Below are 56,834 nucleotides of genomic sequence, written 5' to 3'. Positions count from 1 at the left end.
ACGGGACCGCGTCCGAACCGCATCCGGGCACGGCAGGCGCATACGTCAACAGTAGGCCGCAGAAGGCTTCCACGGGCAGCGGTCGCCGACGGTTGCCCGAATGCGACCCGGCCACCCGTATGCATCTGGTATGCGCCGATCGGGTGGTCTTCAACCCCTGTTCCTCCCCCGCGTCTCTCCTGCGTCTCTTCTACTGCCCCTCGTCACTGCCCTGCTGCTCGGTCTGGTCCTCGGTCGGCAGTGCTGCTTCGGCCGCCGCCTCGGGGCCTTGTTCCAGCAGGACGGCGAAGCCGTCCTCGTCCAGAACAGGGACCTTCAACTGCATGGCCTTGTCGAACTTCGAGCCAGGATTGTCACCCACAACCACGAAAGACGTCTTCTTCGAAACAGAACCGGTCACTTTTGCTCCACGGCTCTGCAGTGCCTCTTTCGCGCCGTCCCGCGTGTGGTGTTCGAGGGTGCCGGTCACCACGACGGTGAGCCCCTCGAGCGGGCGCGGTCCCTCGTCCTCGCCGGAGCCTTCTTCCTCCATCCGGACTCCGGCGGCCCGCCATTTGCGCAGGATCTCCTGGTGCCAGTCGACCGCGAACCACTCCTTGAGCGAGGCCGCGATGATCGGGCCGACCCCGTCCGTGGTGGCCAACTCTTCCTCGGTGGCCTGCTCAATGCGCTCGATCGAGCGGAATTCACGGGCCAGCGCCTCGGCGGCGACCGGACCGACGTGCCGGATCGACAGCCCGGTGAGGACTCTGGCGAGCGGACGGTCCTTGGCGGCGGCGATGTTGGCGAGCATCGCGACCGCGTTCTTCCGGGGCTCGCCCTCCTGGTTGGCGAAGACCGTGGCGATCTTCTCCTCGCCGGTCTTCGGGTCCCGCTTGGGCAGCCCGCTGTCCTGGTCCAGGACGTACGCCTTGATGGGCAGCAGTTGCTCGATGGTGAGGTCGAAGAGGTCGCCCTCGTCGACGAGGGGCGGCTCGGCGGGCTCAAGCGGCTTGGTGAGCGCGGCGGCGGCCACGTACCCGAAGTTCTCGATGTCCAGGCTCTTGCGCCCGGCGAGATAGAACAGCCGCTCCCTCAACTGGGCCGGGCAGGTGCGGGCGTTGGGGCAGCGGAGGTCGATGTCGCCTTCCTTCATCGCCCTCAGCGGCGTGTCGCACTCAGGACACACAGCCGGCATCTCGAAGGGCTTCTCCGTGCCGTCACGCAGGTCGGCGACCGGGCCGAGGATCTCCGGGATGACGTCACCGGCCTTGCGCAGCACCACGGTGTCGCCGATGAGCACGCCCTTGGCCTTGACGACATCCTGGTTGTGCAGGGTGGCGAACTCGACCTCGGAGCCGGCGACGGTGACCGGTTCGACCTGGGCGTAGGGCGTGACGCGACCCGTACGGCCCACGCCCACGCGGATGTTGATGAGCTTGGTGTTGACCTCCTCGGGCGCGTACTTCCACGCGATCGCCCAACGCGGGGCGCGTGAGGTGGAGCCGAGGCGACCCTGGAGCGGGATTTCATCCAGCTTGACGACGACGCCGTCGATCTCGTGCTCCACGGAGTGCCGGTTCTCGCCGTAGTTGGCGATGAACGCCCGTACGCCGTCGAGGTCGTCGACCACCTTCGCGTACCGCGTGGTCGGCAGCCCCCACTCGTGCAGCAGCTTGTACGCCTCGGAGAGGCGGGTCAGCGGGTCGAAGCCCTCCAGGGCGCCGATGCCGTGGACCACCATGTGCAGCGGGCGGGAGGCCGTGACGCGCGGGTCCTTCTGGCGGAGCGAACCGGCCGCCGCGTTACGGGGATTGGCGAAGGGCTTGTCGCCACCCTCGACGAGACGGGCGTTCAGCTCGGCGAACTTGTCCATCGGGAAGTAGACCTCGCCGCGGATCTCGACCAGCTCCGGGACGCGGTCGCCCGTCAGCCGGTCCGGGATCTCGGAGATGGTCCGCACATTGGGCGTGATGTCCTCGCCGGTGCGGCCGTCGCCACGGGTCGCCGCGCGCGTGAGACGGCCGTTCTCGTACGTCAGGTTGACGGCGAGGCCGTCGACCTTCAGCTCGCACAGGAAGTGGTGCTCGGAGGCACCGACGTCCTTGTGGACGCGCTCCGCCCAGGCAGCCAACTCCAGGTCGTCGAAGGCGTTGTCGAGGGAGAGCATGCGCGAGCGGTGCTCCACGGAGGTGAACTCCGTCTCGTACGCGCCCGCGACCTTCTGGGTCGGGGAGTCGGGCGTACGCAGCTCCGGATACTCCTCCTCCAGCGCCTCCAGTGAGCGCAGAAGCTTGTCGAAGTCCGCGTCACTCACGACCGGAGCATCGTTCACGTAGTACCGGAAGCGGTGTTCCTCGATCTGCTCGGCGAGCTGGGCGTGCCTGTCGCGCGCCTCGGCGGGCACCGATGTGGTCTGTGCGTGCTGTTCGCCGGCCACCGTGTTGTCCTCCCGTTACTCTGGGTTGTCCGCGAGTGATCTCGCCGCCTGGGCGCAGTGGGCGAGTGCCTTGCGTGCGTACTGCGGGGAAGCGCCCGCGAGTCCGCACGACGGAGTGATGGTGACCGCCTCCGCGAGAAGCCCCGGATGCAGCCCCAGCCTGCGCCACAGCGTTCTGACACCACTGACGCTACCGGCAGGGTCTGACAATGGGCCGTCCGTCCCCGGCACGACACCGGCGAAGAGCCGCGTACCGCTTTCGACGGCCTCGCCGATCACGTCGTCGTCACGCTCGGTGAGAAGCGAGAAGTCGAAGGAGACGGCGGCGGCGCCGGTCCTGCGGAGGAGGGCGAAGGGTACGTCGGGTGCGCAGGAGTGGACGACGGTCGGTCCGTTGGTGTGCACGCCGATGACCTCCCGGAGGGTCGCCTCGACGACCTGGCGGTCGGCGGAGCGGTGGGTGCGGTAGCCGCTGGCGGTGCGTACGTGTCCGCGGAGTACGGCGATGAGGGAGGGTTCGTCGAGTTGCAGGACGAGTTGGGCGCCGGGGATACGGCGGCGCAGTTCGTCGAGATGGAGACGGAGGCCTTCGGCGAGGGAGCCGGCGAGGTCGCGGCAGGCGCCGGGGTCGGAGAGGGCGAGTTCGCCGTTCCTGAGCTCAATGGCTGCGGCCAGTGTCCAGGGCCCGACGGCCTGCACCTTCAGCTGCCCCTCGTACCCCTGGGTGAACTCCTCCAACGCGTCGAGGTCCTCACCGAGCCAGGAGCGGGCCCGCTTGGTGTCCCGTCCTGGCCGGTCGCCGAGCCGCCAGCCGCTGGGCTCCACGCGCGCGTACATCTCGACGAGCATTCCGGCGGTGCGGCCGATCATGTCGGCGCCGGGGCCGCGGGCGGGGAGTTCGGGGAGGAAGGGGAAGTCGTCGAAGGTCCCGGTGGCCGCCTTGACGGCTTCCCGGGCGTCACCGCCGGGGAGGGAACCGATGCCGGTGGCGGGGCCGAAGGTGGGGTTCGCGTTCACGTGGGGAAGCGTACGGAGTCCGTGGGGTTGGTTTCTTCGCCCCCGCCGCCCCTACCCGTCCCATCCCCTGGGGGCTGCGCCCCCAGACCCCCCTTTGTCGCGCTGAACGCGCTCGTCCTCAAACGCCGGACGGGCTGACTGCATCTCCCGGGGGATAACCCCCGGACCCCCAGCAGAAAAGCAGGCTGGTAAGGGTGACCGGCGCGGAGGGCACGAGGCGAGCCCAAGCATTTCAGCCCGTCCGACGTTCGAGGACAAGCACGTCCAGCGCGAGCTCTTCCCACCCACCCCGCCGCACTCCACCACCGCCCCGCACCCCCACCCGCCCGCACTCCTTCAGCGCCGGCCAGGGTATTTCAGCCCGTCCGGCGATTGAGGACGAGGCCGTTCAGGCCGAAAGGGGGGTCTGGGGGCGCAGCCCCCAGGGATGGGAACGGGTAGGGGCGGCGGGGGCGAGGAATCTCCGTCAGCGGCCCGGGCGTACCGTCACGTCGTTGATTTCCGCGTCCCGGGGCAGGTCCAGGGACAGCAGGATCGTCGACGCCACCGACTCCGGGTCGATCCACTTCGACGGGTCGTACTCCTTGCCCTCCTGCTGGTGGACCTTCGCCTGCATGGGGCTCGCTGTGCGCCCGGGATAGACCGTGGTCACCCGCACCCCCGCCCCCCGCTCCTCCTGCCGCAATGAATCCGCCAACGCCTTCAGCCCGTGCTTCGACGCGGCGTACGCCGACCAGCTGGCCCCCGCGTTCAGCCCCGCGCCCGAGTTGACGAAGATCACCTGGCCCTGGGAGAGGCGGAGTTGGGGCAGGAGGTGGCGGGTCAGTTCGGCGGGCGCGATCAGGTTGACGTTCAGTTGGTGGCGCCAGGTCTTCGGGGTCAGGTCGCCCACCGGGCCGAGGTCCACCACGCCCGCGACGTGCAGCAACGAGTCCACCCGGTCCGGCAGCGTCTGGTGCGAGAACGCCCAGGACAGGCGATCCGGGTCGGCCAGGTCGCCCACCAGCGTCCTCGCCCCCGGGAACTCCGCAGCCAACTCCTTCGCGCGCCCCGCGTCACGCGCGTGCAGCACGAGATCGTCCCCGCGCGCGTGCAGCCGCCGCGCGACCGCCGCACCAATGCCCGAACCCGCCCCGGTGATCACATGTGTAGCCATGCCCGCCATGCTCGCATCACCCGGCGCTCACTCGACGCCCTGGCTCTCCTCCAGGTACGCCAGCGCCCCCACCGGCTCCTCCGCGAAGAACACCAGGTCGGTGAGCGGCCGGGGCAGGAAACCCTCGGTCTCCATCCGGCGGAACTGTTCCTTCAGGCCGTCGTAGAAGCCCGCGGTGTTCAGCAGCACCACCGGCTTGTCCGTCTTGCCGTGCTTCTTCAGTTCCAGGATCTCCGTGGCCTCGTCGAGTGTCCCGGTGCCGCCGACCATGATCACGACCGCGTCCGCCTTCTCCAACAGGAGCCGCTTGCGTTCGCCGAGGTCCCGCGCGATCACCATCTCGTCGGCGCCCGGCCGCGCCTTCGCCGCGAGGAAGTCCACCGAGACGCCGACCAGCCGGCCGCCCGCCTCCTGGACCCCGTCCGCGACCACCTTCATCAGACCGACGTCCGAGCCGCCCCAGACCAGGGTGTGCCCGCCCTTGCCCAGCAGTTTCGCGAACTCCCGGGCGGGGCGCGTGTAGCGGTCGTCCAGGTCGGCGGCGGAGAGGAAGACACAGATGTTCATCCCGTCACCGTACGTGGAGGATCGGGGTTGGATCAGGGTTGGTTCGGGGTTGGAACCGGGAACATCTCGGGATCCGCGAACGCTTATCGGTTATGGCTGAAGGACACACGATCACCATCGAGCAGACCCCCGACCGCGTACGGGTCGTCCACGCCGGCGAGGTGCTCGCCGAGAGCGAGCGGGCCCTCGTCCTGCATGAGACCGGTTGTCCCCCGCGCTACTACCTCCCTCCGGAGGACGTCCGCCTCGACCTGCTGACCCCCTCCGAGACCCACACGTACTGCCCCTTCAAGGGCACGGCGTCCTACTGGTCCCGCCCGGACGCCGCCGACCTCGTCTGGGGGTACCCCGAGCCGAAGCCCGAGGTCGCCCAGATCAAGGACCACTTCTGCTTCTACGAGGTGGAGACCGTCTAGCCCTGCTCCACCGGTTCCGTCACGAACCGCACCCCCGCCTCCAGCTTCCGGGCCAGCGCCTGCGCCTCCTCCGGGGTGTCCGCACCGACCGCGATGTGGCCGACCCGGTTCTCGACCGAGCGGTGCGGTTCGACGACGGTGCCGGGGGCGATGGCCAGTTCCGCGTGGAGCACGGCGGGGTGGGCCAGCACCTCGTCCCAGCCCTCGATCGCCACCAGGCGGCCCGGCGGCGGGGTCAGGAACCGGATCGCCGAGCCGCGTACGGGCTTCAGCGCGGCCCTGTCGACCGGGTTGCCCAGGACGTCGTCGTAGACCAGGCCGAACCACTCCAGGCCAGGGATGACGTGCGGCAGCATGCGGTGGATCCAGCCGCCCGCGTTGCGTACGTGGACCTCGCCCAGGACCACGCCGTGCTCGGTCCACCACAGCTCGACATGGAACTGCCCGAAGCGCAGGTCAAGGGCCGTCAACGCCGCCACGACCTGCTGTTCGATCTCGGTGGCCGTCGCCTCCGGCAGGATCGCCGGGATGACGTACTCGATCTCGAAGAAGTTGGGCGGCGGCAGCAGCTCCTTGGAGGTCAGGGCGAGGATGTGGGGAGCGCCGTCGAGGAACACGCCCTCTGCGCTGTACTCGGGCCCCTCCACGAACTCCTCGACGATGAACGACACTTCGGCCGGACCGTCATGCTCGTCGTGCCTTCCCGGGAGGAAGTCCAGGGCCGCCGCCAGCTCCTCCGGGGTGTCGATCCGGGTCACGCCCTCGCTGCCCATCGCGTCGCGCGGCTTGACCACCCAGGGGCCGGTGGAGCCGGCCAGGAACGCGCGGGCCTCCGGCTCCGTCGCGCAGACCCGGAAGCGGGGCTGGCGGAATCCGGCGGCCGTGAGGTGGGCGCGCGCCTCGTCCTTCGTACGGACCCGGTGGACGGCGTCCGGCGCGTTGCCCGGCAGACCGAGCGCGTCGGCGACCTCGGCGACCGCCTCCTGTGCCATCTCCCGTACGCCGAAGACGACGTCGTAGCGCTCACCGGACGAGGCTCGTTCGCGTACCCACGCGGCGCTGGTGCCGCGTACCGAGAAGTCGACCGCCGAGACCGTGTCGGCGAGGGCGTTGACCGTCGGGGTCGCGGGCAGGGTGGCTTCCTGGTTGGTGAGGTGGATGGTCAGGCCGCGTGCGCGGGCCTGCCGCAGCGCGCTCTCGACGACGTCCACGGCGAGGGTGGCGTCTCCTGCGCCGCCGACGAAGAGGAGATGAGGGCTGCTCGCCTCGGCCATGTCTGCTCCCAGGGTGGTGAAGTTGCGGGCGGTGGTGGGGTGTTGGGACCTGCGAGGGGTGTGCCGGTCAGGGCGTGAGCAGGAGCTTGCCCGTCGTGGCTCGGCTCTCCAGCAGGCGGTGTGCCTCGGCCGCGTCCGCGAGCGGAAGTGCCGCGTGGACCAGCGGCTTCAGCACTCCGGCGGCCAGCTGGTCGAAGACGGCGCCGCCCGTCGCACGGAGCGTCCGGGCGTCGTACACGTAGTCCTTCATCGTGGGACGGGTCAGGAACAACGAGCCGCCGCCGCGCAGGAGTTCGATGTCCAGCGGCGGTACGGGACCGCTGGACAGCCCGCACAGGGCGAGCGTGCCCCGGCGGCCGAGGCTGCGCAGGCTGGTGAGGTGGGTGGTGGCGCCCACCGAGTCGTAGACGACCCGGGCACCCTGACCGTCCGTCAGTTCCCGTACGGCTTCGTCGAATTTGTCGTAGCCGAGCGTGTGGTGGGCGCCTGCCTCGCGGGCGACCGTCTCCTTCTCGGGGGTCGAGGCGACCGCCACGACGGTGGCCCCGCGAGCCGCCGCCAGCTGGACCAGGAGCCTGCCGAGGCCGCCCGCCGCCGCCAGGACGACCACGGTCTCGCCCTTGGCGACGGGGTGCGTCTCGTGGGTGAGGTAGTACGCGGCGAGGCCCTGGAGGGTCACCGCGGCGGCCTCGGTCAGGTCGACGCCGTCGGGGACCGGGATCAGCTTGTCCTCGGGGACCACCGTGTACTCGGCGTAGGCGCCCAGTTGGGAGGCGTACGCGACCCGCGCGCCCGGCGCGAAGTCGCTCACGCCTTCCCCGACGGCCTCCACCACTCCGGCGGCCTCCTGGCCCGGGGTGAACGGGGGTTCGGCGGGATAGGTGCCGTCGCGGTAGTAGACGTCGATGTAGTTGACGCCGGCGGCGGTGTTGCGGACCAGTGCCTGACCGGGGCCGGGAACCGGCGACTCGGTCTGCTCCAGGCGGAGTTCGGACGGGTCGCCGGGACGGGTGACGCGGATGGACTGCATGGTTCTCTTCCCACTCCTGGGTACGTGCCGGGCAGTTGGCTTCACTGGAGGTCTGGTTTCGCCGTGGTTCAGGTCATGCGCTGCGGCTCGTGCTCTCGCCGAAGATGCCGAGGAAATAGTTGATGTCCGACGTCAGCCCCTTCACCATGTCCCCGAGCCGGGACTCCCCGCCCGCGGCGAGGGCCTGCTCGTTCTGTCTGCGGGTGCGGGCGGAGAACGGCAGTGATCCCGAGGCGAAATAGCGTATGGCACCGTCGCCCGCGCGGCGCGGAATGATCTCCGAGCGCGCCGAACGGCTGGCGCTGAACGGGATGTCGAGCCGTCCCTCCTCGAACGCGGCCGGAATCTCCTTGTGCAGATCGGAGGTTGAGAGGATCGGTTCGACGATCTCGGCCACCTCCCGGAGGATCCACTCCAGTTCGGTGCCGATGCGGTCCTCGTCGAGCGTGATGAAGTCCAGGAGTGGGGAGTTGGCGCGCGAGGCGAGCAGCAGTCCGTCGATGTTGGCGCGGGTGTCGGGGATGCCGTGCGCCTCCTGGTACGTCTTGCTGATCAGCTTGCTCGCGCCGCCGAGCCGGGCGACGAGGGCGCCGTAGAGGATGAGGTCCTCGGCGTGGGGCCGCTGCTTGGGGAAGACGCCCATGAACTCGTGGAGTACGGCGTGGACTTCGATGTCGTCGGGCAGATAGCGCGCCGCCAGTTCCGGGATGGCCCGCAGCGCGGCCACGTCCTGCTCGAAGTGACCGCCCTGTGGATACGCCACCGAGATGCACCGCACCCCCTCGCGCGCCGCGGCCACCGCCTCCAGCACGCTGATCGCGAGCGAGATGGACGGCGGCACGAGTACGGCGGTCAGGGTGCCGAACGTCTCGCGGTCCACCACCAGTCCGTGCCGGGCCAGTTCACCGCAGCGGGCGTCCACGTCCCGCCAGGCGGCGAGCGACTCGGCGAGCGGGACGTCCTTGCAGTACGGCAGGTTGTACGAGATTCCGCCGCCCTCGAACGAGGTGATGCCGGACGCCACCGTGACCTCGAACAGCAGCCGTGCGTCGGGCGTCCCGTGCCGTATCTCCAGCGGCGCGGCCACCGCCTCGTTGAGCTGTCGCCCCTTCACCCAGCCGTGGGTGACCAGCGGATAGCCGTTCAGGTCGGCGGGGTTGCGCTCCAGGACCCTGCGGGCGCTGTCGAACTGCTTCAGCCGGGTGTACGAGTCGATGGTGAGCGTGAGGATGTCGGGCCGGGCGTGCCTCTCCAGGTCCTGGAGCAGCGTCGTCATCTGGACGTGCGAGCCGACCCCGCAACGGGGTTGCAGCGCGAACCGCCCCGCCGCACGCGCGTTCCGCAGCACCTCGGCGACGGTGGGCTTCCCCAGCTCCCGTACGTAGGCCACGGATTCAGCAAGTTCGGGGAGCGGCGGATCCGAGTCGCTCATGATGCGGCGACCGCAGCCGCCGTGGCGCTGCGGGCCCTCAACTCGCCCAGTGCCGTGGGGAGTTCGTCCAGGTCGGACAGGACGACGTCGACGCCGAGCGCGTACAGCCGGTCGTGGTCGGCGGCGCCCTTGTAGCTGCCCACGGAGAGGTTGCCGCCGAGGATCACCGGGCAGCACAGACGGCCGGCGGCGCGGGCGGCGGGCAGGTCCTGGAGGTCGGCGTGGGCGTGGCCGTTGAGGCTGCCGATGATCACCGCCTCGGCCTCGGGGTGTTCGGCGTGTGCTTCCGCGAACTCGGCCACCGAGGTGCAGGCGCCGAGATTGACGACCTGGAAGCCTTCGGCGCGCAGCGCGTGGGCGATGAGGTGATTGGCCACGACATGACTGTCGCTGGCCGCCACACCGAGAATGACGGTACGGGTTTCTTTTCCTGATTCTGCTTCTGTTTCTGCTTCTGCGTTTCGCCGCATGGCGCTCCCCCGGGATCTTCGGACGGAATCTTGGTACATACGTCGAAAGCCATCACATGCATTCAGTCGTCGAATGCGGCGAACAGTTCCCGTTTGCTGACCTCGCGCAGCCGGGCGACATTGAATTCCTCCGGATCGGCGACGGACAGCGAGTCGAAGACCAGGTTGATCGCGGGTACGAGACCCCAGGCGTGGGTGTAGGGCGGCCAGCCGGGGCTGCCCTTTTCCAGGTCCGCCTGGCGCTCGAATATGTAGTTCGGCCATTGCGGTGTGGACGGATAACGGTGGTGGAAGTCGTGGACCACCGTGTCGCCGGTGAGGACGAGATAGCGCGCCGGCGCGTGCACGAACAGCATGCGCAGGGTCCACACCCCCCAGGCCGCGGCCCTCCGCAGCGGCGGCAGTTCGGGGGTGGGCGCGGCCTCGCCGATGAAGATGGCGTTGGTGAGGCCGCCGAAGTACTCCTTGCCCCGCCTGATGGTGAGGTCCCGGCTCGGGAAGGTGTGCTTGACGCACAGCCGCAGGGTGTTGCTGATCTGGAAGAGCGGGATCAGCGGGACGAACCAGACGATCAGCAGGGCCGGCCAGGTCCCGGTGGCGACGGTGGCCGCGACGGCGGTCGTGTAGAGGGTGACGAAGGTCGCCTTCTCGGTCCGCGCCGAGCCGTGCCAGAACGAACGGGCCCGCGCCACCAGGAAGTTCAGGTGGAACCAGGGCGACACCAGCTTGCCGAGGACCCGCAGCCACATCTGCCGGCGGGTCATCCCGGGACGCAGGTTCAGGCTGACCAGGAAGGCCTGGACGGTGGGGTCGCGCAGGGTCATGTGGTGGGCGGCGTGGTGGTCGCTGACGTGTTCGCGGCTGTAGCGGACGAAGTTCTGGATGACCAGGACGCTGGAGGTGAGCCGGCCGATCGCGGTGTCCACGCGTCGTCTTCGGTACATGTTCCGGTGGGAGCACTGGTGGTAGATCATCATGCGCAGGTTGCGCATCCCGTGCAGGGTGACGGCCCAGCCCGCCGGCACCAGCAGCAGCCAGGCGCCGCCCAGCCCCAGTCCGGTGCAGCCGGCGGCGACACCGAGGGCCATGGAGAGATATACCGTCAGAAGATGAAAGCCCGGCGTCCACCAGGATATGGGTCTCTGTCCGGGCAGTGCCTTTCCGGTGAAAAGGGTGAGCGGATACTGCGTGAACCGGGGCAGGGCGCGCATGGTTTCGCGGGGATCCGAATAATCGGCGATGCCTTCGGTCCGGTAGCCACTGTCGATGGCTGCCATCGCACTCCTCTAGGTCAGGGATCTGAGGCGCCTGATATTCGATCGCCCGGTCGGGCAGGGGATATCGGCGCACGAAAGGTCTGTGCCTGGGTGCGTGGTTGATCCTGGCAGGCGGTCACCCGCAGGGTCAACCTTTTGTTGAGAAAACAAGCGAATAACGAACGCGGGTTGATATCTCTTTGCAGCTCGGCGCCTGAACACGGGAACGCGTCCTGCGCGCGAATTCACGCGGGTGAAGCGGGGGCGTCCTGAGTGAGGGGTGGCTCGGGAACGGGGTCGGGCAGGACCCTGCGGACCCGGACCGGAGAGAGGAAGACCGGCAGGAAGGCCGTCGACACGAACACGCCGCCCACCCACAACGTGGCCTGGACGCCGACGAGTTCGCCGAGCACACCGGAGATCGCGGCACCGACCGCCAGGGCGCCCGTCAACAGGAACCGGAACGTCGCGTTCATCCGGCCGAGCAGCGAGCCGGGGGTCATCCGCTGCCGCAGGCTGACTCCGAGCACGTTGTCCATGCCCACCTTGAACATGACCAAACACCATCCCGCACCCGCGAGAAACAGCCACGGGCCCCGGTCGACCAGCGGCACGAGCAGGCCCGCCGGGGCGAGACAGAGCCCGGCCAGCCCGAGCGTACGGCCGAAGCCCAGCCGGGCGGCGATGGGCCGTGCGCTGCGGGCGCCGATCAGCAGACCGATCCCGCCGGCTCCCCAGAACAGGCCCAACGCGGCGCCGGGCAGGTCGAGTTCGCGGACGAACCAGATCGGCAGCATGGTGTTGATGACGGACGAGCCGAGGTTGGCGAGGGCCGCGGTGAGCACCAGCGCCCGCAGTTCCCGGTTGCCGAAGACATGCCGTACGCCCTCGGCGATCTGGGCGCGCAGCCGGATGCCCGCGCCGCCCTTCGCCGGGGCGGCCGGCGGGGTGCGCCGGATCGCGACGAGCCCGAGGCCAGAGCCCAGATAGGTACCGGCCGAGACCAGTACGGCCACGGGTGCGGTGAGCAGCGAGACGAGCCCGCCGCCCGCGCTGCGGCCCAGGACGTTGCCTGCCGCGATCAGCGTGTTGATGTCGGCGTTGGCCTGAACGAGCGCTTCTTTGCCGACCAGTTGGGGCAGCACGCTCTGTGAACCCACGTCGAAGAACACCGTCGCACAGCCGCTGAGCAGGACGACCGCGTAGAGCTGGCCGAGGGTGAGCGCGTCCAGCCACCAGGCCAGCGGCACCGACGCGTAGAGCGCGGCGCGGCACAGGTCGGCGGCGATCAGCACCCGGCGGTGACTGAGCCGGTCCACCCAGGCCCCGGCCGGCAGGCCGATGACCAGGAAGGCGATCGTGCTCAGGGTGGCGAGGGCGCCGACCTGGCCGGGCCCGGCGTCCAGCGCGGCCACGGCGACCAGGGGTACGGCGACGTAACTGACGTTGCTGCCCAGCTGGCTGAGCGCGGATGCGGTGAACAGCGTGCGGAAGTCGGCTGTCCGCCATGGGGAGTCGGGTCGCATGATCCGTTCGTCCGGTGGGGTCGGGTGCGGGCGGAAAGAGGGCGCGCGGCAGGGCGGGAGCGGGTGGGGGGCTCCCGGGGACCTACCGGCGCGGCGGGTTCGGCCGGGTCGCCGGCCGTCGTACGGCCCGGTCGGCCGGCGGATCCGGTGCGCTCCAACAGAGAGGCGTAATTCCGCTCCGTCTTGGCCAGAAAGCACCCGCCAGAAGATTGTTCACTCTTGCCCCCGTTCCGCTTCCCGCTCTTCGGTGTGGCCGAAGAGCACCCCTAGAGGATGACGCCGGAACCGGTTCGATCACCCGGTTCCCGATGCCATTTCATCGACTGTTCACAGTACTTGGCCGAGCGGTGCAGCATACTTCCGAAGTGCCCGGACGACCGATGGACAGTACCCGGTCGGCGCGGTCCGAGTACAAGGGTGTCGGGTTTGCGCGTGTCCCGGCAAGCGGGCAACAGAATTTCCGAAACTCGTTGACAACGACCGAAGACAGATGTGAGCCTCTGGGAGGTGCCGAGGGGGCGGCCACCCTTCTGTGCCAGTTTGTTGCGTACGTCGGAGCGACACCGCGAACCGTACTTGCGACACAGCACACTTCGTTTGCGAATCAGCACACACCATCGCCACCCGCAGCCCGATGACCATTCGGGCCGATTGGCGTGACGTTCTACCGGGCTTCCCTCACCAGGACCCTGCTCGTTCAGGGTCGCCGACTTCAGCAAAGTTTGGGTGAAAAGCAAAGTGACTGCTCGTACCGCGCTCTTGATCGGTGCCGCCGGGGGAATTCTCTCGGAGGTGGCCAGAGGCCTCGCGAAGGAAGGGAACTCCCTCGTCCTCTTCGACAGGAACGAGGAGACGGTCACCCGCCTCGCCGACGAACTCGCCGAGGTGACGAAGACCGAGGCGGTCGTCGGTGACATCACGGACATCCCGGCCGCCGAGCGGCAGTTGACGGAGATCGTCGCCCGGCACGCGCCGTCGGTCCTGGTGAACGGCGTCGGCGGCGACACCCGGGTCATCGGCTACGCGGATCTCGACCGGAGCCATTTCGAACAGACCCATCTGGAGAACGTGATCAGCACCTGGATCGCGGTCAAGGTCTGCGCCCCCCGGATGGCGGAGGACGGCTACGGCCGCATCGTCAACTTCGCCTCGGCCGGCGGGCGTACGTACAGCCACTTCAACAACGCCGCGTACGTGGGCGCGAAGGCCGCCGTGATCGGCATGACCAAGCAGCTGGCGTACGAACTGGCCGGTACCGGAGTGGTCGCGAACGTGGTCGCGCACGGGCCGATCGCCACCGACCGGGTCGCCGGCGCGTTCGAACGCCGTACCGCGGAGTCGAAGAAGGACGTCCTGGGGCGGCTGCCGATGGGGCGCTACGGCACGGTGGCCGAGGCCGTCGGCAGTGTGCTGCACCTGTGTTCCGAGAGCGCCGGCTACTCCACGGGAGCCGTGATCGACATCAACGGCGGCCTCTACATGTGAGTTCGCGCTACGCGCGTCAGTCCTGATTCTCACCGCAAGGAGCTGGGTGTGGCGAAGTTTGTCGTCGAATTCGAGTACAACGTCGACCGGGCCGGCCGCCAGGGCCTGCATCCGGCGCATGCCGAGAACCTCTACCGGCTCGCCGAAAACGGCGTCCTGCTGCTCGGCGGACCCCTCGTCGGCGAGAACTCCGGGCTTCTGGTGTACGAAGTGGAATCCCGCGAGACACTCCAGCGGATTCTCGAAGAGGAGCCCTATGTCAAGGGTGGCGTGGTGGCGCGGACCCGAATTCAGGAATGGGCGCCGGGCAAGGGGAGTTGGATCTCCGCGGTGAGCACGGCAAAGAATGTGTCAAAGATCGTGTCCGACGAAGTACCGGCCGTTGAGGGAGCCCACTGATATGACCCAGGTCTCTTTCACCCTCGATTCGCTGCACGCCGGAATTGCCGATCCTGGCATGGACTCCATGCGCATCCTCAGTGAGACGGCGCTGCGCTTCCCCGACGCGCTCTCATTCTCCTCGGGAGCGCCCTACGACGGAAACCATGATCTGGCCAATCTCACCTTCTACACCGACCGCTATATCAAGCATCTGCGTGACAAGGGCCTCCCCGAACAGCGCATCACCCGGCTGCTGTTCCAGTACGGGCCCGTCAACGGCCTGATCCAGGACGAGGTCGCCCTGATGCTGAAGCAGGACGAGGGCATCGACGTCCCGCCCGAGGCGATCATGATCACACACGGCTTCCAGGAGGCCGCCCTGGTCGCCCTGCGCGGTCTGTTCGCCTCCCCCGACGACGTCCTGCTGTCGGTGTCCCCGGCGTACGTCGGCATCCTCGGCGCCGCCCGGATGCTGGACATACCCGTACGGGGCGTCCTGGAGGGCCCCCAGGGGCTCGACCCGGAGGCGGTGCGCGCCGCCGCCCGTGCCGTGCGCGTCGAGGGTAAACGGCCGACCGCTCTCTACCTGGTACCGGACTTCTCCAACCCGTCGGGGACGGTGCTGCCGCTCGCGGCCAGGGAGCGGCTGCTGGAGGTCGCCGCCGAGGAGGACTTCCTGATCCTGGAGGACAACCCCTACGGGCTGTTCGCACGGGACGGCGAGTCGATGCCCACCCTGAAGTCCCTCGACGCCCGGGGCCGGGTGCTGTATCTCGGCTCGTTCGCGAAGTCGGCGTTCCCGGGTGCCCGGCTCGGCTATCTGGTCGCCGACCAGGAGGTCACCGAGGCCACCGACGCCGGCGTCACCACGCGCACGCTGGCCCAGACCCTGTCCAAGGCCAAGGCGATGTACAGCGTCGGCTCGTCCACCCTCTCGCAGGCCGTGATCGGCGGTTTCCTGGTCGAGCAGGGCTACGATCTGCGGTCCGCGACACGGGAGTTGGCGGCCGTCTACCTGGAGCGGCTGGACGCGGTGCTGGACGCGCTGGCGGCGGAGTTCCCGGCCGGCGGCGGGCACGGCGTCACCTGGAACACCCCGCGCGGCGGCTTCTTCCTGACCCTGAAGGTGCCGTTCACCGCCGACCTGACGGCCATGGAGCGCTCTGCCCGTGATTTCGGGGTGAGTTGGGCGCCGATGAGCATGTTCTACCTCGAAGGCGGCGGGGACCGCGAGATCCGGCTCGGCTTCAGCAACCTCGCTCCCGAAGCGATTCGGGAAGGCATCGCCAGGCTGGCACGCTTTGTCGCGGACACTGCCCGCGAGATACCCGAACCATCCGAAGGACAGTCATGAGCGTCTCCGAGACCCCCGCTTCCCAGGCATCAACTTCCCTTTCGACAGGCCCTGTTGACGGTTCCGAGGCCGCCGCGACCGTCGCCGTGGTCGTCGACGGCTACTCGGCCGGCAACTTCTACCCGGCCGCGTTCAGCGCCCTCGGCGCCCGGGTGATCCACGCGCAGACCACGGCGGAACTGATCCCGACGATGCTCGCGCCCGATCTGACGGCGTACCAGCGGAACCTCGTCAGCACGGACGAGGCCGAGCTGGCCGAGCTGCTGCGCGCGCACGCCCCGGCCGCCGTGGTGCCGGGCCAGGAGTCCGCCGTACGGGCCGCCGACCGGCTCAGCGAGGCGCTCGGGGTGAAGTCCAACGGCACCGCGCTCTCGGTGGCCCGCCGGGACAAGTACGAGATGATCGAGGCGCTGCGCCGGGCGGGGGTGCGCTGCGCCGACCAGTTCAAGAGCGACGACGCCTCACTGATCGTCAAGTGGGCGGAGGACCAGGGGCGTTGGCCGGTGGTCGTGAAGCCGCTGGACTCGGCCGGCTCGGACGCGGTGTTCATCTGCCAGGACGCCGGGGAGACGCGTACCGCCGCCGAGAGCGTGCTGAGCGGGCGGACCATCTTCGGCAACGCCAACGCGGAGGCGCTGGTCCAGTCGTACCTCAAGGGCACCGAGTACATCGTCGACACGGTCAGCGCCGACGGTCACCAGTATGTGTGCGGGGTCTGGGAGTACGAGAAGACGCTGCTGCCGACCGGCCGCAACATCTACAACCGGGACATCCTGGTGGCCCCGGACGCCGACCCGGTGCCGGCCCTGATCGCGTACGTCACCGAGGTCCTCGCGGCGCTCGACGTGCGCTGGGGGCCGACGCACGCCGAGGTCATCGTCACGGACGAGGGCCCGGTGCTGGTGGAGATCGCCACCCGCCTCAACGGCAACCTGAACCCGGCCTTCCAGGACCTGTGCCTGGGCCACAACCAGGCGGGGCTGTCCGCGCTGGCGTACATCCGCCCGGCGGAGTTCGTCGAGCGGTACGGCGACGGGGTGTACCGCAAGCTCCAGTCCGCCTACACCTACAACGCGCCCACCGCCCTGGACGGCGTCGTGTCGGCCGTGGACCAGGAGACGGTGGCGGCGATCGACGCGCTGCCGAGCACGGTCGTCACCGCGGTCAAGTACAGGCCGGGGTCCCGGATCCGGCCCACGAACGACCTGATGACGGCCGCGCTGCGGATCTATCTGACCTCTCCCGACGACACCCTGCTCGACGCCGACTACGAGCGGGCGCGCGCCCTCAAGGACGCGGTCTACCAAGTGAACCGACCCTGACCTGAACCTCTCTGGAGGAAACAGTGCACAGCCGTATCGGTCTTTTCCTGTCGCCCGTTCACGAGACGGGCCAGGACCCGCATCTGGCGATCCACCGCAACCTCGACCTGGTCGAACTGGCCGACCGGCTCAACTTCGACGAGGCCTGGTTCGGTGAACACCACACGCTCGGCTGGGGGTTGGTCGGCGCCCCGGAGACCCTGATCGCCGCCGCGAGCCAGCGCACCCGGCAGATCAGGCTGGCGCACGGGGTGGTGCCGCTCTCCGGGCACCACCCCTTCCATGTGGCCAGCCGCGCCGTACACCTCCATCACCTCACCCGGGGCCGCTACATCCTGGGCGTCGGCCCCGGGGTGCCGTTCGACGCGACGATGTTCGGCTTGGACGGCAAGGAGCAGCGCAAGCGGCTCGACGAGGCGCTGCCGACCCTGCTCGAACTCGTCAACGGCGAGGGGCGGGTCACGCAGAAGACCGACTGGTACGAACTGGTCGACGCCAAGCTCCAGTTGCCCCGTTTCGGCCCCGGCCCGATCGAGGTCGCGCTGGCCACCTCCGGCACCTCGGTGACCAGCCCCCGGCTGATCGGCCGCTACGGGCTCAGCATGACCTCGTTCGCGCTGCCCTTCGCACTGCTGACGCCGGGCGCCCCGGAGCACATGGGCCTGGCCCAGCAGTGGAAGCACGCGGAGGAGGCGGCCGACGAGTACGGGCAGACGCTGCGCCGCGAGGACTGGCGGGTCGCCCTGCCCGTCCATGTCGCCGAGACCCGCGAGCAGGCCTTCACCGAGGTCCGTGAGGGCTACGACCGCTGGCTCTTCGAGTACTTCGCCAAAGCGGCCGGCCGTGACGTCCTGGCCCCCGGCGCCTCCCGGGCGACCGCCCTGGAGGCCCGCGTGGAGGCGGGCGGCGCGCTGGTCGGCTCGGTCGACGACGTCGTGGACGGCGTCCGCCGTATCCAGGAGGCGACCGGCGGCTTCGGCTCGCTGCTGGTGTACGTCGCCGACTGGACCTCGTACGAGAACACCAACCGCAGTCTGGAGCTGCTGGCCCGGCAGGTGGCCCCGCGGATCACGGGCGCCGCCGACCGTCCGCAGGAGGCGGTCGACTGGGCGATCGCCCGGCGGAACCGGTAACCGGGCCAGAGGGATCAACTCCGGGCGCCACAAGCGCCGTTCGAGGTCACCCAGGTCCTGACCGAGGGGAAGACATCGCATGCTGGAACAGTCCGCGCCGGTATCCGCACCCCTGGATCAGCGCGCGTTCCGTGACATTCTCGGCCGCTTCACCACCGGCGTCGTGCTCGTCACCGCGCAGGCGGCGCACGGCCCGGTGGGCATGGCGGTCAACTCGTTCACGTCCGTGTCGCTGGAGCCACCGCTCGTCGCCCTGTGCGCGGGCCGCGCGTCGACCACCTGGCCCGGTATCCGGGCGGCCGGGCGGTTCGCGGTCGGCATTCTCGGCGAGGGGCACGCGGAGTTGTGCCGGCTGTTCGGCGAGCGCGGGGCGGATCGTTTCTCCGGCCGGGAGTGGGCGTACACCCGGGCCGGTCATCCCGTCCCCGCCGGGGTGCTCGGCTGGCTCGACTGCGAGATCTCCGTGATCCATCCGGCGGGCGACCACGAACTGGTCGTCGCCTCCGTCACCGAGGGGGCGCTGACGGGGGCGGGGGCGCCTCTGGTTTTCCACGCGGGACGCTTCCGCGGGCTGGCGGCGTAGCGCTCCGCGGGAGGGGCCGCTCGGTGTTGTCGGTTTGCTGCGGCGCCGTCGTGGCTGGTCGCGCCCGCGCGGCGGAGCCGCAAATAGATACAGCCCCGCGCCCCTATGGGGCGCAGCCCCCCATCCCCGCCACTGGCGATCCCGGTGGCATCACAGGTCCTAACTAGCCAACAAGCTGAGGGAGATGCGGAAGCCGTGGGCGGTTCGCAGCACTGGGAAGAGCACTGGAACAGACGTCGTGTCCCCTTCCAGGAGGAGTGCCGGCGGGCCCGGGCGGCGCTGCTGGCCGACCTCGGGGACCCGGGGGCGGCCCAGCGGCGGGTTCTCGCGGACATCGTCGAGGTGTGCCGGGACTCCCTGCACTGGAAGGAGCGCGGCTACGACACCGTCGGGTCCGACGCGAAGAGCTTCCGGGACGTCCTCCCGGTCCGGCGCTACGACGACTTCGCGGCTGAGATCGACCGCGAGACCCGGACCAAGGGCGGTGTCCTGTCGTGCAGCCCGGTCCTGCGCTGGCTGAAGACGAGCGGGACGACCGGCGCGCCCAAGCGGGTCCCGTACACCCTGCACTGGCTGCTGACGTACCGGATTCCGGCGATGCAGGCGATGTGGGGCACCTACCTGGACCTGCATCCCGCGATCCTCGACCATCCGTACGCCACCCTGGACACCCAGACCGTCCACGAGAACGTCGACGACTTCCTGTACGGGGTGCAGTACCAGGCGATCAGCAACCGGCATCCGCGCATCAACAGCCGGGACTGGAACCCGCCTTGGGCGGCGGCGCCCTGGTTCGGGCTGGAGGCGCCCTCCTCGCACGCGGGCCGGATGTACCACCGCATCCGCCATCTCGTGGGCCGGCGCCTGGAGTTCGTGTCGGCGATCAACCCGAGCACCCTGATCTCGCTGCGGGACCTGATCGCCGAGCACGGTCCCGAACTCGTCCGCGACCTGGCCGCCGGCACCCTGGCGGGCCGGCCGTACGGCGACCCGGACCCCGAAGCCGCCCGGCACCTCCAATCGGTCCTGGATCAGGGCGAGTTCACCCTCACCGACGTGTGGCCCTCGCTCGGCGCGTACAGCTGCTGGCTGTCCTCCTCCGCCGGGCTCTACCGGTCGAAGCTGGACGCGGTGCTGCCCGGGGCGCGTGCGATGCCGTTCATGAGCTGCGGTACGGAGGGGGTCACCACGCTGCCCGTCGACCGCTCCCTGGACAGTCAGCCGCTCGCGGTCGGCCAGGCGTTCTTCGAGTTCGTGCCGGCCGAGGTGGAACTGGGCAGGCTGCTGGACGCGGGCGAGCACATCGACACGCTGCTGTTCGACGAGGTCGAGGCGGGCCGCGACTACCACCTGATCATGACGCAGGGCAACGGCCTCTACCGGCTGTGGAGCGGCGACATCTACCGCGTGGACACGGTCAGGAACGGCGTCCCGTGGGTCCATTTCGTGCACCGCGACGGCGTCTTCCACTCCTTCACCGGCGAGAAGATCACCGAGGTCCAGGTCACCGAGGCGATCGAACAGGCGCTGACCGCGTACGGCCTCGCAGGCGGCCTCTATCTCTGCGGGCCCCGCTGGGCCGAGCCCCCGCACTATGTCGTGGTCGGTGAAGTCCCGTGCCCCGGCGCCGAGTTGGACCACCGGCTGTCCGACGCGGTGGACCGTGCGCTCGCCACCATCAACATCGAGTACGCGAGCAAGCGCACCAGCGGACGCCTCGGCGCCCTGGAGTTCCGCACCGTCGGCCGCGACACCATCGCCGCCTACACCGAGTCACGGCGCCAGCTCGGCAACGCCACCCAGTACAAGTACAGCCCCTTCCAGAAGGACACCGATTTCGTCGCCGACCTGGTCGGCGGGGCGGGAGTACCCCGGTGATCGAGACGAAGAGGCCGCCGCAGAACGTACGCCGCGAGATCATCACGCTCTCCGTCGACGGCATCGACCTCGCGCTGCACCTCTGGCGTCCGCACGGGGAGACCAAGGGCGCCGTCTTCTACTTCCACGGGTTGCAGTCCCACGCGGGCTGGCTGTGGGAGGTGGGGCCGCAGTTCGCCGACAACGACATCGCCTTCTTCGTACTGGACCGGCGCGGCAGCGGCATCAGCGGCGGCGAACGCCAGGACGTGCCGGACGTCGAGACGATCGTCGCCGATTACGTCGCCGCGATCACGCACACCCGTGAACTGATCGGCGACGACGTCCCGTTGACCCTGTTCGGGCACTGCCTCGGCGGCTCCTTCCTGGCCGCCCTCCTCCACCACCCCGACTTCACCGTCCGCTACGACGCCACGGTCTTCTGCTCGACCTGGCTGGGCCGGCTGCACGCGGTGCTCGGCGAGGAGGAGCGGGCGGCGCTGGCCGCCGAGACGAGCACGGAACCGTGGGACGCGGGCCTGAAGTCGGCGGACTTCACCGACGACCCCCGCTACCGCGGGTTCATCGACAACGACGACCTGGCCGCCCGCACCCTCACCCGCCGCTCACGAGCGGTCCTACTGGCCCTCGAATCCCTTTACTTGGATGCATCCCGCCCCCAACTCCCGGACGTCCCGGCCGCGTTCGTGTCCGGGCTGACGGACCCCATCGTCGATCTCGACGCGACCCGTGAGGTCTTCCAGGGGCTGTTCTCCGACGGCGGTCTGGTCGTCCAGTTCCCCACCGACCGGCATTACCTCTTCTACACGGACGTCAGCCGCAGCCTGGTCGACTGGACGTCCACGCACACCCTGCTCCAAGGGCTGGACCGTGGCGTCTGAGGCGCGGCTGTACCGGGTGGCGCTGCCGATGCGCATCGGCTTCGACCACCCGGCGGCCCGCCGCCGCACCAGCGACAGCCTGGTCCTGCGCCTGACCGTCGACGACCTGACGGGCATCGGGGAGTGCGCGCCCCGCTCGTACGTCACCGGCGAGACGACCGACAGCGTGACGGAGGCCCTCCGACGCGTCCCGCTGCACGCGCTGTTCGGCCGTCTGCGCACCACGCCCCCGGCGGACCTCGCGGACCAACTCCGCGCCGACGGCTTCGAGTCGACGTTCCCGGAACTCTTCGCCCACACCCTGGGGACAGCCCCCGGCACGAACCTGGTGTGCCTGCTGGAGACGGCCGTACTGGATCTGCTGTGCCGTCAGTTGGCCATCCCCGTAGGCGAGTTGTGGTCCCCCGGAACCCCCGAACTCACCTCCGTCCCCGTCTCCCAGGTGCTGGATCTGAGCATCGGCGTCGAGGAGTTCCTGGACACGCGCGGGCCCTTCCACTTCGTGAAGGTGAAGGCGTCCGACGACATCGAGCGGGACATCCGCACGGTGGGCGCGATCCGGCACCGGCTCGGCGCGGACGTGCCGGTGATGGTGGACGCCAACATGAGCTGGCGGCCGGAGACAGCCGTGCCGTACGCGCACCGGCTGCGCGAGGCCGGCGTGGACCTCGTCGAGGAGCCGCTCCCCCGCCGTTCCTGGGCCGATCTCCGCGCCCTGCGCCGGGCGACGGGCGTCCGCGTCCTGCTCGACGAGTCGGTGTGCACGGCGGCGGACGCGCGGGCCGCGGTGGCCGCCGACGCGTGCGACGCGGTGAACGTCCGGGTGTCCAAGAACGGCGGGCTGCTCGCCTCGGCCCGGCTGGTCGAGTACGCCCGTGCCGAGGGCCTGGGCTTCCAGATCGGCGTCCAGGTCGCCGAGACCGGGCCGCTGATCAACGCGAGCAGGACGCTGGCGCTGCGCAGTTCGGATGCGGTTGCCGTTGAGGGCGGCCAGTCCGACCGGTTCTTCGCGGAGGCCGACGCGATCGTGGCTCCGTGGCCGGTTGTGGATCGGCGTACCAACACGATCGGCCCTGTCGAGGGGCCGGGATTCGGTCTGCGCCTGACCGGGCGGGCCTCGCACTGGACTGCTCTGACCTGGACGGACGACAGGTCGTGGCTGTCTGTTGCCTCCGGCCCGGGGCAGTTGGTTGGCCGCGGGTCGGTGGGGGCTGATCGCGCCCACGCGGCGGAGCCGCAGATCGACACGTCCCGCGCCCCTTGAGGGCTGCGCTCGTCAAGGGCGCTGCCTCGTCCCCTATGTCATCAGTTCCGCCTAGAGGAGAGCATCCATGACCGTTCTGTTCGAGTGCGTGTACGAAGGTGAGCGGTACGTCGGGTACGGCGGCCCCGAGGACACCGTCCTCACCCTCTTCCCGCTCGCCGGTGCCGATCCGCGTGCCGCGGTTCTGGCGGCCGACGGTGACATCCCGACCCTGCTCGCCGCGCTGACCGAGGGGCGCGAGCCGGTGACCGCGGCCGTGGCGGACGTACGGTTCCGGCCACCGCTGCTGCCCGACTCGGTCGGGGACGCACTGGTCAGCGGGTTCATGGCGACCCACAACGTGAAGGCGGACTCGGGAGCGCCCACTCAGCCCAACTGGTTCTTCAAGGGGCTGGGCGAGGTCCTGAAGGTCTCCGGCGAGCCGCTGCGCGTGCCGCAGGGCGCGATCGCGGTGACCGAGGAGGCGGAGGTCGTCCTCGTGTACGTCGGTGACGCGGACGGCACCCCGAAGTACGCCGGGTACACCTTCGGCAACGACCTCACCGACATCGGCCGGTTCAAGCGGCACGCGGGGCATCTGTCGTACGCGAAGCTGTGCGACGCGGGCGTGGCGCCGTATCTCTTCCTGGGCACTCCGCCGCAGCAGGTCAGCGGGCAGGTGACCATCGAGCGGGACGGGCAGGCCGCCTGGCAGGGGCCGTTCACCACCGGGGTCAAGGCCCTGCACTACGGGCTGCGGGACATGACGGCCGGGCTCTTCGCCAACGCGTCACTGCTGCACCCCGGCCGGGTGCACTACGTGTACCTCGGCGCGGACCGCAGCAGCTTCCACCACGGCTTCACGACGGCCGACCGCGACCGCGTGACCATCGAGTTCGCCACGCACGGGGTGACGCTGTCCCATCCCCTGCACTGGGGATGAGCGCAGCCGTCAACCGGCGTACGTCGGCTCAGGACACGCCCGCCGTGGCCCGCGTCGTCGTGGCGATCGTCGCCGAGCCGACGACGCGCGTGCCGTCGTACAGGACGATCGCCTGGCCCGGCGCCACCCCGCGGACGGGCTCGGTGAACGTGACCTCCAGGGTGCCGTCGACGAGTGCGGCGGTCACCTCGGTCTCGCCGCCGTGGGCGCGCAGCTGGGCCGTGTAGGTGCCGGGCCCGGTGGGGGCCGCTCCGCACCAGCGGGGCCGGATCGCGGTGAGGGCGTCGACGTCGAGGGCGGCGGCCGGGCCGACCGTCACCGTGTTGTCGACCGGGGAGATGTCGAGGACGTAGCGCGGCTTGCCGTCGGCGGCCGGGGTGCCGATGCGCAGGCCCTTGCGCTGGCCGATGGTGAAGCCGTACGCGCCCTCGTGGGAGCCGACGACCGCGCCGGACTCGTCGACGATGTCGCCCTCGGCCTTGCCCAGGCGGTTGGCCAAAAAGCCCTGGGTGTCGCCGTCGGCGATGAAACAGATGTCGTGCGAGTCGGGCTTCTTGGCGACCGCGAGACCGCGCTGCTCGGCCTCCGCGCGGATCTCGTCCTTCGTGGTGAGGGTGTCGCCGAGGGGGAACATCGCGTGGGCGAGCTGACGGTCGTCGAGGACGCCGAGGACGTACGACTGGTCCTTGGCCATGTCCGAGGCGCGGTGCAGCTCGCGGGTGCCGTCGGCCAGGGTGACGACCTGCGCGTAGTGGCCCGTGCAGACCGCGTCGAAGCCGAGGGCGAGGGCCTTGTCGAGGAGCGCGGCGAACTTGATCTTCTCGTTGCAGCGCAGACACGGGTTCGGGGTGCGCCCCGCCTCGTACTCGGCGACGAAGTCGTCCACCACGTCCTCGCGGAAGCGCTCGGCGAGGTCCCACACGTAGAAGGGGATGCCGATGACGTCGGCCGCGCGGCGGGCGTCGCGGGAGTCCTCGATCGTGCAACAGCCACGCGCGCCCGTGCGGAACGATTGGGGGTTCGCGGACAGGGCGAGATGGACGCCTGTCACATCATGGCCGGATTCCGCCGCTCGGGCGGCGGCTACGGCGGAGTCCACGCCGCCGGACATGGCGGCCAGTACGCGGAGGGGCTGCTGCGAGGTGTGAGTCATAACCCTTCCAGGGTACGGGGCGCCGGGAACCGGGGCGCGCGAGTATCCGTTGCGATCACATGGAGGAAACACAGGCTCGCCGGGAGACCGGCCGCGGCCTTCCGCAGGACGTGCCCCGCCAGTTGCACAGCGAGGGCCACCGCAGAGCCGCTCCGAAGGACGGCGACCGGCGGATCGGGCGGCGGGCCCTGCTCATCGGCGGGGCGGTGGCCGCCGTCGCCACGGGCGTGCTCGCGCGGGACGAGCTGGGGCGCATGTGGTGGCGGGTGCCCGGGGTGACGAAGCCGCGCAAGGAGGGCGAGGTCGACTACACGGGGGCGCGCTGGGTGGCGGCCTCCTCGGCGAACTGGCGGCTGGCGGACCGGCCCGACGACTACACCGTGGACCGGGTGATCATCCATGTCACCCAGGGCAGTTTCGACAGCGCGGTGAAGGTCTTCCAGAACCCGGCGCACGGCGCGGCGGCGCACTACATAGTCCGCAAGGACGGGCACGTCACCCAGATGATCCGCGAGCTGGACGTGGCGTTCCACGCGGGCAACCGGGAGTACAACGAGCGCAGCGTCGGCATCGAGCACGAGGGTTTCGTGGAGAAGCCCGAGGACTTCACGGACGCGATGTACACCGCCTCGGCGCGGCTGACGGCGAGGGTCTGCGCGCGGTACGGCATACCCGTCGACCGGGAGCACATCATCGGGCATGTGGAGGTGCCGGGGACGGACCACACGGACCCGGGCAAGGGGTGGGACTGGGCGAAATATCTGCGGCTCGTCGCCCGGGCGAGCACGGCTTCCGCCACTTCCGCACAGGAATCAACGTGACCCATATCACGCCCACTCAAGATCGTGAACATTTGATGAGCGTCGGCCGCCCGAAGTGTCCCGTCCCCCGATCCTGACCTGCGGGACGCCAACTCGCCTCACCTCTCATGGAGTTGAGGTCCGGAACAGCGGCTTCAGGTTCCACAGGTTCCTGCCGGGCTCCTAAGTTCGCCTCAGTCTTTACACAGCCCTTAGCTCAAAGCTCCGCAGCCATGACCCAAACAAACGATCCCCTCGACACGACGGGACAGCAGAGCAAGGGTGCCCACGCGAAGCGCGACCGGGCCGGCAAGGGCGAGCACTCGCACGAGAGCAGGAGCCGGTCGGGCAAGGGCCTGCACCGGCGGAAGTTCCTCGGCGGCATGGCCGGGGTCGGGTTCGCGGCCGTCGGCGCGGCGACCGGGACCTTCGCGCTGCTGACCGACGGCAACACCTTCAAGGCCTCCGCGGCCGACACCGCCCTGAACATCCCGGACCTGCTGGAGGGCACCACCGCCGACGGCACGACGACGTTCACCCTGACCGCGAAGACCGGCACGGCGGAGGTGATCAGCGGGGTCACCAGTACGACGGCCGGCTACAACGGCCCACTCCTCGGCCCGACCATGAAGTGGACCAACGGCAGCACGGTCCTGCTGAACATCACCAACAGCCTGGGCGCCGACACCAGCGTCCACTTCCACGGCGCCCACATCCCGCCCAAGATGGACGGCGGGCCGCAGAACGCCTTCGCCGACGGCGAGACCTGGTCGCCCACCTTCGAGATCAAGGACGAGGCCAAGACCCTCTGGTACCACCCGCACGCCCTGGGCACCACGGCCGAGCAGGTCGTCCACGGCCTGGCCGGGATGATCATCGTCGAGGACGACTCGGACGCCTCGGCCGCGCTGCCGAGCGAGTACGGCGTCGACGACATCCCGCTCATCCTGCAGTGCCTGGCGGTCGACACCAGCGGCGACATCAAGTACAACATCGCCGGCTATCTCGCCTCCGGCCTCACCTATCCGGTGCTGTGCAACGGCACCAACGTCGACGCGACGACCCTCGGCTTCACCGCCACCAAGAAGCGCACCCGCTTCCGTGTCCTGAACGCCTCCCCCTCCGACATCCTGACCATCCAGCGCGGCGACGGCGGCACCCTCACCCAGGTCGCCACCGACCAGGGCTATCTCACCGAGGCCACCGAGGTGACCTCCATCCGGCTGGTGGCGGGCGCCCGCGCCGAGTTCGTCCTCGACCTCGAAGCGGCGGTCACGCTCCAGACCGTGGTCACCACGGGCTGGATCCGGGGCGGCAGCGGCACGTACGACTTCCTGACCGTCACGCCGGACGCCTCGGACACCCCGGACGACCTGCCGAGCACCCTCAACACGATCACCCGGTACGACACGACCGACTTCGCCGCCCGCACGATCACCCTCGGGCAGAGCGGCCAGCTGATGACGATCAACGGCTCCGCGGGCACCACCATGGACTCGATGGCCACGATCATGACCACGCTCGACGCCGAGGAGATCTGGACGATCACCAACTCCACCCAGCTGGAACACTCCTTCCACCTGCACGACGTGCCGTTCCAGCTGATCGAGATCAACGGCGAGGAACCCACCGGCGTCGACCTCGGCTGGTTCGACACCTACGAGGTGGTCGGTGGCGGCTCCATCAAGATCGCGATGAAGTTCACGGACTTCACCGACGACACCTACATGTACATGCTCCACTGCCACCTCCTTCAGCACGAGGACGAAGGCATGATGGCGGCCCTCATGGTGATGGACAGCTAGCACCTTCCCGCCTCCCCCGGGACGGTTGCCGCCGGCAGTGGAAGTGCCGGCGGCAACCTGCTGGGAAGGTAGACCAACAGCGCGACACTGTCGACAGTTGGCGCGGATATTGGGAGAGATCTCTCGAATTTAGGCCGAGTGTCGACACTCACCCTGACCGCTCGACCCGGCCGCTCGACGAATTACTGATGATCCGTCAGTTTCCTTGGGCTGTGGGGCAGTTGGGTTCATGCTGTGATCCATGTCAGCCCCCACACCCACACCCAGAGCCACATCCGGACGCAGGCTCGCGGCCGTCGCCGTGGCGGCCTCCGCGCTCCTCGGCCAGTTACTGACCGGCACGGCCACCGCGGCCACCCCGGCCCCGACCACCTCTCCGGCCGCCTCCATAGCCTGGCAGCCCTGCGAATCCCCGTACGGCGAGGGCGAGTTCGAGTGCGGGACCCTCACGGTCCCGGTGAACTGGCAGCGCCCGGACGGCACGACCGTCGACCTGGCCCTCGCCCGGCACCGGGCCACCGACCCCGGCCGGCGGATCGGCTCGCTGCTGCTCAACCCGGGCGGCCCCGGCCAGCCAGGGGTGGACCTCGCCCTGGGCGCGCCGTTCTCCTTCTCCCCCGAACTGGCCGCCCGTTTCGACTTCGTGGGCTTCGACCCGCGGGGCATCGGCGGCAGCGCGGAGATGCACTGCGACGGGGAGAAGGCGGACGCCCGGCAGGACGCGCTGAACCCGACCGACGAGGCCTCGTTCCAGACCCTCCGCCAGGCCAACCGCGCCCTCGCCGACAGCTGCCGCGAGGTGTCGGGACCGCTCGCCGACCACATGGACACGGGGAGCGTCGCCCGGGACATGGACGCGATCCGCGCGGCTCTCGGTGAGCGGCGGATCAGCTACTGGGGCGGCTCGTACGGCACGCTGATCGGCCAGCAGTACGCCGAACTGTTCCCGCACAGGGTCCGCGCGATGGTGCTGGACTCGAACATGGACCACAGCCTGGGCGCGTGGGACATCCTCAAGACCCGCACCGAGACCCTGGAGGCCTCGTTCGGCCTGTTCGCCGACTGGTGCGAGCGCACGCCGAGCTGCCTGCTGTACGGCAAGGACGTCCGCGCCCTCTTCCGGACGTACTACGCGGCGGCCGAGGAGGGCCGCCTCGTCTACACCCTCTCCAACCGGCCCTTCCCCGCCTCGACGCTGCGCGGCATCGCCTACAGCTACATGTACGAGCCGGACAACTGGTCCACGTTCGCGCTGATCCTGTCGTACCTGAGCGTGGTGCCCGAACCGCCGACGGCGACCGGAACGACGACGGCCACGGCCGCGGCGGCCGACCCGGTGGCGTTCACGTACGACCCGGTCCTGTGCCAGGACTTCGACCTGGACGTCCCCTCGTACGCGACGATGGACCGGTTCCAGACGGAGCTGGCCCGGATCGCGCCGCTCACCCGGGTCGCCTCGCTGGGCTGGTCGTACATGACGAGCTGCCAGAACTGGACGGACCGGGTGGCCAACCCGCAGCACCCACTCCGGGTGAACGGCACCCCGCCGATCCTCCTGACCAACAGCCGCTACGACGTGGCCACTCCACACGCCTGGGCGGCGAACGCGACCCGCCAGATCGGCCGCGAGGCCCGGCTGCTGACGTACGACGGCGTCGGCCACATCACGTACTGGCGCAGCCCCTGCATGCGGGACGCGGTGGACACCTACCTGACGACCCTGACACCCCCGGCGAAGAACACCCACTGCCCGGCAATCTGGCCGGGCACCAGCGAGGCGGCAGCAAGCCAACTGGCCCCCGCAACGGCCCTGGTGGACCCAATGCCAAAGCCGCACATGAACACACCGCTCAGCGAGGCGCCCTAAAGGGGCGCGGGGAACTGCGCGACAAGCCACAACGGCGCAGCACCCAACCAACAACCCATCACGGCACCGCACCCCCGGCGGAGCCCTCAGCTAAGACCCGCAGCCCGAGCCCGCTCCACCACAGGCCCGATCGCCTTGGCCACCGCCTCCACGTCCGCCTGCGTGGAGGTATGGCCAAAGGAAAACCGAAGCGTCCCCCGAGCCAGGTCGGGAGCCGTACCCGTGGCCAGCAGGACATGGCTGGGCTGCGCCACCCCGGCCGTGCAGGCGGAGCCGGTGGAGCACTCGATGCCCTGCGCGTCCAGGAGCAGCAGCAGCGAGTCGCCCTCACAGCCGGGAAAGGTGAAGTGGGCGTTGGCGGGCAGCCGGTCCACCGGATCGCCGCCCAGGATGGCGTCCGGCACCACCCGGCGCACCTCCTCGACCAGGGAGTCACGCAGGGCACCGATCTCGTGCGCGAACCACTCCTGCTGCTCGGCGGCGATCCGCCCGGCGACCGCGAAGGAGGCGACGGCGGGCACATCGAGGGTCCCGGACCGCACGTGCCGCTCCTGACCGCCGCCGTGCAGCACGGGTACGGGGCTGTACTCACGGCCGAGCAGCAGCGCGCCGATGCCGTACGGGCCGCCGACCTTGTGGCCGGAGACGGTCATCGCGGCGAGCCCGGAGTCGGCGAAGGAGACGGGCACCTGACCGAAGGCCTGCACGGCGTCGGCGTGCAGCGGGACGCCGAACTCGGCTGCCACGTCGGCGAGTTCACGGATCGGCATGACCGTGCCGATCTCGTTGTTGGCCCACATGACCGTGGCCAGGGCGACGTCGTCGGGGTTGCGGGCGAGGGCCTCGCGCAGGGCGTCGGGGTGGACGCGGCCGTACGCGTCGACCGGGAGGTACTCGACGTCGGCGCCCTCGTGCTCGCCGAGCCAGTGGACGGCGTCGAGGACGGCGTGGTGCTCGACGGGGCTGGCGAGGACACGGGTACGGGCCGGGTCGGCGTCGCGGCGGGCCCAGTACAGGCCCTTGACGGCGAGGTTGTCGGCCTCGGTGCCGCCGGAGGTGAACACGACCTCGCTGGGCCGGGCGCCGAGCGACTCGGCGAGCGTCTCGCGGGCCTCCTCGACCGTACGCCTGGCTCTGCGGCCGGCCGCGTGGAGTGCGGAGGCGTTACCGGTGACGCCCAGCGTCGCGGTCATTGCCTCGACCGCCTCCGGAAGCATCGGGGTGGTCGCGGCGTGGTCGAGGTATGCCATGGTGTCGTGATTCTACGGCGCCGTGACGACGGCGAAACGGGTGGACCCCGGTCAGAAGCTCCACGAGACGGTGTGGTCGAGCTGCATGAGGGTGACGAGCACGACCAGGTCGGCGATGCCGAGACCGAGGCCGAGGAGGGCCCGGCCGCGCCGCTTCGTACCGCGCCAGAGGGCGACGACGGCCAGGACGATGGCGACGGGGCCGAGGAAGATGTTGAGGACCAGCAGGCCCAGCAGTCCGAGGACGAAGGACGCGACGGCCATGCCGTCGGCGTCGCGGGGGCCGGTGCGCTCGGTACGGCCGGTGGCCGATGCGGTGAGTTGCATGGTGATCAGCTCCGACGGGCGAGGCGCTCACGGAGCGCGAAGATGCCGAGCCAGACGGCGATGCCGGCGGCGGCCAGGACGGTGAACGAGACCGGGACGTGGGCGACGGTGCCCAGCATCATGCCCAGCAGCAGAAGAACGGCCACGAGGAAGAACATGGGAGGGGATCCCTTTCGTTCGTTACAGTTCAGTGAACGCTTGTAGTTACACTTGTTCACTGACTCTTGAGTCTAGCGCGCCGCCCGGCTTTTCAATTACAGAGAACAGTTGTTAACTGCATGGCATGAGTCACACTCTCGGCATCCGACAGGCCCAGAAGCAGAAGACCCGCCAGGCGCTCCTGGACGCGGCGCTCGCCCTGTTGGAGGACCAGAGCCTGAGCAGCCTCGGCCTGCGCGAGGTCACCCGTGCCGTCGGAGTCGCCCCGACCGCCTTCTACCGCCACTTCCGCTCCACGGCCGACCTGGGCGTCGCCCTCGTCGAGGAGGCGCTCGGCAGCCTGCACCCGATGATCGCCACGACGGTGTCCGGGTCGGGCGACAGCGAGGACCGCATAGTCCGCGCGGTCGACCTGATCGCCGGTCATGTCCGGACGCAGCCCGCCCACGTCCGCTTCATCGCGCGCGAGCGGCACGGCGGGGTCCAGCCGGTCCGCGAGGCCATCCGCGACCAACTGGCCCGCTTCGCCGAGGAGGTACGGGACGCGCTCGCGGAACAGCCCGAGTCGGCGGGCTGGACGGAGGAGGACCTGCTGATGCTGGCGGGCCTGTACGTCGACCAGATGCTGGTGACGGCGTCGCAGTTCCTGGAGACCCTGGACGCCCCGGCAGCGGAACGCGACCAGGTGGCCCACGTGGCGACCCGCCGGATGCGGTTGATTGCCATCGGGCGACGGCACTGGCTGGGGTGAACTGTTCGGAGCGGAGGGTGGTACTTCGACTGCGGGCCGTCTGTGGCTGGTCGCGCCCACGCGGCGGAGCCGCACATCGATACAGCCCCGCGCCCCTAAAAGGCGGGGGCGGCGCGCCCATTCGTCGAGCGCGCCGCCCATGTCGTACCCGTTACCCGTACGAGGCCCCTGGCCCCGTCGCTGTCAGCCCTGTTGCTGTGCCTGCTGGCCCTGGCCGCCGCCCTGGGCGCCACCGGGGCCGCCGCAGCCACCGCCGCCGCCCTGGCCTCCGCCGCCGCCGGGGCCGCCCGACGGCATGCCCGTGGGGGCGCCGGACGGGGCGCCGGACGGGGCCGCGCCGGTCGGTGCGCCCGATGGGGCTCCTGACGCGCCATCGGTCGGGGCGCCTGACGGGGCACCGCTGGGGGCGCCCGAGGGGGCGCCGGACGGGGCCTGGCAACTCTGGCTGGACGTGCCGGAGTTGCCGCTGGTCGAGGTCGACGAGTCACCCGAACCGCAGGCGGTGAGGACCAGCGGGGACAGCGCCAGCAGGGCCACGGCGGGGACGAGACGCACACGCTTCATGAGAAACAACTCCAGGAAAGATGAGGGAGTTTCGAGGCGGGCATCGAATCAACGGCACCTAGTGCTTCCTTGGGCCCGCACTGTTCCCCGCCTGTGCGTAAGGCAAAGCGCCCCTATAGGGATGCCCCTGACCTGGGATTTCCCTCCGAAGATCGAACTACCCGCTGGTACAGGGCCGTGACAGAAGCATGAGAGAGGGCTCATCCATGTGGCGGGGGTCACGTCCAAGGGAAAACCCGTGGGCCCGCTCGGGCGTCTAGCCGGTGTGAGATCAGTCAGTGCAGCGGCCCTGCATCAGGTGGACGAGGAGCGTCTCGTGCGGCTGGTGGCCAAGGGCGACCGGGGCGCGTTCGAGGAGTTGTACCGGCGTACGTCGCCGTGGCTGGCCGTGCGGTTGCGCCGTCGGTGTGCGGACGAGCAGATCGTCGCCGAGGTCATGCAGGAGACCTACTTGGCGGTGTGGCGCGCGGCGGGTGCGTTCGCGGGAGCCGCGGTCGGCGGGACGGCCGTCGGGTGGCTGTGGACGATCGCGGCGCGGCGGCTGGTCGACGCGTTCCGGCGCCGGGCGCATCACGCGGAGCCGCCGCCTGCCGCCGCCGTACCCGAAGTGGCACCCGCCGCCGAGGAGTTGGCGCTCGCGGAGACCGTCGGCGGTGATGTGGGGGACGCGTTGCGGTGCCTCGCACCGGAGTTGAGACAGGTACTGCAGGCCATGGTGCTCGACGGGCTGTCCGTCCGGGAGACCGCGGTCCTGCTCGGGCTGCCCGAGGGCACGGTCAAGACCCGTGCCCGCCGGGCCCGGATCGCGATGCGGAGGGCGCTGGCATGAGTGGGGAACGTGTGGAACGTGTGGAACACGCGTCGGCGCGGATCATTGAGGGGTACGCGCGCGGCGGCACGGATCTCGCCGCCGACGAAGTGTGGGCCGTGGAGGCCCACTTGGAGGTGTGCCGGGGGTGCCGGGACCGGCTGTCCGCCGCCGTCGGTTCCGGGGTGCCCGCCGTGGCGTCGCTGGTCGACACCGTGTGGTCCGGCCTCGAACCGCAGTTGGCGGCCACCGCCCCGATGCCGCGCGGACGGCGCTGGTCGGCGCGGCTGTCGCGGTGGATGACGCCCACGATGGTGCCGTGGCTGGCCATGGTCGTGGCCGTGACGCTGCTGGCCCTGCTGCTCGACCTCGTCGGCATCGGCTCGGGTTCCGACTCCGGTGACGTCTCGCTGGTGCTGCTGTTCGCACCCGTCCTGCCCGTGCTCGGCGTCGCCGCGTCCTGGTCGCGCGGGTTGGACCCGGCGTACGAACTCACGGCCTCCGTGCCCAGGGCCGGGCTCCAACTGGTGCTGCGGCGCACCGCGTCCGTGCTCGGCGTGGTCGTCCCCGCGCTGCTGGTGGGCGGTTGGGCGACCGGGGTGATGGTGGCCCAGTGGCTGCTGCCCTGTCTGGCCTTCACGGCGACGACGCTGGCGCTCGGCGGGATCGTCGGTGTCACCCGTGCCGCCGTCGCGCTGGCCGCCGTATGGGCCGCCGTGGTCGTGGCGCCGACCCTGGCCGCCGGCCGTACGGCGTTCGCTCTGCGGGCGGACGGTCTGCCCGCGTGGGGGCTGCTTCTCGTACTCGGCATCGGTGTCGTGATCGCCCGCAGAGGCGCGTACTCCGCGCTGGGAGCCCATCGATGACCAGAACAACGAATAAAACGAACAAAACGACCAGAACAACGAACAAGAGGAAGGCTGGACCGCCCATGACCTCCGCCGTGAGCGCGGCCGACATCGCGCCGACCGCCTACGCCTGGGAGATCCTGGCCACCGGGCTGAAGGTCAGGGTCGGCAGGAAACGGATGGCCGTCGACGGCCTCGATCTCTCGCTGGGCACCGGTGTCCATGGCCTCCTCGGCCCAAACGGGGCGGGCAAGACCACCCTCATCCGGACGCTGGCCACCGTGCTGCGCCCCACCGAGGGCGCCCTGGAGCTGCTCGGCGAGTCCGTGGGCGGTGTGGCCGGCATGGGTGAGCACCGTGCGCTGCGCCGCCGGATCGGCTATCTGCCGCAGGAGTTCGGCTACTACAAGCGCTTCACCGTGCGCGAGTTCGTCGAGTACATGGCGTGGCTGAAGGAGGTCCCGAAGGCGGAGATCCCGGCGGCGGTGCAGCGGGCCGTGGAGCGGGTGGGGCTCGCGGACCGCGCCGACGAGCGGATGAAGGCGCTGTCGGGCGGCATGGTCCGGCGGGTCGGTATCGCCCAGGCCATCGTCAACGACCCGACGATCCTGCTCCTCGACGAGCCGACGGTCGGCCTGGACCCGGCGCAGCGGCTGCGTTTCCGCGAGCTGCTCCAGGAGTTGGGCACGGACACCTGCGTGCTCGTCTCGACCCACCTCGTCGAGGACGTCGCCGCCGCCTGCACCGACGTGGTGGTCTTCGCCGAGGGGCGGCTGGTCTTCCAGGGCCCGCCGGACGAGCTGGCCTCGATGGGCGGCCCGGAGCACGCGGGCGACAGCCCCCTGGAGCGCGGCTATTCGGCGCTGCTCCTCAACCCCGAGCAGGGAAGGGGGAGTTGGTGAACACCCGGGTGCTGCGTATCGAGTTGAGGCGTTCCGTCGCTCCCTGGGCCGGTCTCGTGGTCCTGACGACCGCGCTGGCGTTCCTTTATCTGCTGAACGGCGCCTGGTGGCGGGGCACCACGGCGTGGACGGCGCAGTGGACGTCCCTGGCCATGTGGACCCGCTCCCTGCTGTTCTACCTGTGGCCGATCGCCGTCGGGCTCGGGGCACTTCAGGGCCTGCGCGACCACCGCTCAAGGATGTCCGAGCTGCTGACCAGCACCCCGCGGCCCGCCCGGCACCGCGCGGCCGTCCTGGCGGGCACGACGGCGCTCACGCTGGCGTCGGCCTTCGCGCTCCTCGTCCTCGTGGGCGGGGTCCAGGTGCTCGCCCACACCGACTACACACACCTCGGCTGGCTGCCGATCTCGCTGGTGGGGGCGCTCTCCCTGGTCGCCGGGGCGGTGCTGGGCATGGGGGCCGCGCGGGCGCTGCCGTCCGCGCTCACCCCGCCCGCGCTGGCGGTCGGCGCCTTCACGTTCACAGCCCTCATGTACATGTCGTTCGGCCGGGCGGAGCGGGTCACGGAGACGGGGATCACGCTCACGGAGCCTGAACCGGTCTCGCTGCTGTCGCCGGTGGTGGAGGACGTACGCGACGTCCTCGTCACCCTCTCCGCCGCCGTGCACGTCGGGCAGACGGTCTGGCTGCTCGGCATGGCCGCGACCGGCTTCGCGCTGCTCGTCGCCGCGACCCCGCGCGCCCGGCTGACCGCCCTGACACCCCTCCTGACGGGCGGGGCGGTCGCCGTGCTCGTCCTCCCGTCCGACCCGAGCCGGATATACGTGGTCGACGCGGACGCCGCGAAGCAGGTGTGCGACGGCCCGGTGTGCGTGACGACGGCCCACCAGGACCGGCTCGCCGACCTGGCGGGCCCCGGCAAGGAGGCGCTGCGCCTGCTGCACGGCGCCCTGGGCGGTGAGGCGCCGGTCTCGGTCCGGGAGAACACCGCCGTACTGCCGGACGGCTCCACGCCGAAGTGGTCCCGTACGACCGTGCTCCTCGACTTCGACAACGACATCGTCACCTCCGCGAAGGGCGAGGAACTGACCCGGGCCCTGATCGCCAAGGGCATCGTGCCGGGGTGCTCCCCCGTCGGCTGGAGCGGCACAGGGGGAGATGTGTTCGCGCAGACCATCACTGCGGGCTGGGTCCTCGGGAACCTCAAGCGCCTCGACGGCGCCTCCTACATGTCGAGCGACCCGCTCGCCGAGAGCCGCCCGGTGTGGAAGAAACTCATGGCCCTGCCACGGGCCGAGCAACTCGCCCGGATCAACGCGACGCGCGCCGCCGCACTCTCCTGCGAGGCCGACGCGTTCGAGGTGTTGTCGGGCGGTGCGGCTCAGTGAGATGGGTGCGGGTGAAATGGGGGCCGGTGGGAGGGGTGCCGGTGGGAGGAGTGTCTGCGGGGCGGGGGCCGGTGGGAGGGGTAACGGCGAAGGGGGTGCTGTGGGACGGGGGCCCGTGGGACGGGGGCAGGCGAAGGGAGTTGCCCGTGGGACGAGGGCCAGTGGGACGGGGGCAGGCGAAAGGGGCGCCTGCGGGACGAGGGCCGGTGGGAGGGATGCCAGCGAAGGGGGTTGCCCGTGGGACGGATGCCGGTGGGAGGGGTGCCGGTGGGACGGGTACCGACGAAAGGGGTGCCCGTGGGACGGATGCCGGTCAGATGGCTGACGCTGTACGCGCGTTCGCGCCACGTGCCCGCGTCGCTAACCGCCGTGCTGATCAGCGCGGTGGCGGTGTGGGCCCTGGCCCGGGACGGGGGCGAGGGGCCCGGTGATCCCCGGCCGGCCGTGCTCGTCCTCGCCGCAGGGGCGATGGCGGCCTCGATCGGGCTCGGCGGCCAGGATCTCGCACTGGACCGGACGGCCGCGATCCGCTGGGTGCCCCGCAGAGCGGCGCATGTGCTGCTCGCCGGTACGGTCGTCGCCGCGGTGCTGCTGGCCGTGCAGACGGTGGTCGGGGAGATGGCCACCACCGCGTTCGTCGTCCGGGACAGCGCGGGCCTGATGGGACTGGCCGCCCTGGGTGCGGCGCTCTCGGGCGGCCAGTACGCCTGGACGCTGCCGTTCGCCTGGCTCTCGTTCACGTTCGTCGCCCCGCCCCCGACGAGTACGCCGCTGCGGGTGGCGACCTGGATGCTGCTGCCCCCCGACACGGCGGCGGGCACCTGGACGGCCCTGGTCCTCACGGTCACCGGCACCACGGCCTACGCGGTCGCCGGCCCGAGACGATAACCGGCCGACGCCACCGAACCGGGGCCACCTGACCGGGCCTACCGCACCACACCGCCCGACCGGGCCGCCCAACCGGCGCGACCCAACCGACGCCGACCATCCACTGGACGGCCCTGGCCCTCACGATCACCGGCACCACGGCCTACGCCGTCACGGGCCCCAGACGACAACCGGCCGGCGCCACCGAACCGGGGCCACGGGCCCGGTGGCGCCGGACCAGGCCACCACACCGGGCCACCAGCCCGCGCCACCCGACCGGGCTGCCCGACCGGGCTGCCCGACCGACGCGACCCAACCAGCGCCACCCAACCGGCGCCGACAACCAGGCGCCCGTCATCCGCCCGCACGCCTCACCCGGGCAACCACACCTCACCCGAGCCGCACACTCGCCAACTGTCGTGACTGGGCGACGAGTCGGTCCGTGCTGTCCCAGACCTCCGCGTCCTCCTCCAGGAAGCCGCCGGCCAGGTTCCGGGTCGTTATCGAGACCCGCAGCGGGCCCGGTGCCGGGCGGCAGCGCACATGGACGGTCAGTTCGACCGTCGGGACCCAGCCGGACAGGCCGATCTCGAACGCGGTCGGCGGCAGCGCGTCGACGGCGAGGAGCAGCGAGAGCGGGTCGGCGTCACGGCCGTCGGCGAGCCCGAACCAGGACCGCATCTCACCCTTGCCGGAGGGCGCGCCGAGCGCCCAGCCGAGGGTGGACGGGTCGAGCTTGAGGAACAGCCGGTCGGCGATGGCGGAGCGGCCGGCGGTACGGTCGGGCGCGTCCTGTGGGCCGAAGCACTGGTCCATGGGCGGTATCGCGGGCGGCTCGGCGGTCGTCCGGACGTCGTCGGGAAGGGCGTCCAGGTCGCCGTAGGAGGCGAGGACACGGATCCGCTCGACCTCCTGACCCTCCTCGTCGTACTGGAAGAGCGAGGCCTGGCCGGTCGACAGTCTGCGGCCGGTGCGGATCACGTCCGTGCGGACGACGGCCGGACCGGGGCGGGACGCGGTCAGATAGTGCGCCGAGATGCTGAAGGGGTCGGCGTGCGGGAGGGCGTCCGCGAGGGCGCGGCCCAGCACGGCCAGCAGATAGCCGCCGTTGACGGCGTCGGTGATGGTCCAGCCGGCGGAGAGGTCGATGTCGTAGACGCCGGTCTCGCGCCGGGTGACGGCGGTGTCGCGGTCGAACTCACTGTCGCCGATGGTGGCCCGCGCGGCCTGGGCGGAAGCTGCTTCTGGCATGCGTGAACGGTACAGCAGACAGATACTAAGCGGTAGCTTTTCCGTCGCGCGCACCACTGAACACACTTGGTAAGTGTCCGGAATGTCTTGGGTAAGGCTTTGCCCGCTGCCGTGACCCGACCGGCCGGATCGCCCTCCTCCCAGACATGAGCCTCACCGGTACGCCGTTCCTCGTCACGACGATCGCCCTCGCCGCCGTCGCCGTACTGCTGCCCCTCGCCCTCTGGTCCCGGGTGCGCGGGCCCGCGCTCGTACGCGGTGCCGCCCGGCTGCTGATGGTGCTGTTCGCCCAGGCCACGGCGGTCACCCTGGTCTTTCTGCTGGTGAACAACTCCAACAACCTGTACGACAACTGGGGTGACCTCCTCGGCACGGGCGACCACGTCCAGGCCGCCGCCGACCTCGGCGCCGACGGCACCGGCGGGATCTCGCTGCGCGAACTACCGAAGGTGAAGCAGACGTTCCGCGAGGCCAACGGTCCTGGCATGCACGCGGCCGGCGGCGTCGAGGTCACCGACCTCAAGGGCCAGGTCTCGGGCGTCGACGCCGAGGTCTACGTCTGGCTGCCGCCGCAGTACCACGAGGCCGCCTACCGGCACCGCAAATTCCCGGTCGTCGAGCTGCTGCCGGGCTACCCGGGCTCGGCGAAGTCCTGGTTCGGCTCGCTGCACGCGCCCCAGCAACTGCTGCCGCTGATGAAGAGCGGCCAGGTCACGCCCTTCATCCTCGTCTCGCCGCGGACGACTCTCATCGCCGACGCGGACACCGGCTGCGCCAACATCCCGGGCCGGGTCAACGCGGACACCTGGCTCAGTGTCGACGTACCGAAAATGGTCACGGACAACTTCCGCGCCGAGAGCGGGCCGGGCGGCTGGGCGGTGGCCGGGTACTCGGCCGGGGCGCACTGCGCGGCGAAGCTCGCGGTCGCGCACCCCGACCGCTACCGGGCCGCGGTGTCGATGTCCGGCTACAACGACCCGATCGGCGAGCCCCTCTCCCTGGCCGCGCAGACCCCGCAGTTGCGGGCCGCGAACAACCCGTATCTGATCCTCAGGCACGACCGTGTCGCGCCCGCGATCGCGCTCTACGTCTCCGGCGAGTCCGGCGACGGCTACGAGGCCGGCATGGCCCTGCAGCGGGTGGCGAAGTCACCGACGGCCGTGGACGTCGTGTACCTGCCGCGCAGCGCGGGCGGCCACAACATGGCGCTGTGGCGGCCCCAGATCACCACGGTGTTCCGCTGGCTCACCCAGCAGTTCGACGCGGGCGGCCGGAAGGCGACCGGCAACACGTCGGACACGACCGGCTCTACGCCCTCCGGACGGACCCCTCGTCCTCACGAGCCGTCGACCGCCGGTTCCACGCGCGCGGCGCTCGCCAGTGGAACCGCATCGCGAGCAGCCGCAGTACGAAAGCCGTGACGACCGCCAGCCCGCTGGTGAGCGAGGTGAGCGCGTCGTAACGGATGCACAGGACGGTCAGCGCGGAGCCGACGATCGCCGGGACCGCGTACAGGTCCCGGTCCCAACGCAGCAGCGAGGGAACCTCGTTGGCGAGGACGTCACGCAGCACTCCGCCGCCCACGGCGGTCGCGAGACCGAGGGCGGCGGAGGCGGTGAGGCCCAGACCGTAGTCGTACGCCTTCACCGTGCCCGTGACGCAGAACAGCCCGAGCCCCGCCGCGTCGAACACGTTGACGCCCACCTGGATGCGCTCCACCTCCGGATGGAGGAAGAAGACGAGCAGTGCGGCGAGCAGCGGGGTCAGGAAGTACCCGAGATCCGTGAAGGCGGCCGGCGGCACGGCCCCGATGACGACATCCCGCAGCAGCCCGCCGCCCAGCGCGGTGACCTCGGCGAGTACGGCGATCCCGAAGACGTCGAAGTTCTTGCGTACGGCGAGCAGGGCGCCCGAGATCGCGAAGACGAAGATGCCGACGAGGTCGAGGGCGTGCTGGACGGAGGAGTTGAAGAGCTGCTGGATCACCCCCATATTCTTACTCGGAAATCAGCGTGAGCCTTACAAAGCAAGGCAGGGCGTGCGCGAACTCTTAGAAGACAGGCTTATATGACTGGCTTACCGGTCGTGAAGAGCCAGGTCTGGAAGACATCGTCGAGCTGCTTGCCGCTGATCTTCTCCGCGAGCCGGACGAAGTCGTCCGTGTTCGCGTTGCCGTAGCGGTGGAGCTTGGTCCAGGCCGGCAGGAGCTTGAAGAAGGCGGGGTCGCCAATGCGCTCGCGCAGCACCTGAAGGGTCATCGCGCCACGCTGGTAGACGGCCGAGGCGAACATCGTGTCGCGCTGCGGGTCGCCGACCACGGTCTGCCAGAAGGCGCTCTCGGCCGGGCGGGTGTTGTACCCGGCGAGGAAGGAGTCGTGCGCCGAGCGGGTGCCCTTGTACTCGGCCCACAGCCACTGGGAGTAGGTCGCGAAGCCCTCGTTGAGCCAGATGTCCTTCCAGTGGTCCACCGACACGGAGTCGCCGAACCACTGGTGGGCCAGCTCGTGCACGATGGTCGTCTCGTTGCGCACGGCCGAGTAGACGGGCTTGGTCTGCGTCTCCAGCGAGAACCCGGCCGCCGGCATGTCGTCGACGATCGCCCCGGTCTCCTCGAAGGGGTAGGGCCCGAAGACCTTCGACCAGTAGTCGGTGGCCTCGGCTGTCACCGCGTACACGTCGACGTTGTTGCTGTTGGCGAGCACCGGGTCGATGGCCACGTAGATCGGCGTCCCGCCGGGCGTGACACCCGACTTCACGTCGAACTTCCCGATGGTGGCGGTGGCGAGATAGGTCGCCATCTGCTTCTTCTCGCGCCAGTGGGTGTACGTCGAGCCGCCCTTGTCGTACGTCGACACCAGCCGGCCGTTGGAGACGGCGGTGAGCCCCTTCGGCGCCTTGATCCGGATGTCGAAGGCGGCCTTGTCGGAGGGGTGGTCGCTGGACGGGAACCAGGTGGAGGCGGCGTTGGGTTCGCAGGCGACGAAGACGCCGTCGGCGGTCTTCATCCACCCGTAGCTGGAGCCGAAGACGATGGGCCCGCCGAGCGGTTCGGGCACACCGCCGTAGGTGATGGCGACCTTGAACTCCCGGCCCTTGGACAGGGGCCCGCGGGGCGTGACGCGGATCTCGTCGCCCTCGCGCGTGAACTGGGCGCGTCTGCCGTTCACTTCGACCTTCGTGACCTCCAGTTTCTGGAGGTCCAGGTCGAAGGACGAGAGGGTCTGGGTGGCGCGGGCGGTGATGGTCGTACGGCCGTCGAGGCGGTCGGTGTCCGGGTTGTACGCGAGGTCGAGGGCGTAGTGGCGGGCGTCGTAGCCGCCGTTGCCCAGCTGGGGGAAGTAGGAGTCGCCGATGCCGTCCCCTCCGGGGGTTGGGGCGGCGGAGGCTGCGATGACGAGGAAAGAGGCCGCCGCGGTGGCGACGGCCCCTAAACGTGCCGAACGGGAGAGTGGCATGAGTCGTCCCTTTCGAGCGTGTATTGGTCTGACAGGACCTACACGTATGACTCTGCGTTCTCCCGTTCGGGCATGTGCATGACTTTGCCGTTACTTGTCGGTTGGGGCCTCTTGGTCGTCTTTTGACTGCGGGTCCGTGGGGGTTGATCGCGCAGTTCCCCGCGCCCCTGGGTGGGCCTCCGTCGCCGGGGTTACCAGCTCGACCGCTTCCCTTGCCGCCGACAGGAGCACCGTGTCCTGGGGTGCCTGGTCTTCCGCGTTCTCCGGGTGGTGGCAGGCGACCTGCTGGCCGGGCTTCAGCTCCAGGAGCGGGGGCTCGGTCGTCCTGCAGATCTCCGTCGCCTTCCAGCAGCGGGTGTGGAAGCGGCAGCCGCTCGGCGGTGAGATCGGGGACGGGACGTCGCCCTTGAGGAGGATGCGCTCGCTCTTGGCGCCCCGGCGCTTGGGGTCGGGGACCGGCACCGCCGACATCAGGGCCTTGGTGTACGGGTGCATCGGCGCCTCGTACAGCGAGGACCGGTCGGCGAGTTCGACGATCTTGCCGAGGTACATCACCGCGATCCGGTCCGAGACATGGCGCACGACGGACAGGTCGTGCGCGATGATCACGTACGTCAGGCCGAGTTCCTTCTGGAGGTCGTCCATCAGGTTCACGACCTGCGCCTGGATCGACACGTCCAGCGCGGACACCGGCTCGTCGGCCACGACCAGCTTCGGCTTGAGGGCGAGCGCGCGGGCGATGCCGATGCGCTGGCGCTGGCCGCCGGAGAACTCGTGCGGGTAGCGGTTGAAGTGCTCGGGGCTCAGGCCCACCAGCTCCAGGAGGCGCTGGACCTCCTTCTTCACCCCACCCTCGGGCTCCACGCCCTGGAGCCGGAAGGGCGCCGAGACGATCGAGCCGATGGTGTGACGCGGGTTCAGGGAGCCGTACGGGTCCTGGAAGATCATCTGGATGTCCCGCCGCAGCGGACGCATCCCGGCGGCGCTCAGCCGTGTGATGTCCTGGCCCTCGAAGTGGATCGAGCCGGCGGTGGGTTCCTGGAGGCGGGTGATGACCCGGCCCATGGTCGACTTGCCGCAGCCCGACTCACCGACGACGCCGAGGGTCTCGCCCTTGCGCACCTCGAAGTCGAGGCCGTCGACGGCCTTCACCGCGGCGACCTGGCGCTGCAGGATCCCCTTCTTGATGGGGAAGTGCTTGACCAGGCCCTCGACCTTGAGCAGCACCTCGCGCTCGTCGGCCGCTTTCGCCGACCCCTGCTCCAGTTTCTCGGTATCGCTCACAGCTTCGGCGCAATCTCTTCGGTCCAGATCCGCGTACGGTCCTCCTGCGAGAGGTGGCAGGCGGAGAAGTGCCCGCCGGCGACCTGCTGCAGCTCCGGGCGCACGGTACGGGTGACGTCGCCCTTGGGGATGTCCGCGTACGGGCAGCGGGGGTGGAAGGCGCAGCCCGAGGGGACGTTGATGAGGCTCGGCGGCTGGCCCTTGACGGGGATGAGCCGGTCGGAGGTCTCGCGGTCGATGCGCGGCATGGAACCGAGCAGACCCCAGGTGTACGGGTGCTGCGGCTGCTCGAAGATCTCGTCGACCGGACCCCGCTCCACGCACCGGCCGCCGTACATCACCAGGACCTCGTCGGCGATCTCTGCGACCACGCCGAGGTCGTGGGTGATGAGGACGACCGCGGAGCCGAACTCCTTCTGCAGATCGCGGATCAGGTCGAGGATCTGCGCCTGGACGGTCACGTCGAGGGCGGTCGTCGGCTCGTCCGCGATGAGCAGTTCGGGGTTGTTGACCAGCGCCATCGCGATCATCGCGCGCTGGCGCATACCGCCGGAGAACTCGTGCGGGTAGCTGTCGACGCGCTTGCCGGGCTCGGGGATGCCGACCCGGTCGAGCATCTCGATCGCCCGCTTGCGGGCGACCTTCTTGCTGACGTCGTGGTGGACGCGGTACGCCTCCACGATCTGGTTGCCGATCTTGTAGTACGGGTGCATCGCGGACAGCGGATCCTGGAAGATCATCGCCATCTCGTGGCCCCGCAGCTTGCGCACCTCGTCCGGGTCGGCGCCGACGAGTTCCTTGCCGTCGAGCCAGATCTCGCCGGACATCTGGACGTTCTTGCCACGGGCGCCGAGCCGGTGCAGGCCCATGATCGCGAGCGAGGTGACGGACTTGCCCGAGCCGGACTCGCCCACGATGGAGAGGGTCTTGCCCTTCTCCAGCTGGAAGCTGAGTCCGTCGACGGACTTGACCAGGCCGTCGTCGGTCGGGAAGTGCACCTTGAGGTCGCGGACTTCGAGGAACGCGGTGGGCGCGTTCGAGGGCGAGGGTTCGCCCACCGCGGCGCCGGTCTTGGACAGTTCGGTCACGAGAGCCTCACCCGCGGGTCGGCGGCCGCGTAGAGCAGGTCCACCAGAAGATTTGCGACAACGACGAAGAGAGCGGCGAGCAGGGTGACGCCGAGGATCGGCGGCAGGTCGTTGTCCTTGATGCCCTGCACCGCGTACTCGCCGACACCGTGCAGCGAGAACACCGTCTCGGTGATCAGCGCGCCGCCGAGCAGCAGGCCGAGGTCCATGCCGAACACGGTGATGATGGGTGTCAGCGCGGCCCGCAGACCGTGCCGGACGACGACCTTGCGCTCCCGCAGGCCCTTGGCGCGGGCCGTGCGGATGAAGTCCTCGTTCATCGTCTCCAGCATCCCCGAGCGGGTGAGCCGCGCGTAGATGGCGGAGTAGAGCAGGGCGAGCGAACACCACGCCGGGAACAGTGTGTTGGCCCACTGGGCCGGATTCTCGGTGAAGGGAACGTACGTTCTGCCGAAGATCGGCCACTGATAGGTGAAGAGCAGCAGTGCCAGGTTGCCCGTGAAGAACATGGGCAGCGAGACACCGGCGAGGGCGATGCCCATGAAGGACCGGTCGAAGAACGATCCCGGCTTCAGGGCCGAGATGACACCGATCGTCACACCGGACACCAGCCACATCACGGCCGCACCGGCGGCGAGCGAGATCGTCACCGGAAGGCGGGAGGTCAGCTGCGGCCAGACCTCGACATGGGTCTTGAAGGAGTAGCCGAAGCACGGCGCGTTGCAGTGCACCGTGGTGGGCCCCAGGTCATAGGTGGCACCGGACACGATCCCCTTGATGAAGTGCCAGTACTGGAGATAAAGGGGGTCGTCCAGACCGAGGTTGCTCTTGACCGCGGCGATGTCCGCCGCCGACGGGCTCTTCCCGATGTACTGCTGGGCCAGCTGGTCGGCGGTCTGGCCGGCGAACCGTGGCAGCAGGAAGAAGATGGCGAAGGTCACCGCGGTGACGACCAGCAGCAGGATCACTGCCGCGAACGTCCGACGGAGGATGTACGAGATCACGGGGATCGGCCTGGTGCCCGCGGGCTGCGAAGCCCGCGGGCACCAATGCCTTCACCTGCCTTCCGGGGCTACTTCTTGGTCGTGCCGATGTTGAGGTAGTCGTACTGACCGCTGAAGGCCGCCGTGGACACCAGGTTGGTGAAGTTGGCCGGGCGGTACAGCAGGACCTTGAAGTAGGTCAGCGGGACAAGGGCAGCCTCGTCCATCGTCTTCTTGTCGACCTCGGTGTACATGGCGTCGCGCGCTGCCTTGTCCTCCGTGCCGATCGCCTTCTCCAGCAGCTCGTTGACGTCCTTGTTGTCGAACTGCGAGAGGTTGGTGTTGCCCGAGGCGCCGATGGCGTCACCGTGCAGGATCTGCTGCAGGAAGCCGTAGCCGGACGGCCAGTCGGAACCCCACTGCATCATCATCAGACCGACGTTGTTGTCCGCGTCCCACTTCGGGACACCCGCGTAGTCGGTGAAGTACTTGCCCGACGGGAACTGCTTCATCGTGGCGTTGATGCCGGCGGCCTTCAGCGAGTTGATGATCGCGGTGGCCGCGTCGATCTCCGCCGGACGGTCGCTGCGCGCGGTGATGCTGGTGTTGATCGTGGTCTGGCCGCAGGCCGTCAGGTGCTCCTTGGCCTTGGCCGGGTCGCCCTTGTTGCCGTCGGTGGCGTAGACGTCCGCCTTCTCGTAGCCCGGGATGTCCGGCGGGAGGACGGTCGTGGCGATGTCACCGCGGATCGGGCCGCCCTCGGCGGTCTGCACCGAGACCTTGTCGATCGCGTACTGCACGGCCTTGCGGCACTCGACGTTGTCGAACGGCTTCAGCTTGGTGTTGATCGCCAGGTAGACGAGACGGCCACCGTAGCTGTTGTCGGTGCTGGCCTTCTTGTCGGCGTTGTTGACGACATCCGCCTGGGTCGCGGCCTGGACACCCGTACCACCCAGGTCGATCGCGTTGCCGGCCTGGACGTCCTGGTCGATGGTCTCCGCGTTGACCTTCAGGTTGACCACGATCTTGTCCGGGTACTGCTTGCGCAGCGGGTCGGTCGCGGCGTCCCAGTTCTTGTTGCGGACGAGGACGACCTGCTTGCCCTCGTCGTAGCTCTGGAACTGGTACGAGCCCGAGGACACGATGCTCTTGACGTAGTCGATGCCCTTGTCCTTGGCCTGGGGCACCGGAGCCGTCTGCGGCGTCGCGACCAGGTAGTCGAACTCCTGGAAGGGCCGGTTGAGCTTGAACGCGATCGTGGTGTCGTCCGGCGTCTCGATGGACGCCAGACCCTCGGCGCTCTTGTCCTTGTACGGACCCTTGTACTTGTCGCCGCCCTCCAGGAACTGCTGGAAGTAGTTCGGGCCGAGGGAGAGCACGTCACGCGCGAAGTTGGAGCGCTCGACGGCGTACTTGACGTCCTTCGAGGTGATCGCGGTGCCGTCCTGGTACTTCAGCCCCGAACGGAGCTTGTACGTCCAGGTCTTGCCGCCGTCGCTCGGCACACCGGCGCTCGCGGCGAGGTCCGGGACCAGCTCGTTGCCCTTGTCGCCCGCAGCGGGCTTGAAGGTCATCAGCGGGCGGGCGTACAGCCTGCTGAAGTTGTACATGTACGCGTAGTACGTGTTGCCGGGGTCGAAGGAGTCCGGGACATCGGAGTACTCGTAGGTGACCGTGCCCCCCTTCTGGGTGGAGGCGTTGACGACGTCCTTGGTCGCTGCGTTGGCCCCAGCCGCCTTGGTGCCGTCCGTCGAATCGTCTTCGGCTTTGCTGCAGCCTGCGAGCAGCAGGCTCACAGTTCCGATTGCCGCAACCGCGGCCAGCCCTGACCTTCGCATGATGGTCTGCTTCTCCTCCATTGTTGGAAACTTGCTGAACTCCCGTTGCGGCCGCATCAGCGGCTGCGCGGGTCGAGAGCGTCCCGGAGACCGTCGCCGAGCAGGTTGAACGCCAGGACGGTCACGAAGATGGCAAGGCCGGGCACGATCATGAACTGCGGGTCGACCTGGTAGTAGACGACCGCCTGGTTGAGCATTCCGCCCCAGGAAGCCTGCGGGGGCTGGATGCCGACGCCGAGGAAGCTGAGGGAGGCCTCGAAGAGGATGTTGGTCGGGATGAGCAGCGTCGAGTAGACGATGATCGGGCCGACCAGGTTCGGCAGCAGCTCCCGGAAGAGGATGTACGGCCCCTTGGCGCCCATGCCCCGGGAGGCGTCCACGAACTCGCGCTCACGCAGGGCCAGCGTCTGGCCGCGGACAATGCGTCCCAGGTAGGGCCAGTTGAAGAAGCCGATGACGAAGATCAGCACGCTGATGTGGAGCGGCAGCCCTTCGAGGCCGAACGCGCCGCCCTGGAGCGTGGCGGAGATGGCGATGGCGAAGAGCAGCAGGGGGAAGGCGAGGAAGGTGTCCATCAGCCGGCTGATGATCGTGTCGACCCGGCCGCCGTAGTAGCCGGCGACGACGCCGAGGATCGTGCCGATCACGTTGGACAGGATCGTGGCGCCGAACGCGACGACCAGCGAGACCCAGGAGCCCTCCAGGATGCGGGTGGCGATGTCGCGCCCGAACTTCGGTTCGACACCGAGCGGGTGGTCCCAGCTCATGCCGCCGAAGTCACTCTTGGGGAGGGAGGTGTTGGGGTCGATCAGGTCCTGGTTGAAGGCGTTGGGGTCGAGGCCGAACAGCGCCTGGATGGGCCGCGAGAGGATCGCGATCAGCACCAGCAGGATGACGATCACACCGCCGGCGACCGCCACCTTGTCCCGCTTGAAGCGGGACCAGGCGATCTGCCCCAGGGAACGGCCCTCGATCTGCCCCTTACCGGCACCGGCGAGCACAGCCTCCGGCTGTGCCTCGGCTGCCGCTGCGGTGGTCTCGATCGGTGCGGTCACAGTGACCCGACCCCTCTCGCCGGTGGTGACCGGCCTACGCCTGCCGCGTGTCCGCGGCTTGATTCACTTGCTCGCCGGTGTACCGGCCGATCTTGCTTGTCCTGCTTGACAGTCTGTGCTGATTAGTCGACTTAACCATGCGCTGTCGGCCACTCGGACCGACGCCCCCATCGTCTGACAGGCGAGTCTTCAGCGATTCGGCGATCACGCGGAAGGTCTGTCGGCGAAAGTATGCGCAACCGTGATGCTGTCCTGGGGATTCCGTTATCCGAACAGCGGGTAACGGCCGCCGGACGCGGGGCAGTTGAGACAGAAAGGGCATATGGATACTATCGCGACGATCCGCCGCGATCTACGCGCGAAGACCGTGGCGCGCGGGTTCGGCCGTCCGCGTGATGATCCGCTCAGTAACGACCGCGGGCGGGCGGATACCCGTACCCCGCGGCCGGAGCCTGGGGCGCCTGGGGCGGGGCGGCGATCGCGTGGGCCTCGCGGTCGTAGAACGGGCGGGCGTTCGCGCGGAGCCACATCACGACCGGATCCTGCTCGTCCGACATCGCGACCGTCGACACCGGCAGCCCGTCGGGGACCGCCCCTATCGACTGCTGCATCATCGCGCGCACCGAGTCCACGGCCGGTGGCGAGGTGTCGTACACATCGAGGCCGATGGCGAGATACGGCGCCCCGAGCGCCGGCTGCACCCAGGCGCGGCGCAGCGAGCGGACCGCCGGGGTGCGGTGGGCGTTCTGCGAGAGGAGGGCGTAGAACTGCGGGATCTCGATGCCGGGTTCGGCGAGGCGCAGAGGCCCTGCGGGCTGGCGTTCCAGGCCCGCCGCGATGCGGCGCAGATCGAGCCAGGGGATGCCGACGCCGCCGCCCGGGGAGTGCGGGTTGAGCCAGAGGCCGTACTGGTCCGGGTAGAGGGTGCGGGCCACGTCGAGGCCGTCGACCACCTCGTACGACCTGTTCCAGCCGCTGACCGACAGCTCCTGGGCGGAGGTCACGCAGGGGGCGTAGCCGTACCCCTCGACCTGCATGTTTCCGTACTGGGCGTCCGGGGAGCCGGCCTGGCCGTGCCAGAGCAGCATCCAGATCTGGCCGGAGGACGGGGTCGCGAGGGCGCGCAGGAGTGCCTCGTAGGCGTCGTAGCGCCCGGGCGTGACTTGGCGCAGCATGTGCTCGACCTGACCGGCCGCGGCCGTGCCCGACGCGCTCACCATTACCGCCCCTTCGTTTACCCCTACCGAGTTGTGCGTTTCTTAGCTTAATCGGCGCCGCTGACAGACACGGTCTGTGGAAGGCGCCCAAGAACTCGTGACTTGCTGATTTTCGGCGGCTGCGGACCATCGTGGCTGGTCGCGCAGTTCCCCGCGCCCCTAGGGGGTTGCCCCTGGGGCAAGTTCATCAGTAACCGTGCTGATAGAAGGGGCGGACTCGCTCCCTCAGCCAGTCGGTCACCGGGTCCTGGGCCGCGTCCAGGAAGAGGAGGTTCACCGGCCAGGGGGAGCCCACTTGGCCCAGGGCTCTTCCTACCGCGTCCATGGGGATGGTGCGGGCCACCGGGTCCCAGGGGGAGAGTTCGACGCCGATGAACATGACGGGGGCGGACGTCTCGATGGTCGCGAGGCAGCGGCGGGCCGTGCGGACGACGCCCGTGCCGGCGAACTCCGCTGCCGTGGCGGTGAGGAAGTCGACCGGGTCCTCCTGCCAGTCGGGCTCGTAGAGGCGGACCCGTCCGCCGCCGGCGGCGCCGTCGAGGACGGTGCGGCCGGAGCGGCAGAGTTCGGCGACGGCCGGCGGGGGCAGCGGGACGCCGACCACGCCGTCCGGGTTCATGGCGATGCCGACCTGGGGCGGGAGGCCCCGGGCGAACTCGACGGCGGGGGCCACGGTGTACGCCATGTGGCCGCCGACGACCTGCCGGAACTGTTCCTCCGAGCTGAAGACCGGTACGTACGCCTGGCCTCCGATGTCCATCGTGGGCAGGTCGAGGGGGCCGGAGTGGGGGCCGCCGCCGGACGGGAGGGGGACCCAGACGAAGCTGCGGCCGAGGACCTCGACGATCCGGGCGCCCGCGCCGGGGACGCCGAGGGACGCCGAGAGCACCTCCTCCAGCTCGTTGCCGGGCCACCCGCCGTGCGAGTGGGGGTGCGCCTGTGCGGGGAAACCCCCGGGAAAGTCCGGGGGGAAGTCCGCCGGGATGTCCATCTGCTGCCTACCGCCTGCTGTGAACCGCTGCCTTGAGTCCCTTAATGGGCAAAACCCTAACCGGCCCCGGCGACGACGTCGGTCAGTCCGCGAAGTCGATCCTGCGCAGGGTGTCCGCCGCGTCCCGGTCGATCAGGACCGCCGAGCCGCAGCCCTCCGGCAGGTTCCCCTTCTCCACCGAGCGCAGCAGCCGCGAGGCGGCCTGGCGGTGGCGCAGGAACGCGTACCGCGAGACGCCCCGGCCGCGCTCGCGCTGGCCCTCCAGGGCCTCGCCGGGGGTGACGTCGAGGAGGAGCAGGTGGAGGGTGCCGCCCCGGCGGCGGGCCTCGCGGGCCAGCCAGCCGCGCACCCAGGCCTGCGTACCGCAGTCGTGCACGACGACCCCGGCGCCGGAGCGCAGGGCGCGGCGCAGTCCGGCGTAGTGGGCGAGGCGGACGAGGGGGCGGTAGACGGCGTAGGGGAGGAAGGCGGGCGTACGGGCGTCCCAGCGGTCGCGGGTGTTCTGGGAGTCGATGCCGGGGCCGCGCACCGCCCGGCGCATCAGCGTGGACTTGCCGCTGCCTGGCAGGCCGGTGACCACGACGAGGTCGCGGGCGCCGAAGGTGAGGCCGTGCGGGCTGTGGCCCGAGCGCTCCCGCAGATCGCGGATCACGGGTGCCGGGCGCGGGGCGCAGGCCTCCCGGGCGGGGGCGGCCGGCTGCGCGGGCAGCGCGTCGGTCAGTGCGAGGGCTGAGGTCGTCGCGTACGCCGTGGTCCTGTTCACCGTGATCGTCCTCCCATGGGGTCGGGAAGTACCGTCCCCGTCGAGTGTAAAGAGAAGGTAATACGCGGTGTCTCTCGTTTGGGTCCGCTTACTGCAACAGGCCTGCTACAGGGCCATATGTGCGCCTGTGGCATGACTGTGCCTCCTCTGTGAAGGGTCCCCCTGCCGTGCCGAAGGAATGCGTGCGATGATGTGCCCGCCAACTGCATACCGGCCGCTTGAATCCGCGCGGGAGAGTTCCGGACACCTACGGGTGGCCGGGCGCCGAAGGAGCAAGTCCCTCCCTTGAATCTCTCAGGCCCCGTACCGCGCGGGCGAGGCACATCTGAAAAGCGGGCTGCCGGTCCTGTGACCAGCGGCTCCACCCACGGTGCAAGCCATGTCCTTCATGGCGAACCTCTCAGGTTCCGATGACAGATGGGGAGGAACGACCTCGCCGTCATGCCCTGGGAGCACAACCGATGAGCAGTAGCCCCGTTCCGCGTACGACCGCGCTCGATGCCCTGCATCGCGCGCTCGGCGCGACGATGACCGACTTCGCCGGCTGGGACATGCCCCTGCGGTACGGCTCCGAGCGCGACGAGCATGTCGCGGTGCGTACCCGGGCCGGTCTCTTCGACCTCTCCCACATGGGCGAGATCACCGTGACGGGGCCGGAGGCCGCCGCGCTCCTCGACTACGCCCTCGTCGGGAACATCGGGTCCGTCGCCGTCGGCCGCGCCCGCTACACCATGATCTGCCGGGCCGACGGCGGCATCCTGGACGACCTGATCGTCTACCGCCTGGCCGAGACCGAATACCTGGTGGTGGCCAACGCCGGCAACGCGCAGATCGTGCTCGATGCTCTGCTGGAGCGGTCCGACAGCTTCGACGCGGTGGTCCGCGACGACCGGGACGCCTACGCGCTGATCGCCGTGCAGGGCCCGGAGTCCCCCGGCATCCTCGCCTCCCTCACCGACGCCGATCTCGACGGCCTGAAGTACTACGCGGGCCTGCCCGGCACGGTCGCCGGTGTCCCCGCCCTCATCGCGCGCACCGGATACACCGGCGAGGACGGCTTCGAGCTGTTCGTGTCGCCGGGCGACGCCGAGAAGGTGTGGCAGGCGCTGACCGACGCGGGTGCGCCCGTCGGGCTCGTCCCCTGCGGTCTGTCCTGCCGGGACACGCTCCGCCTGGAGGCGGGCATGCCGCTGTACGGGCACGAGCTGACGACCTCCCTGACCCCCTTCGACGCCGGGCTCGGCCGGGTCGTCAAGTTCGAGAAGGCGGGCGACTTCGTGGGCCGCGCGGCTCTGCGCGAGGCCGCCGAGCGCGCCTCGTACGAGCCGCCGCGGGTCCTCGTCGGCCTGGTCGCAGAGGGCCGTCGCGTCCCACGCGCGGGGTACGAGGTCGTCGCCGACGGCCGGGTGATCGGCGAGGTCACCTCGGGCGCCCCCTCCCCCACCCTCGGCAAGCCGATCGCGATGGCGTACGTCGACGCCACGCACGCGGCGCCGGGCACAGCGGGCGTGGGCGTGGACATCCGGGGCAGCCACGAGCCGTACGAGGTCGTGGCGCTGCCGTTCTACAAGCGTCAGAAGTAAGCCGGGTTTTTTGTCGCTCCGTCGTCATGAGCAGGCCGTGTCCTGACCGCTCATGGACAGCCCCTGTAGTACCCCATGCATGACCAGTCCCCCGCATACAGGAGAATTCAGGCCATGAGCAACCCCCAGCAGCTGCGCTACAGCAAGGAGCACGAGTGGCTGTCGGGCGCCGAGGACGGCGTCTCGACGGTCGGTATCACCGAGCACGCGGCCAACGCGCTCGGCGATGTCGTGTACGTCCAGCTTCCCGAGGTAGGTGCCACGGTGACCGCGGGCGAGACCTGCGGTGAGCTGGAGTCGACCAAGTCCGTCAGCGACCTGTACTCCCCGGTCTCCGGTGAGGTCACCGAGGTCAACGAGGACGTCTCCAACGACCCGTCGTTGGTGAACTCCGCCCCCTTCGAGGGCGGCTGGCTCTTCAAGGTGCGCGTCGCGGAGGAGCCGGGCGACCTGCTCTCCGCGGACGAGTACACCGCGTTCTCCGGCAGCTGAGCCCCCAGGCGTAAGGACGTAACTGACCCATGTCGCTTCTGAACACTCCCCTGCACGAGCTGGACCCGGACGTCGCCGCCGCCGTCGACGCCGAGCTGCACCGTCAGCAGTCCACCCTGGAGATGATCGCCTCGGAGAACTTCGCTCCGGTCGCGGTCATGGAGGCCCAGGGCTCGGTCCTCACCAACAAGTACGCCGAGGGTTACCCCGGCCGCCGCTACTACGGCGGCTGCGAGCACGTCGACGTCGCCGAGCAGATCGCGATCGACCGGGTCAAGGAGCTGTTCGGCGCCGAGTACGCCAACGTCCAGCCGCACTCGGGCGCCTCCGCCAACCAGGCCGCGCTGTTCGCGCTGGCCCAGCCCGGCGACACCATCCTCGGCCTGGACCTGGCGCACGGCGGCCACCTCACCCACGGGATGCGGCTGAACTTCTCCGGCAAGCAGTTCAATGTGGTCGCCTACCACGTGGACGAGGCCGGTCTTGTCGACATGGCCGAGCTGGAGCAGCTCGCCAAGGAGCACCGCCCGAAGGTGATCATCGCGGGCTGGTCGGCGTACCCGCGTCAGCTGGACTTCGCGGAGTTCCGCCGCATCGCGGACGAGGTGGGCGCGTACCTCTGGGTCGACATGGCGCACTTCGCCGGTCTGGTGGCGGCGGGCCTGCACCCGAACCCGGTGCCGTACGCCGATGTCGTCACCTCGACGACCCACAAGACGCTGGGCGGCCCGCGCGGCGGGATCATCCTGGCGAAGCAGGAGTTCGCGAAGAAGCTGAACTCGTCGGTCTTCCCGGGCTTCCAGGGCGGCCCCCTGGAGCACGTCATCGCGGCGAAGGCCGTCTCCTTCAAGGTCGCGGCGAGCGAGGACTTCAAGGAGCGCCAGCAGCGTACGGTGGACGGCGCCCGCATCCTGGCCGAGCGCCTGGTGCGCGCGGACGTCGGTGAGCACGGTGTGTCCGTCCTGTCCGGCGGTACGGACGTCCATCTGGTCCTCGTCGACCTGCGGAACTCCGAGCTGGACGGCAAGCAGGCCGAGGACCGTCTCCACGAGGTCGGCATCACCGTCAACCGGAACGCCATCCCGAACGACCCGCGTCCCCCGATGGTGACGTCGGGCCTGCGGATCGGTACGCCGGCCCTCGCGACCCGCGGCTTCACGGCCGAGGACTTCACCGAGGTCGCGGACGTCATCGCGGAGACCCTGAAGGCGCCCGCTCCCTTCGGGGAGGTCGACGCCGCCAGCCTGAAGGCCCGCGTGAAGGCGCTGGCCGACAAGCACCCGCTGTACCCCGGTCTCAACAAGTAGTTTTTCCCGGCGGGGGCACCCGACGCCGTGTGCCCCCGCCCTCTCTGGAGGAGTCCCCGTGGCCGTATCCGTCTTCGACCTGTTCTCGATCGGCATCGGCCCGTCCAGCTCCCACACGGTCGGCCCCATGCGCGCGGCCCGGCTGTTCGCCCGCCGACTGCGCAACGAAGAGGTCCTCGGGGCGGTGGCGTCGGTCCGGGCGGAGCTGTACGGCTCGCTCGGCGCGACCGGCCACGGGCACGGCACGCCCAAGGCGGTGCTGCTCGGCCTGGAGGGCGCCTCACCGCGCACGGTGGACGTGGAGGGCGCGGACGTACGGGTGGAGCAGATCAAGGAGTCGGGTCGGCTTAGGCTCCTCGACGACCACGAGATCAACTTCTCCTTCGACGACGACCTGGTCCTGCACCGCCGTAAGACACTCCCCTACCACGCCAACGGCATGACCCTGTGGGCGTACGACGCCTCGGGTGAGGAGCTGTTGTCGAAGACGTACTACTCGGTGGGCGGCGGATTCGTCGTCGACGACGACGCGGTCGGCGCGGACCGGATCAAGCTCGACGACACGGCGCTGAAGTACCCCTTCCGCACGGGCGACGAGCTGCTGCGCCTGGCGAAGGAAACAGGCCTGTCGATCTCCGCGCTGATGCTGGAGAACGAGCGGGCCTGGCGCACCGAGGACGAGATCCGCTCCGGGCTGCTGGACATCTGGCGGGTGATGCAGGCGTGCGTGTCACGCGGCATGTCCCGCGAGGGCATCCTGCCGGGCGGCCTGCGGGTACGCCGTCGCGCGGCCATGTCGGCGCGTCAACTCCGGGCGGAGGGCGAGCCGTTGGCCCGCGCGATGGAGTGGATCACGCTGTACGCGATGGCCGTGAACGAGGAGAACGCGGCGGGCGGCCGGGTCGTGACGGCCCCGACGAACGGCGCCGCGGGCATCATCCCGGCGGTCCTGCACTACTACATCAACTTCGCGGCGGGCGGTGCCTCCGAAGGAGAAAAGGAGGACGGCGTGGTCCGCTTCATGCTGGCCGCCGGCGCGATCGGCATGCTGTTCAAGGAGAACGCGTCCATCTCCGGCGCGGAGGTCGGCTGCCAGGGCGAGGTCGGCTCCGCCTGCTCGATGGCGGCGGGCGCGCTGGCGGAGGTACTGGGCGGCTCCCCCGAACAGGTCGAGAACGCGGCCGAGATCGGCATGGAACACAACCTCGGCCTGACCTGCGACCCGGTCGGCGGCCTCGTCCAGATCCCGTGCATCGAACGCAACGGCATGGCCGCGGTGAAGGCCGTCACGGCGGCACGGATGGCGATGCGGGGGGACGGCTCGCACAAGGTGTCCCTGGACAAGGTCATCAAGACGATGAAGGAGACGGGGGCCGACATGAGCGTCAAGTACAAGGAGACCGCGCGCGGGGGCCTCGCGGTCAACATCATCGAGTGCTGAGGGGGTGGGCCCTGACCAGCGCGTTCTTATCTTTCAGCGCTGTCAGGGCCTTCCCTGCTCACGCGGTGGAAAGTCCCTGGGGAATCCCACGGAACAGGCATCCGACCTGGGGATTCGTGACACCCTCGATCACCGCTCCTCTTCGCCCAGGCCGCCGACAGTCGCCAGAATGTATCAAATCGATCCCCTGAGATAGCCAGAGGGGTACCATTCGATACATGAGTGCTACGGAGACCTCGCGCCTGGAGCAGCGGCTGACCAGCCTCTCCCCCACGTTCACGACCGCGCAGGCACGTCAGGTCCTGCTCTCCCCTCGTGATCTGGCATCCCTGGTCGCGGCGGGAGAGATAGACGAACTGTCCCGGGGGGTCTACCGGCGGGCAGACGCACCGGAGACCGCGCACGCAGATCTGCTGGCCGTGTGCGCGCGGGCTCCGCGCGCTGTCGTGTGCGGCGAGTCCGCCCTGGCCCTGCATGAGCTCATCGACGACATCCCCGCGGCGGTACACATCGCCGTGCCGCGCGGTACACGCCGCCCCACAATCTCCTACCCGCCGACCGTGGTGGCCCAGTACGCCCCGACGACCTTCCCCCTCGGCGTCGAACAATTCGAAGCAGCCCCGGGAGAGACCGTCCCCGTGTACAACGCCGCCCGCAGCGTCGTCGACGCGATGCGCCACCGCAGCCGCATCGGCGAGACCCTCGCCTTGGCCGCGCTCAGCCGCTATCTGCGCCGAGGCGGACGCCGCGACGTCGGCGAACTCCAGGAAGTCGCACGCGAGTTGGGTGCTCTCTCCGTCATCCGCCCTGCCGTTGAGGCGGTGCTCGCCT

At 69.8% G+C, this 56,834-nt stretch carries 52 protein-coding genes and 2 riboswitches (1 of these 54 only partly in view); of the genes, 26 read left to right on the top strand and 26 right to left on the bottom strand.

Annotation, left to right across the window (positions count from 1 at the left end):
- Positions 1 to 190: 190 nt before the first annotated feature.
- From ligA to ACWDR4_RS23040, 4 genes are all read right to left on the bottom strand, one after another.
- Positions 191 to 2,419 carry an NAD-dependent DNA ligase LigA gene (gene ligA / locus ACWDR4_RS23055; RefSeq protein WP_450411118.1) on the bottom strand — a complete coding sequence of 743 codons (2,229 nt, stop codon included), beginning with the start codon at positions 2,417 to 2,419 and terminating at the stop codon, positions 191 to 193.
- A gap of 15 nt (positions 2,420 to 2,434) precedes the next feature.
- Entirely contained in the window at positions 2,435 to 3,436 is a 1,002-nt protein-coding gene (locus tag ACWDR4_RS23050; protein WP_450411116.1) for a methionine synthase, read from the bottom strand.
- Positions 3,437 to 3,902: 466 nt separating this feature from the next.
- The gene (locus ACWDR4_RS23045) at positions 3,903 to 4,601 is read right to left on the bottom strand and encodes an SDR family oxidoreductase (RefSeq protein WP_450411114.1); all 699 of its coding nucleotides are present in this window, start codon (positions 4,599 to 4,601) and stop codon (positions 3,903 to 3,905) included.
- A gap of 18 nt (positions 4,602 to 4,619) precedes the next feature.
- Positions 4,620 to 5,159, bottom strand: a complete 540-nt coding sequence (locus ACWDR4_RS23040) for an LOG family protein (protein ID WP_450411112.1) — start codon at positions 5,157 to 5,159, stop codon at positions 4,620 to 4,622.
- A 92-nt stretch (positions 5,160 to 5,251) separates the two neighbouring features.
- On the opposite strand from ACWDR4_RS23040, the gene ACWDR4_RS23035 reads away from it, so the two are divergent.
- A complete protein-coding gene (locus ACWDR4_RS23035; RefSeq protein WP_450411110.1) occupies positions 5,252 to 5,575 on the top strand; it encodes a DUF427 domain-containing protein in 324 nt (107 codons plus the stop codon).
- Here the strand turns inward: ACWDR4_RS23035 and ACWDR4_RS23030 are convergent.
- From ACWDR4_RS23030 to ACWDR4_RS23005, 6 genes are all read right to left on the bottom strand, one after another.
- Positions 5,572 to 6,849: an ATP-grasp domain-containing protein gene (locus ACWDR4_RS23030; protein WP_450411109.1), complete on the bottom strand. Its 1,278-nt coding sequence runs from the start codon at positions 6,847 to 6,849 to the stop codon at positions 5,572 to 5,574. The two genes, ACWDR4_RS23035 and ACWDR4_RS23030, sit on opposite strands and share 4 nt — an antisense overlap.
- A gap of 67 nt (positions 6,850 to 6,916) precedes the next feature.
- Positions 6,917 to 7,879 (bottom strand): quinone oxidoreductase family protein, encoded by a 963-nt coding sequence (locus ACWDR4_RS23025; RefSeq protein WP_450411107.1) that lies wholly within the window; start codon positions 7,877 to 7,879, stop codon positions 6,917 to 6,919.
- 73 nt (positions 7,880 to 7,952) lie between these two features.
- The gene (locus tag ACWDR4_RS23020) at positions 7,953 to 9,311 is read right to left on the bottom strand and encodes a methylaspartate mutase (protein ID WP_450411105.1); all 1,359 of its coding nucleotides are present in this window, start codon (positions 9,309 to 9,311) and stop codon (positions 7,953 to 7,955) included.
- On the bottom strand, positions 9,308 to 9,781 hold the full coding sequence (locus ACWDR4_RS23015) for a cobalamin-dependent protein (protein WP_450411103.1): 474 nt from the start codon (positions 9,779 to 9,781) through the stop codon (positions 9,308 to 9,310). The genes ACWDR4_RS23020 and ACWDR4_RS23015 overlap by 4 nt, the downstream gene beginning before the upstream one ends.
- A 62-nt stretch (positions 9,782 to 9,843) precedes the next feature.
- Positions 9,844 to 11,058, bottom strand: coding sequence for a fatty acid desaturase (locus ACWDR4_RS23010; RefSeq protein WP_450411102.1), 1,215 nt, complete (start codon positions 11,056 to 11,058; stop codon positions 9,844 to 9,846).
- A 224-nt stretch (positions 11,059 to 11,282) separates the two neighbouring features.
- Positions 11,283 to 12,563: an MFS transporter gene (locus ACWDR4_RS23005; protein ID WP_450411101.1), complete on the bottom strand. Its 1,281-nt coding sequence runs from the start codon at positions 12,561 to 12,563 to the stop codon at positions 11,283 to 11,285.
- A 738-nt stretch (positions 12,564 to 13,301) separates the two neighbouring features.
- Here ACWDR4_RS23005 and ACWDR4_RS23000 point away from each other — a divergent pair.
- From ACWDR4_RS23000 to ACWDR4_RS22955, 10 genes are all read left to right on the top strand, one after another.
- Positions 13,302 to 14,048 carry an SDR family NAD(P)-dependent oxidoreductase gene (locus ACWDR4_RS23000; protein WP_450411098.1) on the top strand — a complete coding sequence of 249 codons (747 nt, stop codon included), beginning with the start codon at positions 13,302 to 13,304 and terminating at the stop codon, positions 14,046 to 14,048.
- Between the two features lie 48 nt (positions 14,049 to 14,096).
- Positions 14,097 to 14,447, top strand: coding sequence for a YciI family protein (locus ACWDR4_RS22995; protein ID WP_450411097.1), 351 nt, complete (start codon positions 14,097 to 14,099; stop codon positions 14,445 to 14,447).
- A 1-nt stretch (position 14,448) separates the two neighbouring features.
- Positions 14,449 to 15,783, top strand: coding sequence for an aminotransferase-like domain-containing protein (locus tag ACWDR4_RS22990; RefSeq protein ID WP_450411095.1), 1,335 nt, complete (start codon positions 14,449 to 14,451; stop codon positions 15,781 to 15,783).
- Positions 15,780 to 17,105, top strand: a complete 1,326-nt coding sequence (locus tag ACWDR4_RS22985; RefSeq protein ID WP_450411094.1) for an ATP-grasp domain-containing protein — start codon at positions 15,780 to 15,782, stop codon at positions 17,103 to 17,105. The genes ACWDR4_RS22990 and ACWDR4_RS22985 overlap by 4 nt, the downstream gene beginning before the upstream one ends.
- A gap of 23 nt (positions 17,106 to 17,128) precedes the next feature.
- Positions 17,129 to 18,238, top strand: coding sequence for an LLM class flavin-dependent oxidoreductase (locus ACWDR4_RS22980; protein WP_450411093.1), 1,110 nt, complete (start codon positions 17,129 to 17,131; stop codon positions 18,236 to 18,238).
- A gap of 79 nt (positions 18,239 to 18,317) precedes the next feature.
- Positions 18,318 to 18,821 carry a flavin reductase family protein gene (locus ACWDR4_RS22975; RefSeq protein ID WP_450411091.1) on the top strand — a complete coding sequence of 168 codons (504 nt, stop codon included), beginning with the start codon at positions 18,318 to 18,320 and terminating at the stop codon, positions 18,819 to 18,821.
- A 195-nt stretch (positions 18,822 to 19,016) separates the two neighbouring features.
- Complete coding sequence (locus ACWDR4_RS22970) at positions 19,017 to 20,699, top strand: GH3 family domain-containing protein (RefSeq protein WP_450411089.1); 1,683 nt, start codon at positions 19,017 to 19,019, stop codon at positions 20,697 to 20,699.
- Positions 20,696 to 21,580 (top strand): alpha/beta hydrolase, encoded by an 885-nt coding sequence (locus ACWDR4_RS22965; RefSeq protein WP_450411088.1) that lies wholly within the window; start codon positions 20,696 to 20,698, stop codon positions 21,578 to 21,580. Before ACWDR4_RS22970 ends, ACWDR4_RS22965 begins: the two co-directional genes overlap by 4 nt.
- Entirely contained in the window at positions 21,570 to 22,844 is a 1,275-nt protein-coding gene (locus ACWDR4_RS22960; RefSeq protein WP_450411086.1) for an enolase C-terminal domain-like protein, read from the top strand. Before ACWDR4_RS22965 ends, ACWDR4_RS22960 begins: the two co-directional genes overlap by 11 nt.
- A 67-nt stretch (positions 22,845 to 22,911) precedes the next feature.
- Positions 22,912 to 23,766: an FAH family protein gene (locus ACWDR4_RS22955; RefSeq protein ID WP_450411084.1), complete on the top strand. Its 855-nt coding sequence runs from the start codon at positions 22,912 to 22,914 to the stop codon at positions 23,764 to 23,766.
- Between the two features lie 28 nt (positions 23,767 to 23,794).
- Here ACWDR4_RS22955 and mnmA read toward each other — a convergent pair whose 3' ends face one another.
- Positions 23,795 to 24,919 carry a tRNA 2-thiouridine(34) synthase MnmA gene (gene mnmA, locus ACWDR4_RS22950; protein ID WP_450411082.1) on the bottom strand — a complete coding sequence of 375 codons (1,125 nt, stop codon included), beginning with the start codon at positions 24,917 to 24,919 and terminating at the stop codon, positions 23,795 to 23,797.
- Positions 24,920 to 24,978: 59 nt separating this feature from the next.
- Here mnmA and ACWDR4_RS22945 point away from each other — a divergent pair, with 59 nt between their 5' ends.
- From ACWDR4_RS22945 to ACWDR4_RS22935, 3 genes are all read left to right on the top strand, one after another.
- Entirely contained in the window at positions 24,979 to 25,740 is a 762-nt protein-coding gene (locus ACWDR4_RS22945; RefSeq protein WP_450411081.1) for an N-acetylmuramoyl-L-alanine amidase, read from the top strand.
- A gap of 212 nt (positions 25,741 to 25,952) precedes the next feature.
- Positions 25,953 to 27,524 (top strand): multicopper oxidase family protein, encoded by a 1,572-nt coding sequence (locus tag ACWDR4_RS22940; RefSeq protein WP_450411079.1) that lies wholly within the window; start codon positions 25,953 to 25,955, stop codon positions 27,522 to 27,524.
- 241 nt (positions 27,525 to 27,765) lie between these two features.
- A complete protein-coding gene (locus ACWDR4_RS22935; RefSeq protein ID WP_450411077.1) occupies positions 27,766 to 29,391 on the top strand; it encodes an alpha/beta hydrolase in 1,626 nt (541 codons plus the stop codon).
- 86 nt (positions 29,392 to 29,477) lie between these two features.
- Here ACWDR4_RS22935 and ACWDR4_RS22930 read toward each other — a convergent pair whose 3' ends face one another.
- The 3 genes from ACWDR4_RS22930 to ACWDR4_RS22920 are packed head-to-tail and all read right to left on the bottom strand — an operon-like array spanning position 29,478 to position 31,126.
- Positions 29,478 to 30,641 carry a cysteine desulfurase family protein gene (locus tag ACWDR4_RS22930; protein WP_450411075.1) on the bottom strand — a complete coding sequence of 388 codons (1,164 nt, stop codon included), beginning with the start codon at positions 30,639 to 30,641 and terminating at the stop codon, positions 29,478 to 29,480.
- A gap of 51 nt (positions 30,642 to 30,692) precedes the next feature.
- A complete protein-coding gene (locus ACWDR4_RS22925) occupies positions 30,693 to 30,968 on the bottom strand; it encodes a DUF4190 domain-containing protein (RefSeq protein ID WP_369032393.1) in 276 nt (91 codons plus the stop codon).
- 5 nt (positions 30,969 to 30,973) lie between these two features.
- Entirely contained in the window at positions 30,974 to 31,126 is a 153-nt protein-coding gene (locus ACWDR4_RS22920) for a hypothetical protein (RefSeq protein ID WP_369032394.1), read from the bottom strand.
- A gap of 125 nt (positions 31,127 to 31,251) precedes the next feature.
- Here ACWDR4_RS22920 and ACWDR4_RS22915 point away from each other — a divergent pair, with 125 nt between their 5' ends.
- The gene (locus ACWDR4_RS22915) at positions 31,252 to 31,878 is read left to right on the top strand and encodes a TetR family transcriptional regulator (protein WP_450411074.1); all 627 of its coding nucleotides are present in this window, start codon (positions 31,252 to 31,254) and stop codon (positions 31,876 to 31,878) included.
- Positions 31,879 to 32,061: 183 nt separating this feature from the next.
- Here ACWDR4_RS22915 and ACWDR4_RS22910 read toward each other — a convergent pair whose 3' ends face one another.
- Positions 32,062 to 32,442, bottom strand: a complete 381-nt coding sequence (locus ACWDR4_RS22910; protein WP_450411073.1) for a hypothetical protein — start codon at positions 32,440 to 32,442, stop codon at positions 32,062 to 32,064.
- A gap of 298 nt (positions 32,443 to 32,740) precedes the next feature.
- Between ACWDR4_RS22910 and ACWDR4_RS22905 the strand changes: the two genes are divergently transcribed.
- From ACWDR4_RS22905 to ACWDR4_RS22885, 5 genes are all read left to right on the top strand, one after another.
- The gene (locus ACWDR4_RS22905; protein WP_450411071.1) at positions 32,741 to 33,271 is read left to right on the top strand and encodes an RNA polymerase sigma factor; all 531 of its coding nucleotides are present in this window, start codon (positions 32,741 to 32,743) and stop codon (positions 33,269 to 33,271) included.
- Positions 33,268 to 34,116 carry a zf-HC2 domain-containing protein gene (locus ACWDR4_RS22900; RefSeq protein WP_450411069.1) on the top strand — a complete coding sequence of 283 codons (849 nt, stop codon included), beginning with the start codon at positions 33,268 to 33,270 and terminating at the stop codon, positions 34,114 to 34,116. The genes ACWDR4_RS22905 and ACWDR4_RS22900 overlap by 4 nt, the downstream gene beginning before the upstream one ends.
- 65 nt (positions 34,117 to 34,181) lie before the next feature.
- On the top strand, positions 34,182 to 35,000 hold the full coding sequence (locus tag ACWDR4_RS22895; protein WP_450411067.1) for an ABC transporter ATP-binding protein: 819 nt from the start codon (positions 34,182 to 34,184) through the stop codon (positions 34,998 to 35,000).
- Positions 34,997 to 36,388: a hypothetical protein gene (locus ACWDR4_RS22890; RefSeq protein WP_450411066.1), complete on the top strand. Its 1,392-nt coding sequence runs from the start codon at positions 34,997 to 34,999 to the stop codon at positions 36,386 to 36,388. Before ACWDR4_RS22895 ends, ACWDR4_RS22890 begins: the two co-directional genes overlap by 4 nt.
- Positions 36,389 to 36,694: 306 nt before the next feature.
- Positions 36,695 to 37,276: a hypothetical protein gene (locus tag ACWDR4_RS22885; RefSeq protein WP_450411142.1), complete on the top strand. Its 582-nt coding sequence runs from the start codon at positions 36,695 to 36,697 to the stop codon at positions 37,274 to 37,276.
- A gap of 369 nt (positions 37,277 to 37,645) precedes the next feature.
- Here ACWDR4_RS22885 and ACWDR4_RS22880 read toward each other — a convergent pair whose 3' ends face one another.
- Positions 37,646 to 38,506: a thioesterase family protein gene (locus ACWDR4_RS22880; RefSeq protein WP_450411064.1), complete on the bottom strand. Its 861-nt coding sequence runs from the start codon at positions 38,504 to 38,506 to the stop codon at positions 37,646 to 37,648.
- 146 nt (positions 38,507 to 38,652) lie between these two features.
- On the opposite strand from ACWDR4_RS22880, the gene ACWDR4_RS22875 reads away from it, so the two are divergent.
- Entirely contained in the window at positions 38,653 to 39,927 is a 1,275-nt protein-coding gene (locus tag ACWDR4_RS22875; protein WP_450411063.1) for an alpha/beta hydrolase, read from the top strand.
- On the opposite strand, the gene ACWDR4_RS22870 is transcribed toward ACWDR4_RS22875, so the two are convergent.
- The 10 genes from ACWDR4_RS22870 to ACWDR4_RS22825 all read right to left on the bottom strand — a co-directional run bounded on the left by ACWDR4_RS22870 (position 39,815) and on the right by ACWDR4_RS22825 (position 51,186).
- On the bottom strand, positions 39,815 to 40,492 hold the full coding sequence (locus ACWDR4_RS22870; RefSeq protein WP_450411061.1) for a trimeric intracellular cation channel family protein: 678 nt from the start codon (positions 40,490 to 40,492) through the stop codon (positions 39,815 to 39,817). The two genes, ACWDR4_RS22875 and ACWDR4_RS22870, sit on opposite strands and share 113 nt — an antisense overlap.
- Positions 40,493 to 40,569: 77 nt before the next feature.
- The gene (locus tag ACWDR4_RS22865) at positions 40,570 to 41,961 is read right to left on the bottom strand and encodes a M1 family metallopeptidase (protein ID WP_450411059.1); all 1,392 of its coding nucleotides are present in this window, start codon (positions 41,959 to 41,961) and stop codon (positions 40,570 to 40,572) included.
- Between the two features lie 90 nt (positions 41,962 to 42,051).
- Positions 42,052 to 43,245, bottom strand: a complete 1,194-nt coding sequence (locus ACWDR4_RS22860; protein WP_450411057.1) for an ABC transporter ATP-binding protein — start codon at positions 43,243 to 43,245, stop codon at positions 42,052 to 42,054.
- Entirely contained in the window at positions 43,242 to 44,333 is a 1,092-nt protein-coding gene (locus tag ACWDR4_RS22855; RefSeq protein WP_450411055.1) for an ABC transporter ATP-binding protein, read from the bottom strand. Before ACWDR4_RS22855 ends, ACWDR4_RS22860 begins: the two co-directional genes overlap by 4 nt.
- Positions 44,330 to 45,337 carry an ABC transporter permease gene (locus ACWDR4_RS22850; RefSeq protein WP_450411054.1) on the bottom strand — a complete coding sequence of 336 codons (1,008 nt, stop codon included), beginning with the start codon at positions 45,335 to 45,337 and terminating at the stop codon, positions 44,330 to 44,332. The genes ACWDR4_RS22855 and ACWDR4_RS22850 overlap by 4 nt, the downstream gene beginning before the upstream one ends.
- Before the next feature lie 68 nt (positions 45,338 to 45,405).
- Positions 45,406 to 47,154, bottom strand: coding sequence for an ABC transporter substrate-binding protein (locus ACWDR4_RS22845; protein WP_450411053.1), 1,749 nt, complete (start codon positions 47,152 to 47,154; stop codon positions 45,406 to 45,408).
- Between the two features lie 56 nt (positions 47,155 to 47,210).
- Positions 47,211 to 48,209, bottom strand: coding sequence for an ABC transporter permease (locus ACWDR4_RS22840; RefSeq protein ID WP_450411051.1), 999 nt, complete (start codon positions 48,207 to 48,209; stop codon positions 47,211 to 47,213).
- 404 nt (positions 48,210 to 48,613) lie between these two features.
- Complete coding sequence (locus tag ACWDR4_RS22835) at positions 48,614 to 49,426, bottom strand: enhanced serine sensitivity protein SseB C-terminal domain-containing protein (protein WP_450411141.1); 813 nt, start codon at positions 49,424 to 49,426, stop codon at positions 48,614 to 48,616.
- 187 nt (positions 49,427 to 49,613) lie between these two features.
- On the bottom strand, positions 49,614 to 50,417 hold the full coding sequence (locus ACWDR4_RS22830) for an enhanced serine sensitivity protein SseB (RefSeq protein WP_450411049.1): 804 nt from the start codon (positions 50,415 to 50,417) through the stop codon (positions 49,614 to 49,616).
- An 82-nt stretch (positions 50,418 to 50,499) separates the two neighbouring features.
- Positions 50,500 to 51,186 (bottom strand): AAA family ATPase, encoded by a 687-nt coding sequence (locus tag ACWDR4_RS22825; protein WP_450411140.1) that lies wholly within the window; start codon positions 51,184 to 51,186, stop codon positions 50,500 to 50,502.
- 213 nt (positions 51,187 to 51,399) lie between these two features.
- Positions 51,400 to 51,499: riboswitch (glycine riboswitch) on the top strand.
- Positions 51,500 to 51,607, top strand: a riboswitch (glycine riboswitch).
- 34 nt (positions 51,608 to 51,641) lie between these two features.
- On the opposite strand from ACWDR4_RS22825, the gene gcvT reads away from it, so the two are divergent.
- From gcvT to ACWDR4_RS22800, 5 genes are all read left to right on the top strand, one after another.
- The gene (gene gcvT / locus ACWDR4_RS22820) at positions 51,642 to 52,763 is read left to right on the top strand and encodes a glycine cleavage system aminomethyltransferase GcvT (protein ID WP_450411048.1); all 1,122 of its coding nucleotides are present in this window, start codon (positions 51,642 to 51,644) and stop codon (positions 52,761 to 52,763) included.
- A 114-nt stretch (positions 52,764 to 52,877) separates the two neighbouring features.
- Positions 52,878 to 53,255, top strand: coding sequence for a glycine cleavage system protein GcvH (gcvH, locus tag ACWDR4_RS22815; RefSeq protein ID WP_369032411.1), 378 nt, complete (start codon positions 52,878 to 52,880; stop codon positions 53,253 to 53,255).
- A gap of 29 nt (positions 53,256 to 53,284) precedes the next feature.
- Positions 53,285 to 54,562, top strand: coding sequence for a serine hydroxymethyltransferase (gene glyA, locus ACWDR4_RS22810; RefSeq protein ID WP_450411046.1), 1,278 nt, complete (start codon positions 53,285 to 53,287; stop codon positions 54,560 to 54,562).
- 58 nt (positions 54,563 to 54,620) lie between these two features.
- Complete coding sequence (locus ACWDR4_RS22805) at positions 54,621 to 56,003, top strand: L-serine ammonia-lyase (protein WP_450411045.1); 1,383 nt, start codon at positions 54,621 to 54,623, stop codon at positions 56,001 to 56,003.
- Between the two features lie 218 nt (positions 56,004 to 56,221).
- Positions 56,222 to 56,834, top strand: partial view of a type IV toxin-antitoxin system AbiEi family antitoxin domain-containing protein gene (locus ACWDR4_RS22800; RefSeq protein ID WP_450411043.1) — the 5' portion only. Its footprint extends 2 nt past the window's final position; only the first 613 of its 615 coding nucleotides appear in the window; it begins with the start codon at positions 56,222 to 56,224; its stop codon straddles the right edge of the window (only 1 of its three bases is visible, at position 56,834).

It is taken from the genome of Streptomyces sp. NPDC000878, assembly GCF_053599695.1.
Note: the sequence above shows the minus strand (reverse complement) of the source record. Positions and strands in the feature narration are given on the sequence as shown.

Bases quoted from the DNA above. Each gene is read 5' to 3' on its own strand.
- ACWDR4_RS23045 (WP_450411114.1), bottom strand. From the start codon at position 4,601: ATGGCGGGCATGGCTACACATGTGATCACCGGGGCGGGTTCGGGCATT.
- ACWDR4_RS23040 (WP_450411112.1), bottom strand. From the start codon at position 5,159: ATGAACATCTGTGTCTTCCTCTCCGCCGCCGACCTGGACGACCGCTAC.
- ACWDR4_RS23035 (WP_450411110.1), top strand. From the start codon at position 5,252: ATGGCTGAAGGACACACGATCACCATCGAGCAGACCCCCGACCGCGTA.
- ACWDR4_RS23030 (WP_450411109.1), bottom strand. From the start codon at position 6,849: ATGGCCGAGGCGAGCAGCCCTCATCTCCTCTTCGTCGGCGGCGCAGGA.
- ACWDR4_RS23025 (WP_450411107.1), bottom strand. From the start codon at position 7,879: ATGCAGTCCATCCGCGTCACCCGTCCCGGCGACCCGTCCGAACTCCGC.
- ACWDR4_RS23020 (WP_450411105.1), bottom strand. From the start codon at position 9,311: ATGAGCGACTCGGATCCGCCGCTCCCCGAACTTGCTGAATCCGTGGCC.
- ACWDR4_RS23015 (WP_450411103.1), bottom strand. From the start codon at position 9,781: ATGCGGCGAAACGCAGAAGCAGAAACAGAAGCAGAATCAGGAAAAGAA.
- ACWDR4_RS23010 (WP_450411102.1), bottom strand. From the start codon at position 11,058: ATGGCAGCCATCGACAGTGGCTACCGGACCGAAGGCATCGCCGATTAT.
- ACWDR4_RS23005 (WP_450411101.1), bottom strand. From the start codon at position 12,563: ATGCGACCCGACTCCCCATGGCGGACAGCCGACTTCCGCACGCTGTTC.
- ACWDR4_RS22990 (WP_450411095.1), top strand. From the start codon at position 14,449: ATGACCCAGGTCTCTTTCACCCTCGATTCGCTGCACGCCGGAATTGCC.
- ACWDR4_RS22985 (WP_450411094.1), top strand. From the start codon at position 15,780: ATGAGCGTCTCCGAGACCCCCGCTTCCCAGGCATCAACTTCCCTTTCG.
- ACWDR4_RS22975 (WP_450411091.1), top strand. From the start codon at position 18,318: ATGCTGGAACAGTCCGCGCCGGTATCCGCACCCCTGGATCAGCGCGCG.
- ACWDR4_RS22955 (WP_450411084.1), top strand. From the start codon at position 22,912: ATGACCGTTCTGTTCGAGTGCGTGTACGAAGGTGAGCGGTACGTCGGG.
- mnmA (WP_450411082.1), bottom strand. From the start codon at position 24,919: ATGACTCACACCTCGCAGCAGCCCCTCCGCGTACTGGCCGCCATGTCC.
- ACWDR4_RS22945 (WP_450411081.1), top strand. From the start codon at position 24,979: ATGGAGGAAACACAGGCTCGCCGGGAGACCGGCCGCGGCCTTCCGCAG.
- ACWDR4_RS22940 (WP_450411079.1), top strand. From the start codon at position 25,953: ATGACCCAAACAAACGATCCCCTCGACACGACGGGACAGCAGAGCAAG.
- ACWDR4_RS22935 (WP_450411077.1), top strand. From the start codon at position 27,766: ATGTCAGCCCCCACACCCACACCCAGAGCCACATCCGGACGCAGGCTC.
- ACWDR4_RS22930 (WP_450411075.1), bottom strand. From the start codon at position 30,641: ATGGCATACCTCGACCACGCCGCGACCACCCCGATGCTTCCGGAGGCG.
- ACWDR4_RS22925 (WP_369032393.1), bottom strand. From the start codon at position 30,968: ATGCAACTCACCGCATCGGCCACCGGCCGTACCGAGCGCACCGGCCCC.
- ACWDR4_RS22920 (WP_369032394.1), bottom strand. From the start codon at position 31,126: ATGTTCTTCCTCGTGGCCGTTCTTCTGCTGCTGGGCATGATGCTGGGC.
- ACWDR4_RS22915 (WP_450411074.1), top strand. From the start codon at position 31,252: ATGAGTCACACTCTCGGCATCCGACAGGCCCAGAAGCAGAAGACCCGC.
- ACWDR4_RS22910 (WP_450411073.1), bottom strand. From the start codon at position 32,442: ATGAAGCGTGTGCGTCTCGTCCCCGCCGTGGCCCTGCTGGCGCTGTCC.
- ACWDR4_RS22900 (WP_450411069.1), top strand. From the start codon at position 33,268: ATGAGTGGGGAACGTGTGGAACGTGTGGAACACGCGTCGGCGCGGATC.
- ACWDR4_RS22895 (WP_450411067.1), top strand. From the start codon at position 34,182: ATGACCTCCGCCGTGAGCGCGGCCGACATCGCGCCGACCGCCTACGCC.
- ACWDR4_RS22885 (WP_450411142.1), top strand. From the start codon at position 36,695: ATGCCGGTCAGATGGCTGACGCTGTACGCGCGTTCGCGCCACGTGCCC.
- ACWDR4_RS22880 (WP_450411064.1), bottom strand. From the start codon at position 38,506: ATGCCAGAAGCAGCTTCCGCCCAGGCCGCGCGGGCCACCATCGGCGAC.
- ACWDR4_RS22875 (WP_450411063.1), top strand. From the start codon at position 38,653: ATGAGCCTCACCGGTACGCCGTTCCTCGTCACGACGATCGCCCTCGCC.
- ACWDR4_RS22865 (WP_450411059.1), bottom strand. From the start codon at position 41,961: ATGCCACTCTCCCGTTCGGCACGTTTAGGGGCCGTCGCCACCGCGGCG.
- ACWDR4_RS22845 (WP_450411053.1), bottom strand. From the start codon at position 47,154: ATGCGAAGGTCAGGGCTGGCCGCGGTTGCGGCAATCGGAACTGTGAGC.
- ACWDR4_RS22830 (WP_450411049.1), bottom strand. From the start codon at position 50,417: ATGGACATCCCGGCGGACTTCCCCCCGGACTTTCCCGGGGGTTTCCCC.
- gcvT (WP_450411048.1), top strand. From the start codon at position 51,642: ATGAGCAGTAGCCCCGTTCCGCGTACGACCGCGCTCGATGCCCTGCAT.
- gcvH (WP_369032411.1), top strand. From the start codon at position 52,878: ATGAGCAACCCCCAGCAGCTGCGCTACAGCAAGGAGCACGAGTGGCTG.
- glyA (WP_450411046.1), top strand. From the start codon at position 53,285: ATGTCGCTTCTGAACACTCCCCTGCACGAGCTGGACCCGGACGTCGCC.